Below are 57,671 nucleotides of genomic sequence, written 5' to 3'. Positions count from 1 at the left end.
TACAACTGGTGCACCTTTTTGTTCAACATTTGATTTCTTTATAGTTAACATTTGATCAATAAAAATAAGATCTGATTCAAGATTATTCCATTCTTTCAAATCAGTAACCGTTACACCTAGTTTATATCCGATACTAGATAATGTATCGCCCTTTTTTACTTTGTATTGTTCGTTAAGAATTAATTTTTGATTTGGATGAATAAGAGATGACTTTAAATTATTTAAATCAAATAATTTGTCAACAGTCGTTCTATGTTCTTTTGCTATATTCCACAAGTTATCGCCATTTTGAACCTGATACTCCGCTGCTGAAACATTTGAAAGACAAGAGCCGCCTAAAACGACACCCGTAGCAACTGTAGCTACTAATTTTTTCATTATGTAGTCCCCCTATAAATATTCGACAAATTCAATAATAGCACATTTTACCAAACAATAAGTTACAAAAATATTAATAGTTTATTACAAACGATATCGAAATAAGTAATAATTTAATGTTAACATCCTAAACCTTGCCATTTTATTGCGTCATTCTTTTACCTTAATTCTATTTTTCTACTTTCAATCTGATTTAAATCATTCTCCAGCTGATTCACACAAATTACTCCCCGTCTTTTTCCAAAGCATTCAATACACCTACCTTTTACATTTCTTGTTATGCCACCTCCTCCAAAAAGAGTGATATTTCCTCTTTCTATCAAAACCAAACGTCATTTTACAGGTTTTTTTACGGATGGTTCTCTATGATAAATTCCTTTTCCGGTTAAAATAAATTACCAGTTTTTTTTCCTGTTACTTCTAGCATTTCAAAATTTTAAGTAAGATAGGACAAGATGGATTATCACAATATAATACAAAGATAATTCTCTATTTTGTGATGTAAACGCATTCATTTATTATTTAGCAATTGTTATGATTTTAATCAAAGGAGGCGGCATTGTGTTAGGAGAAAGAGAAGAGATTATTTTTAACGCATTGATTAATGACACATGTATTACAAGCTCAGAGCTCGCAGATAAATATAATCTTTCTCGCCGACAGCTGGGCTACACCTTTCAAAAAATAAATATGTGGTTAAAAGATAGCCGTTTACCCGAAATTGAACGAACCAAGAAAGGTCAATTTATTATTGATCAATCTATTTTAACTGCAACCGTGAAGCAAGACGCTGTTGCAGACTCCAAATTCCAGGATGGAATCATGTCAGAGCAGGATCGGGTAAAATTTCTTACCATGGCTATATTAGGGCGAACAGAAACAATTTCATTAAACGGGTTAACGAACCTGTTAGACGTCAGCAAGAACACTATTCTAAATGATATGAAGCATGCGCAGAAGCTGTTGAATGCTTACCAATTGGAAATCCAGCATACAAGAAAAGACGGATATCAGATTACAGGAAACGAATTTCAAGCCCGTAAAATGATGATAGGACTCGCAAATGAATTAATCCTGCATGATGACAACAAGAGTAAACTGCAGGAAGTTCTGATGCTTGAGGATGAGCTGCTTGCACAGTTCGAGCGCCGTTTAGAGCGGGTTGAACAAAAGCTTACCATTCAGTTCACTGATGAAATTATGATGACACTTCCAGCTATTTTTGTCTTAATCCTGAGAAGAATTCAAAAAGGATATTCGATTAAGCCTTTATTTATCCGCTATGATGAACTCTCCAATACAAAGGAGTATCAAGCAACGGAAGAAATACTATATGACAAAAATCTGCCGACACCTGAACGCATCTTTATTACGCTCAATTTGTTAACCGGAAGCGTCCACCGAAATTCATGGATGGCCGAGGATTACATTCCTGACCTGGTACCAGCCATTGATAAAATGGTCCGGCTCTTTGAAAAGAATGCCTGCATCAATTTTCACGATCGAAAACAGTTGATTGATAAGCTTCTGCAGCATTTAACACCAGCATATTATCGGATCAAATATCAGCTGACAGATTCCATTCTTTTTGAAGATAACGATAATGAAGAATTCGAACAGATCCGCCATTTGGTCCATTTAGCAATTACACCGCTTGAAGAAGTGATAGAAAGCAAGATTCCCGAAAATGAAATCACTTATATTGTTATGTTGATTAGCGGCTGGATGCATAAACAGGGAGAAAGCATGGCTCAGAAAATAAAAGCACTGGTCGTATGCCCGCGGGGAATTTCCGTTTCCCGTTTAATGTTCCAGCAGCTTCGTGAGTTGTTTCCTGAATTCGTATTTCTGGATTGGCTGTCTGTCAGAGAGTTTTTACATTACGAGCTGGATTACGATATTGTTTTCTCGCCTGTTTCATTAGAAACAGATAAAAAATTATTTATCTGTAAACCGATTCTGCGTACGGAAGACAAACAGCGTATTCGTAAACAGGTCATGCTAGAGGTGTATGATTACATCCCGAATGAAATCAATGTAGATGATTTGATGGCTAAAATTCAGCTGTATGCAAATATTTCCGATAAAAAGAGTCTGCGGAAGGAACTCTATGCTTTTATCCACAGGGATAAAAATGCTTCCGTTACAAAACAAGACGCTGCAGCAGAAGAAAAGGATTTACATGATTTTCTGACAGTGGATCATATTACGCTGAGAGAATCTGTCGCTTCTTTTGATGAGGCCATTCGGTTATGCGGAGCTCCATTGCTTACAAATGGATACATTACGCCGCATTATATTGATGCAGCCATCCAGCATTCGAAAGAAGATTCGTATATTGCGATTGGCGAACACGTGGCTATTCCACATGCTACACCGGAGGAAGGTGTCAAAAAAGTTGGCATGAGCCTGTTAAAAATTCGTAACGGCGTGCCGTACGGGGAAGAAAATCATCAGATTCACTTGATGATTATGATTGCTGCAGCAGACAAAAAACAGCATATTCATGCACTGATGCAGCTGATGAAGATTGCTTCCTCGCCCAGTCTGTTACCTAAACTGACGCAAGCGAGTTCCAAAGAATATATTCACAAGTTGATTCAAGATTATATCATTGATCAATAGTTAAGGCAGGAGTGTTATTTCATGAGTGAATTACGTTTTGATAAAGAAGTTATTTTAATGCATTTAGAGGCAGCTGATTATACAGAAGTTCTTCAGCAAATGGGAGAAAATTTAGCAAAACATCAGTATGTCAAAGACAGCTTTATTCCAGCAATTGTAGAAAGAGAGAAAGAATTTGCAACGGGATTACCGACAGCTGGAGTATCTGTGGCTATTCCGCATACAGATGCTGTTCATGTTAATCATAAAACCATCAGTATAGCTACCTTAAAAAAACCAGTAGATTTTGTCATTATGGGAGAAGAATCGGAGACCACTCCTGTTCAAATCGTATTTATGCTGGCAATGGATGAGCCTCATTCACAATTGAAGCTTCTGCAGGATCTAATGAAGATTTTTCAAGAGGAGAACTTTCTCAATCAATTACTTCAGACAGATAATGCATCAGAAATGCAGAAACAACTGGCTGACAAGCTGGACCTGCCAAACTTTAAAGGAGGTGAGAAGCTATGAAACAAGTACTTGTAGCTTGCGGAGCAGGAATTGCTACATCCACTGTAGTGAATAATGCGATTGAAGAATTAGCAAAAGAAAATGGCGTAAAAATAGATTTAAAACAAATCCGGATTGCAGAAGTAAGCACCTATGAAGATACAGCAGATCTATTGGTTACTACTGCAATGACAAAGAAGGAATATCCCTTCCCTGTTATCAACGCCCGTACGTTCCTGACAGGAATTGGTGTAGAAGATACAAAGAAACAGATTTTAGAAGAATTATTAAAATAATATCTTGCTGCTCTGTTCTTGTTAAGGGATAGAGCAGCATCCTAACCCATAGGAGGGAAAACTAATGCAAGGATTTGTTGATTTTATACAAGCATTTCTAGGCTTGGGAGCTACTGTCATTTTGCCCGTTGTCATCTTTTTACTTGGACTTTTATTCGGCCAAAAGCCTGGAAAAGCTTTTCGTTCTGGGCTGACGATTGGTGTTGCATTTGTAGGTATTTTCCTTGTCATCGACTTATTGACCTTAAACCTCGGCCCTGCAGCACAAGGAATGGTAGACAGACTCGGCGTCAGCTTAAATACCATTGATATTGGCTGGCCGGCTACTTCATCTATTGCATGGGTATCGACGATTGCTGCTTTTATTATTCCTTTAGGATTAGTTGTAAACGTCGTCATGCTATTAACAAAAACAACGAAAACGATGAACGTTGATATTTGGAACTTCTGGCATTATACCTTTATGGGCGCGATTGTTTATACCGTATCCGGCAGTATCGTGCAAGGACTGATTGCGGCAACTTTATTCCAAATTGTCTGTTTAAAAATAGCAGACTGGACGCAGCCGATGGTACGTGATTTTTATGAAATGCCAGGCGTCTCCGTGGCGACAGGAAGTACGATTTCGTATGCGCCTTTTATTTTTGTGGTTAAAGGAATTCAAAAAATTCCTGGTCTCAATAAACTTCATGCCGATCCAGACTCCATCCAAAAACGTTTTGGGGTATTTGGGGATTCCATGGTTATCGGTTTGATTCTTGGTGCTGCGATTGGCGCTTTAGCCGGCTACGGTGTCGGTGAAATTATCAATATCGGGATTTCGATGGCTGCCGTTATGGTACTGATGCCGCGAATGGTAAAAATCCTTATGGAAGGATTAATGCCTGTATCCGAATCAGCACGTGCATGGCTCAATAAACATTTCGGCGACCGTGAAATCAATATCGGTCTGGACGCTGCTGTTCTTCTGGGACATCCGTCAGTTATTGCTACGGCTTTGATTTTAACGCCAGTCACTGTTTTGATTGCTGTTATTTTACCAGGTAATGCCGTGCTTCCTTTTGGAGACTTGGCAACCATTCCATTTGTTATAGCTTTTGTTGTCGGAGCTTCTAAAGGAAATATTATTCACTCTGTTATCGTCGGCTCGTTCATGATAGCGGTTTCTCTCTATGTAGCAACGGATATCGCTCCATTGTTCACGGATATGGCAATGAGTGCAGACATTAATCTTCCGGAAGGTTCTGCACAGGTGTCCAGCATTGACCAGGGAGGTAATATCGTTAACTGGATAATCTGGAGATTCTTTGACTTATTTAATTAATGAAAAGATTGATTCGTATCAATAGTTACTTTTGATATGGAACTAGCAGAAAATAAGGGTATTACGAAATATTATCCAGGTATCTTCATTCTTTCATGAAACGAGATTCTATCATCTTTTTTCTGCTTTTCTATATAGTTGATTTGAAAATATATAATACGAGGAGAATAGATCATGAAAGCTCTTGTAAAAACAGAACTGGGATATGGGAATTTACACATGCAAGATGTAGAGGAGCCTGTTGTATCCAGTCATCATGTAAAAATCAAAGTAGCTTGTGCAGGTATCTGCGGCTCCGACATCCATACCTACGAAGGCCATTATAAAGTCGCTGTCCCAGTTACCTTAGGACATGAATTTTCTGGAGAAATCGCAGAGATTGGAGATGGCGTTACCAAGTTTAAAGTAGGAGACCGTGTTACCTCAGAAACTACCTTCTATATCTGCGGAGAATGTAAGTATTGCCAATCAGGAGACTACAATTTATGCAATCACCGTAAAGGGCTGGGAAGTCAAATAAATGGCGGCTTTGCTAAGTATCTTATCGCGCGTGAAGAAAGCCTTCACCACCTGCCAAAAGAAGTGGATGACCAGTCTGGTGCAATGGCAGAGCCTTTGGCATGTACATATCATGCCATCCAAAAAACAGAAATACGCGAGGGTGATTTAGTCATTGTTCTCGGGCCGGGTCCAATCGGTTTACTTGCAGCCCAAGTAGCCAAAAGCAATGGTGCAGATGTTTTAATTGCCGGTCTGACAAATGATCAGATTCGTCTGGATAAAGCAAAAGAAATTGGCATCGATTATGTCATTAATCTTCAAAAAGAAAACTTGAAAGACAAAGTAAATGAGCTGACAGATGGGTATGGTGCAGACGTACTTTTAGAGTGCTCCGGCTCGATTCACGCAGCCAATCAGGGTCTTGATTTATTAAGAAAAAAAGGACACTATGCGCAAATTGGTATTTTCCCGGAAGCTCAGGTTTCCCTTGATATGGAAAAAGTCATTCAAAAGGAAATACAGGTAGTTGGAAGCAGAAGTCAAAAGCCTGCCGACTGGGAACCCTCCATCCATTTAATGAAAGAAGGAAAAGTAGATGCCAAAAGTCTGGTAACACATGCATATTCTATCAATCAGTGGGATAAAGCTTACCAGGCAATAAAAAGCGGGGAAGCCATCAAAGTCATGCTCACCCCTCTGGATGATTAAAGTGTCTGAAATATAAATCGAAATGAGGTTTTAATATGGTTGATATGTTTTTAGATTTTATGCTCGGTCCAATGCGCGGCATCAGTCAATTTTATTTTGAATACCAGGTTATCTTCAATTCCATTGTCGTTGGTATTGCTGCCTATTTCTTAGTAAAAAGAAGTAAGAAATCAAATCAATCGCATTAGAGAGGAGTTCTGACTTGAAAGCTCTAAATTTATACGATATAGAGGATTTACGTTATGAAGAAGATACACCTATTCCTCAAATTATTCGTGAAGAGGACATTCTTATTCAGGTACAATCCGCCGGCATATGCGGTTCAGATTTATCCCGCTATAAAAAGCTTGGTCCTTATGTTCCAGGAACCACTTTTGGCCATGAATTTTCAGGAGTGGTAGCTGCTATGGGCAGTGCGGTAACACAATGGAAAGAAGGCGACCGCATAGCTGCTTGCCCGACCTTTGCCTGCGGGAATTGCATCTACTGCAGACAGGGATTTCCAACCCGCTGTACAGACCTGACCGTTATTGGCGCAAAACAGCCGGGAGCTTATGCCGAATACGTGGTCCTGCCTGCATCTCACGCGCTACCGCTCCCGGATGAAATTGATTTTGACACTGCCTCCCTGCTGGAACCATCTTCTGTCGTGCTGCACGGTTTTTACCGTACCTCTATCCAGCCAGGTGCAGCAGTAGCAATCATGGGCGTTGGCAGTATTGGGCTTCTTTCCGTGCAGTGGGCAAAAATTTTTGGATCGGCAACCATTTTCGCCATTGATATGGATGAAAACAAACTAAAAATCGCTAAACAGCTGGGCGCTGATATTCTGATTAACCCGCTGAAAGAAGATACAGAAACGGTTATAAAAAAACATACCGCTTCCTCTGGTGTTGACCTGGCCGTAGAATCAGCAGGTTCTCCCCTGACAAGCGAGCAGGTGCTAGCGCTCCCTAAAAAAGGTGGAGAGGTTTTATACTTAGGTATTCCCTATGGCGATATTACCCTCCACCGCTATTATTTTGAAAAAATCGTCCGAAATGAATTGCAGATCTTAGGTGCCTGGAATGCATTATCTGCACCTTTTCCAGGGAAGGAATGGACTACGGGACTCTATTATATGAAAACAGGACAGCTAGATGTAAAGCCGATGATTTCTCATCATCTTCCGCTGGAGAAAGGTCCTGAGATTTTCCAACAGCTTATGCATAAAGAAATAGACGCTGTGAAAGTTCTTTTTCATCCTTAGGCTGTGAAATTAAAAAAAAGAAGCCGGAAACAGAGCTCCGACTTCTTTTTTGCTGCTAATTAAGCTGTACACAGTTCTTTCTTTCATTTACCTGCATGATGGCATATTACCGATTCTCCTTAATAAATATACTCCCTAACGGCAATCTCAAAATACGATTATACAGCTTTTGATAAAAAGAAATATCATACGTATCCGTTCCATCTATATTATCCATCATTCGAAATGGGACAAAAAACGTATTCACCTTCATATCCGGATTCACAGCCAGTCCATTTCTTTCATAAAAACGGATTCGCCGAAGCCTCGTTGCCTGGTCCTTCTCATCCTTCGCAGCATCCGGATCCTCCACCTCCAGTAAAATACCATCAGGAAACAACGCATTTAACTGACGAATGAGTTCACTGCCAAGGCCTTTTGATTGATATTTTGGAAGAATAGCCAGATATGCAATAAAAACACCTTTAAACCCAGGCGCCTTCTGATAAATAGCATAGCCATATTTTTCTTGCCCATCCGTAAGATAGACAGCTTCCCAAATGCTCTTTTTGAAATTACGCCGTATCACAAAACGGGGAAATAACTCCCCCCGGCCAAATTCCTGTTCTAAATAATTATAAATAACTTTTATATTGATATTTGTTACATTCATTTTTTCTAAATAGTATTTCTTCGATTGCATGATAATCCTCCAGTTTTTATTGCAAGCATTACTTAGATCTTTTGCGCTTTTCTTGTCATTCGCTGTAAAATACGATCCTTCTAGTATCAGCTGTCTCCTGTTGAACATAATAAAATGAGACCGCACAACGATCTCATTTTATTTCGTCCCAAAAGGTACCACTAGCTACGTATGAGACACAACCATCTCCGCATTTCCTTTTAAAGAAAATGCTTTTACCGTATGAGGAATAACAAAATGATCTCCTTTTTCAATAGCAAAGGATGTATCATCTATCGTAATCGAAGCTTCCCCTTTGATCACACTCACCTGCAGAAAATCTTTATCTCTTTCCATCATGGCGTCTCCTTGTAAATCCCAATGATAGACCGTAAAATAAGCTTCCTCAACAAGTTTTTGGACTGTCAAATCCTCTATTGCTTCCTGAAGTGTTCCCACACTCGGATCTTCATGAGGTACATTGGTTACTTCAGCAGCCTGTTCGAGATGTAATTCCCTTGGCTCCCCGCTGGTATCCGTGCGGTCATAGTCATAGACACGATACGTAATATCCGAGCTTTGCTGTGTTTCTAAAATGACAATTCCTGCACCAATGGCATGAATGGTTCCGCTTGGCACATAGACAAAATCTCCTGCAGTTACAGGTACGCTTTTCAACAGCGTATCCCATTCACCGTTTTCCATTGCTTGCTTCAGCTCTTCCCGGCTGTCGGCATGATGGCCCAAGATTAATTCTGCTCCTTCTTCCGCATCCAGTACGTACCAGCATTCTGTTTTTCCATAAGGAACGCCCTCTTGTTTCTGGGCATAGATATCATCCGGATGAACTTGAACAGAAAGATTTTCATTCGCATCCAGGATTTTAACTAAAATCGGGTACGTCTCTCCTGCAGCCTCTGCTCTATTAAATAATTCCTTATGGTTTTCCCACGCATCTTGAAGTGTCCTGCCCTCGAGCGGTCCATTTTTGATTTGGCATGGTCCGTTCGGATGAGCGGAAATAACCCACGCTTCGCCCGTACGTTCATAAGGCGTCGAATAACCGAATTCTGTTTGAAGCTTCCTTCCTCCCCAAATTCTTTCCTGCAAAACCGGTTCTAAAAAAAGTGGTTCATTATACATACAGATCCTCCTCAGAAAAATCTTGCTTCCCCTAAAATTTCTTATTGTTACCTGTTGTTCTATTCTTTTAAATGAAGCCTGCTTCCTTTAGTATAGCTTCTTTTATTGAACTTCCTCAAGCAGTTTCCCTATTCCTTCGCTTTGCACTTCTCTTGTTGCATATTGTAGCGATATCACTTTCCGGGGAAATGAACTGCTGCCAGGTTATTTCAATTTTTCGATGAAACCTCTCTCTTCATCGCTGCATTCCAACAGTATTGCCGTTTTGTCATCAGCATACTTAAACCGCGGATACCTTTGCAGATAGATATCGCTTTCTTCTTGCTGTACAACATATTTCAACAACCGTTCAATGCCATACTCCATCGCATACATTGCCGTATCTCTCCAAACATCGCCATCCACTCCATAGAGCTGCATCCCATCTGTAAGCAGCAGAACCTTTTCCACCTGTTGAAGCGGAATTCTTCCATAACTTAAAAAATCCATCGCTTCCGCTGTACCATCCATAATGCTGTAACCCTGAACTGTATTTAACTTCCTTCGATTCGCGGCCAATGCAGGAATAATCTGTTCTTTCTCCTCTTGATAGACCTTTTGAAAAGCTTCTCCACTGACATCTGCGCCGATTCTCCCGGAAATAGCTTCATATAAATCAGAGATTACCTTTTCATCCAGTCGCATAACATGATCATAGGAAAGCGCCTGTATTCCGCCATCCTGATACTTTACAAAAATCATGCAATCCCCGGACTGTGCATACTCCATATACGTTTCATGTATTTGTATTGCTGCAATCCCGCAGGTGCTGCGTTTTTCTTTTGAAATGGCATTGATTTCCTGACCCAGCTCCTGTTTTGTCCTCTCCGCCAAATCTCTATTTCCTTGATGAATCAAGTCGATGAACGAAGCACCAGTATTCCTGTTATCTAAGCGATGCTGCATGGTTTCTGCTGCTATTTTCCCTGGCAAGCCTCCTACTCCAGTTGCCCCGTCAATCACTGCAAACAGCTTTCTTCCCAAATTTTCTACATAGGCATCTTCATTTGTCGGAGCACTTCCTTGCTTATGTACTTTTGATATGTGAATCATTCTATTCCTGCTTTCTTTGTTGATCAGATTTTAAATCAAATGAATAACCCTTTCCTTAGTTTAACATGCGAAAAACGTCTCCATGCATAAAAAACTATCACCTGTCCATCAGATGATAGTTTTCTGCTTTCTTATTCTGCTCTTGATTTTGTAATGATTTTCCCGTCCGTGCCTACTCTCCGAATAAACAGCGCCAGAATAAATGCTAAACCGATAATCAACAAGGAGATAAAGAACGAGAAGTTAATGCCGTGAAGCATTGCCTCATTCATTATTTCTGTCTGCATCTGCTCTGCTGCTGCACCAGTCGGCATTTGTGACGGATCTATATTTTTCATTGCTTCCTCAGCAAGCGATTCTGCCTCACTGTTCGTCCGGCTGTTCATCACCGTAATCAGCAAGGCCGATCCAATAGCTCCAGATACCTGCTGCAGCGTATTGTTCATCGCCGTGCCGTGCGGGTTTTGATGCATCGGCAATTGGTTTAGCCCATTTGTCATAACAGGCATCATTACCATCGACATTCCAAAGGAACGAAGCGCAAAAATGACCATAAGCGATGTGATCGTAATCTCTAAATCCAACTGTGTAAAGAAGTACGTTGTCACACCTGTAATCACGAGCCCGACAAGTGTCAATGTACGGGCGCCGAACTTATCGAATAACCGTCCGGTAATCGGCGACATGATTCCCATCACCAGTGCACCTGGAAGCATTAACAACCCTGCTTCAAACGGGGTAAATCCGCGGACAGTCTGCACATATAACGGAATTAAAATCATTCCTGAAAATAATGCCATTGCCAATACAACAGAAATGGCTGAAGATAAGGCAAACATCGGGTAACGAAAAATACGGAACTCAAGCATTGGATCTTCCATACGTAATTGACGAAGAATCAGTGCGACAATACTAATTACACCAACAATCAATGTCATATAGACAGCCGGATGACTCCATCCCATCTCTGAATCTCCAGCTGAACTAAATCCATACAATAAACCGCCAAATCCTAAGCTGGACAAAATAATTGATAGAACATCCAGCTTGATACCACGCTGGGGCGTAATATTTTTCAGCTTGAATACGCCGATTAATAAGGAAATCACAGCAATTGGGAAGACCACATAAAATAGCGTTCTCCAATCAAAGTGCTCCACAATCCATCCAGATAATGTTGGCCCAATCGCCGGCGCCACAATCATTACCAGACCGAAAGTTCCCATTGCCGTACCGCGCTTTTCAATTGGAAAAGCAGTCAGCATGACATTCATAAGCAATGGCATCATTACTGCTGATCCTGCTGCCTGAATCAACCTTGCCAGTAAAAGAATGGAAAAGGTCGGTGAAATAGCCGCTATTAATGTACCTAATGTAAACAATGTCATTGCGGTTAAAAATAACTTTCTATTTGTAAAACGCTGAATCAAAAACGCACTTGCCGGAATAAGAATTCCGTTCACAAGCATATATCCATTCGTCAGCCATTGAACCGTCGTCGGACTTACTTCAAATTCTGTCATTATTGAAGGCAGTGCTACGTTTAATAATGTTTCATTTAAAATAGCTACAAACGCCCCGATAAATAAAATAGCAATCATCCCGTAAGGCGGTTGTTTATGCATTTCTTTTATGTCTGTCATTATATACCCTCACTTTCTCTCCATAGGAAAAATCATGTTTCCTTCTGTCTGTTATGTTAAAATTTTTGTTGCACTGAAATACGTTTCTATGCTGCGTAGTGCTTTTCTGACATACAAATAACGGCATTAAGAAGAGGGTTAAAAAACATTTATTTGTTGTTTCAAAGCAGCCTCTCACTTAAGACTTAACTATTTTATACCTGTAGTCCAATAAATGCAACATAAATCTTTCAATGATTTTAAAATGTTGATATATCAAGGGATGTAGACTATCATAAATCTTGTACACTTATTCTATTTTCGCAAAATTTTATATAAAGGGACGGTTACATGAACAAGAAAAAGAAACAAATTATTGAAGCTGCACAAACGCTTTTTATTAAGAAAGGGTTTTCTGCGACTCCAATCCAGGATATTTTAGAAGCAGCCAATGTATCAAAAGGAACATTCTATAATTATTTTTCTTCCAAAACGGAATGCTTAATGGCCATTTTGTCATTTATCAAGGAGGAAGTTATCCACGACCGCCATCAGCTTGCTCTTGGAAAATCCTCCTCAGACAAAGAGGTTTTTGTTAAACAGATTGCTGCCCGTTTTCATATTGATAAAAAACATAACCTGATGGCCTTGTTCGCTTCTTTGGCCAGTTCAGATACAGCACATCAAGAATTAAAAGAATTCCTAAACCAGCAATACCTGGAGGAAGTCACGTGGATGGCTGAACGGATTTGTGACGTGTTCGGTGCTAAGAAACAAAAACACGCCTATGACGATGCGGTTACCTGCTTTGGCACCATCCATTTAACCTCTAAAATATTAATGGATATCAACAAAACAGAAATTCCGATAGAAGAAACGATTTATTTTGCTCTCGGGCAGATTGAACGAGCAAACTTACATCCGCCCTTTTTACAGGCTGACTATTTTCTCCCCTACCATCAGATAAAGGATGCTGGAGAGCAAGACAGCAAAGTGGAATTACAGCAAATATTAACAGCGTTAAACTGCAGAGTAGACAAGCTGAAAAATGATAAACTGACATATTATCATCACTTTTTACTAGAACAGCTCAAATTAGAGAATCCCAATTTATTTTTGATGGAAAGCGTCATGAATTCCTATCAGAACGCCTTATTGCATACCGAATTAGAGGATAAGGGAAAATATATTCAAATACTGTTTACGCAATTCATGGAGGAGAAAAGGGAAAATAGCTAACAATCGTTTTCCTTTCCAGAGTTAGAAAAGGTTTATTTTCCCAAAATAAAGAAAAAATCGCATACATTTTGATGTTGCAGCTAATTTACAAAACCTTTGTGAATGTTATAGACTATAAGTTAGAGTTTGAGATAATTTACCCATATTTAAGAAAGGTGGTGAAAACGTGAAAAAGATATACACTTTGCTTTCTATTTCCCTGCTATTCTTTTTGATTGCTTGTTCCCAGGAAGCAAGTGAGGATGAGGTTGTTGAAAATGTACTAAGTTCCCATCGTGATGTGAATCAATACGCAGCTGACTTTACAATTGATACATCTGACCTTACCAGAACGACAAGCTATAACATAGAAGTTCAAGTGACAGAGGACCCTGCAGCACTGCATCAGATTTCTACAGCGGAAGCGGATGGAGAAGTAACCTCCATCGAAACGTATCGTGCCGGCGAGGAAATTTATACACAGGAAGCAGATAATCCTTGGGTAGTGAGAGAAGCGGAAGAAAATGAACCTTTATTCAGCCCATCCTACAGAGAGGTTGTTTCTGTCCTGGAAGCTGTCATTGATTATGCTGAATTTGATTCGGAAGGCGGAACCTACACCTTTCATTATGATGGCTTTGAACGGGATATTTATGAAGCATTTGAAGGCCCATTCAATATTCTGTTAGGCGGTTCGGATATTGCTGATGAGGACATGACTTTAGATTACACCTTTGAAGTAAACAAGAAGGATTTCTATATTGAGAATTTAGAATACAACCTCTCCGTTGAAAATGAAACCGGCAATGTAGATATAAATATTCTTGTAAACTATGATGATGTAAATAATGTTGATGACATTGAAATACCTGATGAAGCGGTTGAAGAAGCATCTTAACCAGATGCAGTTGATACCGGTATCAGGTTTCGTTGAAATAAATGTGCAATAGAACCTCTTCGTAATGCGCTAAAGCTTTATAAGGGGTTCTTTTTATGCAGGCAAATTCTAGATTGGCCTCTTAGAAGCACACAAATTAGACAGGTCCAGTAATTTTTCTGATTGCATAGAAATAATTATAAAATTCATTTTTAAAAAATAATAGTTATTAATTTTTGAAAAATAAAAACATTTTATGTTTATTTATTATTTTGAATATGGTAAACTATTTTTATGAGATACATAATATGTTAAAAATATAAACATAAGGAGGGTTGTCATGGCACCTATTTATGAAATAACCGGGAAAACCATGGCAATATTGCCAGGAACAACATCCAAATCCGCATCAAAAGTCCTTGAATCAAATAATGAACATATGCTTACTTTCAAAGAAAAACCCTTTGAAATCATTGAGCAGAACTGCATAAAAAATCTGTCTTCTTATGCTGGAAGAAGAGCTTCTGTTCTTCATTACACAAGTTATACACAAAAAACCCCTGTCCCCGTCAGCGTTGCCCGGGGAATTATTGTATTTCCGACGCAGGGGCTTTCCAATAAAAAGTGTGTATGGATTTTTTACCAGCATGTTTCCAAAATCATAAAAAAAAGCGATGGAAGTGATATCATATTCAAAGATGGTACAACGTTATTTTTAAAAATCTCTAAAAAGCAATTAAATAATCAACTTTCGCGCTGCAAGCGGCTAAATGGAATCATTGAAAACATCGAAGAAAATGGGGTGCCGCCTTCAGAGGATCCATCTGAAGCATTAGGCAGGATTCTTAGTACGCTGATTCAAAAAGAACCTGTTGAGCCTCAGAAGTAAGCGTGACGTTTTTTAACAATCTCACAGCAAGACAATCACTCACAGGAATCATTCTTCTGAGTTTTTCACCTCATAAGTCTGGTTGCTCTTGTTCTGTGTATTGTTTGATATTTTCTAAATCAGAACGTTCACCATAGGAAATTGCTATATCCCGGCCTTCATAACAAGGATATCCTCTCTTGCCTCCTCTACAAAATACCCCCCTCTTTTTTTAAGCTTATTAGTAAACCAATAGAAAAACGCTCCCTCCTTCAGGTTAAAGGAAAGAAGCGTTTTTACATTCGTTATAAATAGAATAGCCTTGTCCAACAGATTATTTTTTCTAGCTGAATTAAGACCATTAAAAATGATAAATCACATCATCAATAAGCCTTAACCACACCACCATCTATCAATAATGTCTGTCCGGTAACATACGTATTTCGATAGGAGCCTAAGAAGACGGCCGCATCTGCAAATTCCTCCGGCGTGCCGTATCGGCCGATTGGGATCGACGCCTGGACTTTATTTTTCCAATCCTCTAATGCAACCTGATTCTTTTCCGCATTTTTCTCATCGAGGCTCCGTAACCGGTCCGTCTCAATTTTTCCTGGTCCTACGATATTAATTAATATATCATTTGCCGCATAATCCGCTGCCAGCGATTTGCAAAGAGCCTGGACACCGCTTCGAAAAATATTAGACAGCAGCAGCTCGCTGATCGGCTCTTTAATAGAAGTAGAGGCGATGTATAAGATTCTCCCCTGTCCATTCGTCTTCATCAAAGAAATCGCTTCTTTCATCGCCCGGACAGCACTCATCAAGGTTAACTCAAAGGCATCATACCAGTCCGTTTCCTCACTGGATTCAAAATCAATAACCGGCGGTCCTCCTGCATTGCTTACCAATACATCAAGCACGCCAAACTGTTCCTTCACAAAAGCAAATAAACGGGCGATATCTTCCTTTTTCGAAACATCTGTAACAAATGGAATTACTTCGCTGCCCGTCTGATTGGAAAGCTCAGCTGCTGTTTTTTTCAGAGTATCCTCATTTCTGCCGGTAATTATAACAGAAGCCCCTTCTTCCGCATACCTATTGGCAATTTCTCTGCCAATGCCTCTGCTGGATGCTAAAACAAGTACTTTTTTGTTTGTTAGTTTTAAATCCATTGAATATCGCTCCCTTTCATTGTTATTCATCATAATATCATATACGGTGCAAGTTATAGAAGGCTGACGCAGGTATTCATTAAATGGGCAAAAGCCCAGTTCTTATGTGAAATTAGCTTTGTCTGAAAAGCAAAAATATGTAAAGGGAATCCAATTAATTGACAGCTCCCTTAGGTTCCGTGGTGCTTGACCAAATCAATGAAAAGTATTCCACACTGACCGATTCCTTATGGAAAAATTTTTCCGATGAAGAATTACATGAGCTGCATGGATATTATAAAAAATGGTAGATAATCTAAAAGAATACAGAATAGATAAGGAGAAATGATGTATGTCTGAAACAGAACAAATTGCAGTTATCACTGGTGCTGGAAGCGGCATGGGACGCGCTTCCAGCCTTAAATTGGCTGAGCAGGGCATGAAATTAGTCTTAGTTGACTTCAATGAGCAAACCGGAGAAGAAACACTCCGCCTGGTGAAGGAACAAGGAGGAGAAGGCATTTTTGTCAAAGCGGATGTTTCCAAAAGTGAAGACGTGCAGAATTATGTACAAGAAGCCGTTAAAGCCTATGGCCGCATTGATGTCTTCTTCAACAATGCCGGTGTCATCCAAAAGCCTTATTTATTGGCGGATATCCCGGATGAAGAATACGATCGCGTCGTTTCTATCAACTTTAAAGGGGTATTCCTGGGAATGAAATATGTATTAAAAATCATGGAAGAACAAGGTTCCGGTGTAATTATCAATACATCGTCAAGCTCAGGACTGCGCGTGGAACACAGCTTAGCAGTCTATTCTGCAAGCAAGCATGCCGTGGTCGGCTTGACAAAATCAGCTGCAAAAGAATATGCCGATAAAGGAATCCGTATCAATGCAATCTGTCCTGGCGGTGTGGAAACAAACTTGGTATCCGGCTTCCAAAAAACATGGGAAGAAACCGGAAACACACCGAAAATTGACTTTCCAATTATAGGACGCATGTCCGAACCAGATGAGATTGCTGATGTGGTTGCCTTTCTGGCTTCCCCAGGTGCCAGCTATATGACTGGATCTGTCCTTGCCGTTGACGGCGGGTTGACTTTATAAAAGGATCATTCCAATTAAGCAAAGGAGCATCGTATTGATGGACAACGCCACCATGAAAAAAGCATTACACGCATATGTTGATGCTTTCAACGCAAACGACATCGAACGTTTAATAGCTTTATTTTCAGATGAAGCAAGTGTGGAGGATCCTGTTGGCACACCGCCAAAAACAGGACGTAAAGAAGTGGAAGCATTTTACAAAGAAAGCATATCCGGCGCCAGGTTGGAGCTATTGGCGCCGCCGCGCGGATCTTATCGTAACGCAGCAGCCATTACATTTGCGGTTCACACAGAAAAGGAAGGCCAGCCAATCCGAATCGACGTCACCGATGTCATGACATTTGATTCCAACGGGAAAATTGCAACAATGCATGCCTATTGGGGGCCGGACGATATTCAACAGCTTTAATGCTGCTGATCGCATGGAATAAAATAGATATTACTACACTCTCCTACCAGGCAAGACAGGAGTGTGTAACAAGCTTGCATGGACAGAGTATATAATTTATGGAAAAGGATGATTACAATGGGAAGATTAACAGGCAAAGTAGCAATTATCACCGGGGCAGCTAATGGGATGGGAGCTTCAGAAGCAAAGCTTTTTGCACAAGAAGGAGCAAAAGTAGTCGCAACAGATATTAATGATAACGTATTAGATGAGGTAATCAACGAAATTAAAGAAAATGGCGGAGATGCCATCGGCCTAAAACATAATGTGACATCAGAGGATGGATGGAAACAAGTTATCCAGGAAGCTGTAACACATTATGGAAAAATTGATGTGCTCGTAAACAACGCAGGTGTATCCAGTCCGAAAACCATCGCACAAATGGAGATGGACGAATGGAATAAAGTCATGGATATCAATTTAAACGGCTGTGTTATCGGGATGAAATATGTTATTCCGGAAATGCAAAAAGCCGGCGGCGGCTCCTTGATCAATATTTCCTCTAAAGGAGGAATCGTTGGGATGGCTGGTTCCAGTCCATATACAGCAGCTAAAGGGGCATTACGATCTCTATCGAAATCTGCAGCTGTAGAATATGGCAAAGATAAAATCCGCGTCAATTCCGTTCACCCTGGTATCATTGAAACACCTATGACAGCAGATTCCTTTGCAGATGCAACACCTTATTATCAAACATTCACACAGCTTCCTTATTTCGGAAATCCGGAAGATGTGGCATATGGGGTGCTGTTCCTTGCATCGGATGAATCACGCTTTATGACTGGAGCTGAACTGGTTATTGACGGCGGCTGGACTGCGCTTTAATACCGTTTAGTATTTACAGGAAAGAAGTTTTCAACTAGAAAAAGAACCTCTTTATATGGAAGCTCTGATTTTTCAAAAATCACATTCCATATAGAGAGGGTGTTTTTCTTTAGGCGGATGAAGAGTGCTTCAAAGAAGAGATATCCAAAGACTACCATAGACGCTGTTACCTGATTTATTGTACGAAAGTTGAAATGGTTGCTGCTTGTTCATCATTAATTTCATTATCTCTCAGGGATAGCTCTAGTCCCAATACATTTGCTAATTTTAATAGTGTGATTAATTTAGGGACATCTTTTCCGCTTTCCATCCGACTGATTGTTTTTTGCGGAACATTAGATAATCTGGATAGTTCACGTTGAGAAAAGCCTTTTCTATCTCGGGCAGCAATTAACTTCCCTACAATTTCCAGTGAGATAAACAACTCCAAATCTTCTTTTGCTAAGTTTTTTCGAACATCTTCAAAGTTGTGCATACTTTCACCTCTTTCATTATATTTATGTTATATAACACCTATTTCCACTTAGGAATTTTCATTTTATTTATTACTTATTTTAAAAAATTATAATTCATGATTATTTATCCAGTCATTTCTTCGATTCTCTGCTCGGATAATTTCATTCTCAGGAGTTTGATTTGATTTCTTTTTAAACTGATTTGTAAAGACAATGTTATCCTCTAAAAAATAAAAGAATAAAACTCGATTATTGTTTAATCTTAGCTGCCATATTTTGTCCCTTTCAATTTCTTAATATCTTTTCTTTTTATTTCACCTGAGTGTATTTTCTTTCCATTTTCTTTCAACATAATTTGAAGTTGGTAAAATTTACGCCAAGTAATCTGGTCATACTTCTGAATTTCTTTAAGCCATTCATAAACTGGCTGATGTCCGTTACTATCCTTATAATAATGAATTTCCATCATGATAACCTCTAATTTTAAGAGATACTTTTTGATACCTTTATGTTATCAAGATGTTTATATGATAACATAAAGGTATCAAAAAGAGCAAACCATTGCATTTTTTACTTTTCATATAAAGTGAAAGTTCCTTCAGCGGGGGCTTTTCGATGATCCTCCATGATAAACTTTTTCTTTTGTGAGGTTATTTTATAATATATTTAAATCGTAATCAAAACAGTGAATTTCTATTTTAAGGTATATATATCTGTTTAAATATCTTTTTTATCTAGTATATTCTACTTTTTTGAGTTATAAATCATATTAAATTCTAAAATCTAATTGATTTTAATATTAATTTGCTTTCCAGATATTACGATGTATTAAACCATTTTCCCGAAGATATTGAAGTATTGTTGATAGAGATGTACGTAAAATATCCATTACATAAGCTGTTATTCCAAGAAGCAATCAAAACAAAATTGTTTATGTATCGTATCTGATTATATAACTGGGGACATTATACTAAATAGGACGATCTCGGTAATTTTAATATAATGTCCCCACAGTATTTATCTTCTAATATCAATTATGAAAATAAGTTTCATCCAATCCAGCTAAGATTTACGGCCAGTTATAAGTCGATAAATCAGGATGATTAAAGCCACAACTAATAGGATATGCACAAGGTTTCCTGCAATGTCTCCGATGAATCCAAGCAACCATAAAACTAGAATAACGATGATAATAGTCCAAAGCATAATCTGACCTCCTCCTTTCTTCTTTCAAAGCTATTCCCTTTTCTTATTTTTGGTAAACAAAAATGTCATTTTTTAAATGGGAGGTCAAACAGCCCGTAACGGACTGATCGGTTCGACTAAAACAAAGTAACCAAGATAAGTAACATAAATATAATCATTAAATAATTAACCGAATATAAGAAATTCCATTGCGCCCATTTTCGAACATCCTTCATCCAAAATCCAGCAAGCGCTAATATAATCCAGCTAACGTTAAGAATAGCAGCAATAACGATAAAGAGAACTCCTAATTGTGCTATAAGAAACGGTAACGGCAGCAGGCAGGTGACATATACAAGCATTTGCCTTTTTGTCATTTCAAATCCATATACTACAGGGAGCATCGGAACTCCTGCCGCACGATACTCCTCACTTCTTTTTATTGCGATAGCAAAGGTGTGTGGAATTTGCCAAATAAATAGGAGTAAGAAAATCGTCAAAGGAACCGGATGGACCGCCGAATCCACAACTGCCCAGCCAATCAGCGGCGTAACAGCCCCAGAGATACTGCCAATAATCGTATTTAGCGTATATTTTCTTTTCGACCACATTGTATATAAAACAACATACGTAAACCAGCCGATAAATGCATATAAAGTGGTTTCCAAGTTAACAGCAAGAAGGAGGATAAATCCCAACGCAGTTGTACCAATACCAAGTGTTAATACTTGTTTGTCCGTAAAATGTCCTGTTACCGTCGGCCGCTTTTTCGTTCTCTCCATTTTGGAATCAATATCGGCATCAAACCAATTATTTATAATCAAAGCTCCGGCCATCACGAAAGTCGATCCAATGAGAGCAAGTATAAAGAGAAACCAATAATTATAGAATCTGGCATTTGTTATATAAATAGCCAACACAAAGCCTGTTATTACCGGAAGAACATTTGCGGCTAGTACATTAAATTTTATAAGTAACTTAATATCATTTAAGAAATCAGATTGTTTTTTTCGTTCCATCATTCATCACCCTTTTAAACGTATTCCACCTTTATATTCCGGGTTCCTTTTACTGCCTATATTGAATTTAATAGTAGCTTAAGCTAAACTTATTATGAAATCTAAAAGAAAAGTCAGGTGACGAACATGGCAAATTTCACTCATTTTAATGACGATGGACGAGCAAAAATGGTCGATATTTCTAACAAAAATGAAACAGCTCGAAAAGCCATTGCAAGATCCAGTATACAGATGAATCAAATCGTTTATGAAAATATTACACAGCAAAAAATTAAAAAAGGAGATGTATTGTCCGTTGCCCAGGTTGCAGGAATTATGGCGGCGAAACAAACTTCCTCTTTAATTCCAATGTGTCACCCAATTCCTATTAGCGGCGTTGATTTATCTTTTGAATGGGTTCATACGGATAAGGAAATGTATGAGCTTCTCATCGATGCTGAGGTAAAAACAGTGGGAAGTACCGGGGTAGAAATGGAGGCATTAACCGCCGCTTCCGTAACCGCATTGACCGTTTACGATATGTGCAAAGCAGTAGACAAAAGCATGGTTATCGGCCAAACCTACTTACTTGAAAAAAGCGGCGGTAAAAGCGGAGATTATAAAAGATAATTCAGAGGAGAACTCCGCTTTCCTTTTTCCCTATGCGTAAAGATGATTATTTACTCCAATCCATAGAGCCTGTATTGCCAGCTTACGGGCTCTGCCAGCGTTTTAATCATTTGGTTTCATTCGATTAATGATTAACAGCAGTAAAAAAGATAAACCAATGCTAATTAAAACATAATACCAAGCAAGTGTTGTTTCTCCTGTTTCTATTGCCAAATAAATCGCGGTTGGGATGGTTTGCGTTTTTCCAGGTATATTTCCAGCAAACATCAATGTGGCACCGAACTCTCCAAATCCCCTTGTAAATCCAAGCACCGCACCTGTAGTAAGGGAACGATACGACAGCGGAAGGATTACCTTTATAAGCGCAGTCCAATCTCCCGCACCATCCACTTTCGCAGCCCCTACGATATCCTTATCAACCGCTAAAAATCCTGTTTTGATGGATTGATAGATTAATGGAAAGGCGACAACGATTGCTGCAATGATTGCTGCTGTCGATGTAAACAATATACTCTTGCCAGCTATATCCTCTATGAATTGACCAATCCAGCTATTTGTACCGAATATCATAATAAGAAAAAAGCCTACAACTGTCGGCGGCAGCACCAATGGCAGAAAAAAGACTGTCTCTATAATTGCCTTCCCTTTTCTATCTTTACGAATGATCCAAAAAGCAGATAAAATGGCTAAAAGAAATGCAATTACAGTTGCGATGGTTGCTACATAAAATGATAATTGAACAGGATGCCATGACCATTGCATGCTACTCACCTACTCCACTGGTTGAAATCCATTATTTTCAAATACTTCATTAGCTGCTTCACTAGATATAAATTGGCAGAAAGCATCTTTTGCCTGCTCCACGCCTTCTTCCTTTTCCTCACTTTGAAGCGCAGCAATATAATACTCAATTGGAGAGTGCAGGCTTGAATCAAAGGTTTGGACGACTGTTACATCTTTTTCGTCATTTACATCACTGGCATACACAATTCCAACGTCTGCAGCGCCTTCTTTTACCAACGTAAGCACCTGCGTAACATCTTTCGTATATATAAGCCGGCTCTGCTCTTCCAACTGCTCCCATACGTCTAATTCTTGCAGCGCTTCTTCTGCATAGGAACCTGCTGGAACTGCATCTGGTGTGCCGATTGCCATTACCTGATTTCCTGCCATAAAATCATTCAGAGAGGCTATATCCCCTTCTTTTGGTTTGATTAGAACGAGTTGATTTGTAAGTATTGCTTTTCCATTATCCACACTGTCTTGATCAGCTAATTTTTCATAGTCAACACTTGACGCAGAAAGAAAAATATCAACCGGAGCTCCCTGTTCAATTTGTTTCCGTAATGAACCAGAACCGCCATAGTTATAAGAAATGTGAATGTCAGGATATTCCTCTTCAAACATTTCCGTCAGTTCTGTTAAACTTGCTGTCATACTTGCAGCAGCAGAGATCGTTAATTCGGTTTCACTTCCACCCCCTTGAGAGCATCCTCCAGCAAGCAAAATTAAAATAACAATAAAAATAGAATACTTTCTCATATGAAACATCCTTCTTATCTCTGTTCTAAGTCCTTATGGATTTCTCTGACCATATGTCCGACTTCCGGCAAAATGATTTTTTCCATTGCTAATGTTACCGCACCAGTTGACCCTGGAATGGAAAAAATAACGCAATGGTTACGAACCCCGCAAATCGCTCTCGATAAGATACTGGCCGTTCCAATATCATATTGGAAACTTAAATGTCTGAACAGTTCTCCAAAGCCTGGAAGCTGTTTTTCAAATAATGGCTCAATCGATTCGATGGTGACATCTCGGTGAGATATACCTGTCCCGCCATTTACAATAACCGCCTCGATTTCCCCGCTGAAAACCGTTGTTTCTACTGTCTTCCGAATATGATCTTCATCATCTGATATAATTTCATAAAAGTTCACTTGATGTTCATGATTTGTTAATAAATCAATGATTTTCTTTCCACTTTTATCGGTTTCTTTTGTTCTTGTATCGCTAACTGTGATAACAGCACACGAAATATGTTTAGCTGCATGTTTTCGATGCGTTGTCTGCATTTTAACCCACCTCTAATTATTTTCATTTTTTGGACCAGCAATCCACTTATAATAATCCTCCCGCAGATTAATATTATAAAAGCATTTTTCCTCTTTCATCGGGATGTATCTTACGTTTAAATTCTCCAGTAATCGATGAACGGATAATATTTCTTTTTGAAGCTGCTCCAAAATAACTTCTTTTACACTATGATGATAAATAGAAATAAGCGGTTGGATTTCCCCTGAAACTACTGGCACGACCGCATCGATATTCTCTTTTTCATAGGATAATAACGTATGGAAAATAGCCGTATTTATAAACGGCACATCGATTGGTGCCGTTATATACCAATCTGCTGACAGATATTCCATTCCCGTATACATCCCAGCTAGCGGACCTGCTCCTTTAAAATACTCGTTATCTGTTATGATTGCTAAATCATCTGCTTCCTCATCGAATAATGCTTTCAGTTCTGTATTGGTTATCATCACAATGGAGACCGTGATTTCCCTCAATGAATCGACAGAATACTGATAGAAGTATTTCTCATCCATCCGAAGAAAAGCCTTTGGACTGCCAAACCTTCTCGATTGCCCCCCTGCCAGCAGGAGACCAGCTATGTTTCCCATACAATGCACCTCCTTGTGGTAAATTTCACAAATTCGTAAAGGAAAGAAAACCAACTAAAAAGATACGAGTGTTAAAATAGAAATAAGATGTTACATCCATAAAGGAGTTGATTGCTATGCAAACAAGCGCGTTATTACAATCAAAAACGGGAAAAGACAGTATCTCAGAAGAGCTTAGAGCAGTTTTACATTCAATCGGCACGGTAAAAAGTATGGAAAAACACATGTATCTCTTTCATGAAGGCACAGAATCAGAACAAATATTTATTATTAAATCCGGACTGGTCCAAGTTTCCAAATTAACAGCGGACGGGAAAGAAATGATTCTTCGTATTTGCAAACAGCAGGACATTATTGGCGAGTTAACAATTTTTAGTGATGATTCCAGATATATGCTGAGTGCTAAAATTATTGATAGCGGCGAAGTATTAGTTATTCAAAAAGATCAATTAGAAAAAGCATTAATGTCAAACCCGCATTTAACATTTGAATATTTAAAATGGACGAGCAGCCATATGCGTAAATACCAATCCAAAATTAGAGATTTATTGTTGAACGGAAAAAAAGGTGCATTATATTCAACCATCATCCGTCTTTCGAATAGTTACGGCATAAACAAAAAAGATGGCATACTAATCGATTTGGTCCTCACCAATCAAGAATTAGCTAAGTTTTGTGCTGCGACCCGGGAAAGCGTTAACCGGATGCTCGTCGATTTAAGAAAACGTGATATTATATCTATGGATAAAACTGGCCGTATTTTTATCAAAGACATCGATTATTTACGAGACCAAATTGGCTGTGAAAACTGCCCAATTGAAATATGCAATATCAATTAGCTGGTGCACTATTTATGCTTTCTTTTTTAACTGTTCCTCTAACCACTTACAAATTCCGTTATAATCATGTTGCTGAAAAACTGGAAATGGATAAGCATTTTTTTCAAGGGCTACTCGAGCGATGATAGCTTTTACGTTTTCCACTTTATCTAATAGTTCAAGATCTTTTTCATCGCTTATGAGTACCACCTTTGGAAAGGAGTATGCTTTAAATCCCTCTATAATCAATAAATTTATTTGCATCCATTCATAAATTTGAATCATTTCATCCAATGTCCAATTTTCCTTAGACAGCTGAAATACACCGTCTCCTTCCACTCCTGAAATAAGCGATCCTGCTTGTTTATGTTTTTCACTGTCTGTATCGGATATTCCCTCTGGAACACCGCCATGACCATGATGCTTTAAAGAGGCAGTACGGAATCCTTTTTTAGCTGCATGTTCGATTAATTTGCATGCAAGCGATGTTTTCCCGCTGTTTTTATACCCCACAACCTGAATAATATCCATTTACCCACCACTGACTGGCGGGATGAAAACAACAGTATCTCCAGATTTCACGATATCATCCTCCATTGCATATTCCTCGTTTACTGCCGTCATGACGTGATCGATTTCGAATAATCCAAATGCCGTTTTAAGCTGCTCTTTTAATGCTTTAATCGTTATGGAATCACATTCATACGCTAAACTATCTTTTCCCATTTTTTCCTGTAAGTCTGCAAAAAGTAAAATACGAATCATTTCTTCACATCCTTTACATCTGGACTTCCTTCCGGATAAGCAACCTTTTCTAATTGGTCTCCTACCCAGGTCTCTCCGTCCTCCCAATGTTCTTTTTTCCAAATAGGCACCATTTGTTTAATTCTTTCTATCGCATATTCATTTGCTTCATAGGCTGCCTTTCGATGTGGAGAGGAAACACAGATAACCACAGCGATATCTGAAATATCCAACTCGCCAATTCGATGTGTAATAGCAGCTTTTGAGTTTGGCCATTTCTTTTCAATCTCTGCTCCAATTTTTTGCAGCATTTTTACAGCCATCGGTTGATATGCCTGATATTTTAAATACATGGTACGTTTCCCGTTTGTCCACTCGCGCACAGTACCAATGAAAGTATTGATTGCTCCCGCTTCTCTGCGCTCTACTTTCTTGATGATTTCATTTACTTCTATCGGCTCCTCAACAATCTCGTATAATGAATCAACCATCGTTTCTCTGATCCTTTCTGGAATCGATATCCTTATCCAAAAATGGTTCCATCGTTATTCCTTCCTGATCTTCTAATAAAATGACGGATACATCCATTCCGGCTTCATAGCCTCTGGTCCCTCCCGGAAGCAGAATGAGAATATTGGCTTCCGCTAAAGAGGAAACAACATTTGACTTATCCAGCCCAACTGGTGTGGCGACTAAACAACCGTGCTGATAGCTTACATATCCTCTTACAAAACGATCAAATGGATTGGATTTCAGAAAATCCGCTCCAAGCTTTGCTGTTTCTTTCTTTAAAAATGGGTGGCTGCTATGCAAATATGTCCGGATAGCGGGCCGGGTATACAGTTCAAAACCGACATAGCATGCGGATGGGTTGCCGGATAGGCCGTATAATAATTTCCCGCCCTTTTCAGCTACTGTTGTCACACTGCCGGGTCTCATTTTGATTTTATTAAATAAAACATTGCACCCAAGCTTGGCATAAATAGCTGGTAAATAATCATAATCACCAACAGACACTCCGCCAGTAGTGATCAGCATATCCACCTTGACGATAGCATCCTTCACTTGGTTATAGCACATGTCAAAATCATCACTAAACTGTCCAAAGTACAGTGCTTCTCCACCTGCACGAGTAATTTGCGATTGAATCATATAGGCATTGCTGTTCCGAATTTTTCCCGGCTCCAGAGCTTCATCTACCTCTAATAATTCACTGCCAGTTGCAATCACTCCAATCTTAGGCCTTTTTGCGGCTGGTACTTTTTTATAACCAAATGTTGCAAGCAATGCTACAATTCCAGGTGTGATATAGGTTCCTTTTTGGGTAAGTATGCTTTCTTTTTGAGTATCCTCCCCCATAAAGGAAATGTTGGTTCCTGCTTTGATATTTCTTTTTATCTGGATATATTTTTTTCCGTTTCTTTCTATCTCGTTTACCTCTTCAAGCATTACGACCGCATCACAGCCATTAGGAATCTGGGCCCCCGTCATAATCCGAACTGCTTCTCCTGCTGTTACCGGACGTTCAAAGACACTCCCTGCACCAATTTTTCCTGCTACCTCCAGTTCAACCGGATGATTACGGGATGTATGATCCGTATCTGCTGAACGTATCGCAAAACCATCATAGGGAGAACGGTCGAATGGCGGCACATGGTGGTCAGCAATTAAATCTTCTCCCAGAAAACGGCCATAGCTTTCTTCGATTGGAATGTATTCGACGCTTCCCGCCTTTGCAAAATGCATCGTACGTGTGATGGCTTCCTTTACGTTAATCGGTTTTCTTCTTTCTACCATAGTGATTCACCTTCATCCTGCTAGTTGATAATAAATGCTTTTGGCCTTTTCGATTGAATTCGTTCCATGAATCAGGGTTCTTCCATCTTGAAAGAAAACCAGACGATAGGACTCGTATTCCACGGATATTAAAAAATCATTGGCTTTTACAGCTCCCATTCTTTTTAACCGTTTCTTCAATATTTGAAAATCAGGCGCTTGGGTGGCTCTGATTTGAACGGTATTTCTGCCGCAGAGTACCTCTGATTTTGTACGGCATTGATAATTTAACGATGGATAGCTTGGATTCTCCCCGCATGAAGGACAAGTCTGTTTCTTCGCCCGCTCCACTTTCATGGTATGATACTGATTATTCCATAAATCAAAGCTGAGAAGGGACGTACGGAGAGCCGCTTGATCCTCTACTAGAATTTTCAACGCTTCTGTCGTTTGATGGGCGGCCACCATCTGTACAGCTGATGAAATAATTCCTGCAGAATCACAGGTTGCACCGTTGACAGGAATGGCATCGAGCAAACAACGGAGACAAGGAGATTCATTTGGAAAAATAGTGTAGCTCATTCCCGTACTGCCAACACAGGACCCAAATATCCATGGTATCGAAGCTTTCTGCAATAAATCATTTAGCATAAAACGGGTATCAAAATTATCTGTAGCATCCATAACTAAATCGATTCCTCGTAATAAGGGCTGTAAAGTGATTGCATCAGCATCCATCACATAGGCTCCTATCTCCACCTCTGAATTGATTTCATGTAATCTTGCTTTAGCTGCAACAGCTTTTGGGATTTGATTTTCCACATCCGCTTCCGTATAGAGCTGCTGCCTTTGAAGATTACTCCATTCCACATAATCCCGATCAACAAGTACCATCTGCCCGATGCCTGCCCGGGCCAGGTTTTCAGCATTTGCTGAACCAAGTGCCCCGCACCCAATAATCAGTACACGCTTCTCCGTGATTTTTCTTTGCCCCTCTTCCCCAATAGGCATAAATAACATTTGCCGGGAATATCGCTCCATCTCTATCACTGTCCTTTAACCGCCAATGTAAGACATTTCAATTTTACTTCTGTTTTTTGCAGATTCTTCAGTTCGTTCATCAGAATAGCGATCTGCCCGATGATTCCATATGTGTACAACTTCATCTTTGATTTCTTCATCACACATACCGGAACGCAGCATTTCTCTGAAATCAATACCTTTCTCCGCAAACAAACAGGTATACATTTTCCCATCTGCAGCAATCCTTGCCCTTGTACAAGTGGAACAGAAGGATTCTGACACGGAAGTGATAAATCCAACCTCTGCACTCGTGCCCCGGTAACGGTAGCGCTGGGCAACTTCACCGAGGTATGCCGGTTCCACAGGCTCCAGATCAAAATGTTGCCTTAGTTCCTCGAAGATTTGTTTCTTTGTGATGACCTTGCTAAAATCCCAGCCGTTTGACTGGCCGACATCCATAAATTCGATATATCTCAACGCAATTCCCTGCTCTTTAAAATAGGCGGCCATCGGAATAATTTCTTTATCATTCATTCCTTTTTTTACGACCATATTCACTTTCACTTCCAGACCTGCTTCTTTCGCTTTCCCGATTCCTTTTAGGACACGCTCCGGTTTGACCCCACTATCATTTATTGATTGAAATAATTCTTCATCTAATGCATCTAAACTGACATTGACACGCTGAAGACCGGCTTCTTTTAACCTCTCTGCCATATGTCCCAATAACGAACCATTTGTCGTTAAACCGATATCTTCTAACCCATCAATTTCTGTTAATTTTTTTATTAAATTGGGTAAATCTCTTCGTAAAAGAGGCTCTCCCCCAGTTAATCTTATTTTTCGAACACCCAAACCGACATAGATTTTGGCTATGCGTTCGATTTCCTCAAAGCTTAATAGCTGCTCTCTTGGCATAAAGACAAAATCCTTGCCAAAAATCTCTTTCGGCATACAATACGTACATCTAAAATTACAACGATCGATTACGGAAATCCGAAGATCCTTCAGCGGGCGGCCCAATTTATCTGTTATAACGGACACGTTGGCTCCCTCCTTTTATCTATCATAGGGCAAGTTTACATGATTCGACCGGGATAGGTTGTGAAAAACATCACTCACGTGTATATTTGTACATATTTATTTTTTCAATAGATGAAGCTATTGGTTCTTATTCGTCAGCTGTACAAATTTTTCTTCATATATTTTTCTTTTCTCTGGCTGGTCATTTCTGCTGTAGAAGTCAATGATACCGGCTAATGCTTCTTCCAGCAGTTCTTTATTAGGCGTTTTTTCGATTTGTTTAAACCCTTTTTCATAGCATTGTTCCGCTTTCTTTCGATTAGGTTCTTTCCTATTCTCATAACAGTATCCCAGCCGAATGAGAGTCAGGCCCTTTTCCTCTTTGCAATTGGAAATGTTATCGTAGGTGGCCAAGGCTTCTTCGTACAGTTCAAAAGCTTTTTCAATTTGATTTTGGTCGATATAGTTAAACCCAAGCGCTTGCAGTGTATTTCCATACGCCATCGAATTTTTACGGTCTTCCTTCTCCAAATTTTCTAAAAACGCTGTAAAAACCGCTTCCGCTTTGTCATAGCTTTTCTCATCCGAATAAATTTTTCCTAATGCATATAGAAATTGCATACGAATTTTTGGAAAGGGATGAGATAACGTTAATCCTTCTTCTAAATATTCTTTTGCCTGGCTAATTTTAAACGTCCGAATAGAGATGGTTCCAATTTTTGAATAAATATAGACAATCATAAAATGATTTTTCTCATAAATCTTTATTAACTGCCCCAGCGCTTGTTTATAATAATTGATTGCTCTAGGGAAATTCCCCATATTTTCATCAATTTCAGCTAGCATCAACACAGCTTTAGCTATGTCTAAAGGAACTTCCTCTGGTAACGATGCAAGCGTTTTGATTGCTTTCGTTATCACTTTTCTTGCTTCTTTTAAATTGATATAGAAGTTTATTTCACCGATTTTTAATAGTTCTCTCGCTTCGGAAAGCTGATCTTTTTCCTTCTTATGAGCATTCCAGATTTGCTGATGCAGCTTTAGGGCGTCCGCATAACTTTCAATCTGCACCAATACATCAGATAATGTATATTTAGCAGAAATTAGAACGGGGTGTGTTTCAGGCAGCGCCTCACTGTAATAATGCAATGCTTTCTCATACTGTTTCATACCGCTTTCTATATTTTCTTCATGTATGGATACTTTGGCTAAACTGCTGTAAATCACGCCATATGTGTACGCATCTTGATAATGATTTGTATCCAGAAGAGCCAATAATTTTGCAAGCTCTATTCTTCCATTGGACTCCTGGCCATATTCTATTTCTAAATGAGCATAATCCAGGTACGTATCAATAACCTCTTCTAAATAATCTTTCTCGATATTTTTGGAAAGGCGAATAGCACTGCGGCTGTACTCTCCAGATTTGTCGTAATTTTTCACTTTACGATAATACTTTCCTAAAGCACTTCGAACATAGAATTCCTCTGTTACGGAGAATTCTTTACCTCCCAGCCGACTTTCTAATACTTTGACCGATTCTTTCACTTCATCTAGCTTTCCATTAATAATGTCTTCCTTTAATTCTTGATAAACAGATAAAGGAAATTCCACATTTGTCATCATAAACACTCACCACCTTATTTTTTTTATTGAACAGGCTTTTTTGTAAACTGTGTTTTATTTAATAAACGCAGATTGTATATATTGCACTTTTTAATAAGATTAGTATCCTTTAAAAGTTAGCAGATTAATGAAATGGATTAAAAATTAGTATAGATGATAATAACACTAACTAGCGGAGGAAAAACACGAAGACTCCTACGGGAAAGCGTAGTGTTTTTCCATAGCGGTCATACTAACCTGACTACATAAATAACCACATTCCCAATGATAAAATATCTTCCAACTAATAAATGATAGTCAAAAAGAGAGCATGTTTAAAAGCTCTCTTTGGTTGTATTCCTTGGGACACGTTTTTTGTAAATAACATAGCTTCTGCGTAAATAGCGTAGTGGGAAACTAAAGGCGTGCACCAATCTGGTAAATGGCCAGATAACATATAATGCGAATGTACAGTAGATGTGTATCTTAAACCAAATTGGGACGGATTGCATCAGCTCTGGCTGCAGGTTAAAAATAAATAATCCTCTTAACCATGGCGCAATGGTTGTTCGATAATCAAAACCCTGAGCATCTACATTGAATGAAGTTGCTATCAAGCCGGACAGAAGTGCTAAAAGAACAAAAATCAAAGCTGCCCAATCACCGGGTGAAGTGGTCGCTTTAATGCGCTTTACACTGATTCTTCGATAGGTTAATAGAAGAATTCCTGCAAATGCTGCGATACCAGCAGGCACCCCGAAACCGATGGCAATCATATGATATTGATGCGCTGTAATCCCTAAGGCATTATAGAAGCCTACCGGGATAATCAAGCCAAGGACATGCCCGCCAAACACGAATAGGAGCCCCCAGTGAAATAAAAGTGAACCAATTCGGAGCCGTTTTTTCTCCAAAAATTCACTTGATTTGGTTGTCCAGCCGAATTGATCCTTTTGATAGCGATAAATATGTCCTAAAATAAAAATCGTTAGTACAATATAAGGAAATACGCCCCATAATAATAGGTCCATCTGTTTCCCTCCTAAATGGCGTCTTCTGTTACGACATGTAGCCCATGACTCTCCATCTGTATGAAAAGAGCCTCAAATAATATATGATAAAAACTATTTTCCTTCTGTAATTTCTTTTGGATTTCAGCAATTGCTTTTCCATGCATATCTAGTATCTCATTGCTTGTTTCTACCGGGACATGGGCACAGAATTCTAATAGGAGCGGCAAGTAATCTGGTAATTCCTTATCTGTTACCTCAAACCCATGTGCCTCATAATATTTTTTTAGTTTTAATAATTCCAGTCCTCTTTCCCGCTGTTCCCCTAATTTCAAATACGTTACATAAAGATTGGTTAACCTGCCGAAGTCAAAATGGTTAATATAATGCGCCACCCAGTCATCCAGCGACAAACGGTCAACCTCATGAATAAACTGCTGCAGATTTTCTTTGACACCATCTGTTGATAGCTCTTCTATTTCCTCTCTTATTTCCGGCAAAATTTCTTTCATTTGTTGATTTGGATAGGTTAAAAGAAAAGAAATCAGCTGATAGATTGATGGATTCATCGTCTTCACTCCTTATTTGAAACCAGGATTGGCAAAGTCTTGTTTACCAATCCTATATTCTTATTGCAATACGCCACAGTTTCCTGGTCCGCCTGCGAAGTCCAAACTGCATGCGCCCTGTTCTTCGTAAAGGTCGGCAACTTCTTCTCTATGGCTTCTAGGGATAACAAATCGATCATCATATTTCGCAATCGCTAATAAACGATACATTTCCTTGATTGCTTTTTCTGTTAATCCAAGCTCTGTAATCAAATCGCTGTCAAAGTCCTTTCCAGTTTGCTCCGCCCGCATATAGCTGCGCATTACTGCCATTTTCTTAAGCACCTTACGAATATGACCGGTATCTCCGGCAGTCAATAAATTAGCAAGGTATTCGATGGGAATACGCATGTCATCGATCGCCGGGAAAATGTCTGCTGTATCTGCGGTACTTCCTTTTCCTTCAATCATATTCATGACCGGGCTAAGTGGCGGTACATACCAAACCATTGGCATGGTTCTATATTCTGGATGCAGTGGTAAAGCAATTTTCCAATCAATAATCATTTTGTACAGCGGTGATTTCTGTGCTGCTTCAATCCAATCCATTGGAATACCATCTTTTTTCGCTTGTTCAATCACTTCAGGATCATTAGGGTCCAGAAAAATATCCAGTTGGGCATGGTATAGATCCTTTTCGTCTTCCACAGATGCTGCCTCTAAGACACGGTCCACATCATACAGCATGATTCCGATATAACGGATCCGGCCAACACAAGTCTCTGAACAAATCGTCGGCTGCCCATTTTCGATTCTTGGATAACACATCGTACATTTTTCCGCTTTATTGGTTTGCCAGTTAAAATACACTTTTTTATACGGACAGGAAGTCGTACAGTGTCTCCAAGCGCGGCATGCATTTTGATCGACAAGCACGATGCCATCTTCATCCCGTTTGTACATCGCACCTGATGGACAAGAAGATACACATGGTGCATTAATGCAATGTTCACAAATACGTGGAAGATACATCATAAATACTTCTTCAAATTCCGTTTTAATAGACTCTTCCATCTGCACAACATTTGGGTCGCGCAGCCCGGTAATATGACCTCCAGCCAGGTCATCCTCCCAGTTTGGTCCCCATTCCAAATCCATAAATTCTCCAGTGATTGCTGATTTCGCCCGAGCAACCGGTTGATGATTTTTTTCCGGACTGTTGGTCAACGTTTCATAATCATAGTTCCAAGGTTCGTAATAATCATCCAGTTCTGGTTGGTGAGGGTTATAAAACAGGTTCATCAAACGGTTTGTTTTGGAGCCTGATTTCAAACGTAATTCACCCTTATGCAGCTCCCAGCCGCCTTTATATTTCTCCTGGTCTTCCCATTGTTTTGGATAACCAATACCTGGTTTGGTCTCTACATTATTGAAGTACATATATTCAGCACCTGGGCGATTCGTCCATGTATTTTTACATGTCACACTGCACGTATGGCATCCAATACATTTATCCAAATTCATGACCATCCCGACTTGCGCTTTAATCCTCAAGCCAATCCACCTCCTTCATTTTTCGTATAACTACATTTAAGTCACGCTGGTTTCCTGTTGGACCATAATAATTGAATCCGTAGCTTAATTGACCATATCCGCCAATCATATGCGTTGGTTTTACATGGATTCGCGTTGGACTATTGTGCGTACCGCCGCGATTCTTCGTTAAGTTTGTCCCCGGCGTATGGATATGACGATCCTGCGCATGGTGCATAAATGCCATGGTTCTCGGAATCCGGTGAGAAACAACTGCTCTTCCAACGACCACACCATTACGGTTGAAGCATTCGATCCAATCATTATCCTCCACATCAACCTCTGCCGCATCCTCGTTGTTCAGCCAGATTGTCGGTCCTCCACGGAACAGCGTCAGCATCGGCTGAGCATCAAAGTACATACTATGAATAGACCATTTGTTATGCGGCGTTAAATAATTTAACGTAATTTCCTTTCCTTCCACTTCCGGCCGTTTTGAGCTGAAAGGTTTTTGATTCAAAATTGGCTTAAATATCGCAAAGGACTCTCCAAATTCTTTCATTGTTTCGTGATCAACAAAGTAAGATTGACGACCGGTAATGGTTCTAAATGGAATCATTCGTTCAATATTCGTCGTAAAAGGAGAATATCTTCTTCCACCCTTTTCCGAGCCGCTGAATGCAGGAGAAGTAATAACCGTCTTCGGCTGTGCATTAATTTGTTCAAACGTAAATAATTCTTCTTCCCGCTCTTCCGCCAAATCCTTTAATTCGAGATTAGTTTTCTCTTCTAATGCTTCCCATGCTTTTACAGCGACCTTTCCATTGGTGGTAGAAGAAAGCATTAAAATGGCTTCACAAGCATCCTTCGCGTCGGTAATATCTGGATGACCATCAGCAATGGATCCATTATCAATTGTTCCAAAGGTATTTTTCGCCAGATTATATTCCTCTTTCATGGACCAGTTAATTCCTTTTTCTCCATAAGGCTTATTAACAATATTCGGTCCGAGCGATGTCATTTTATGATAAAGGTTTTTATAATCCCGTTCGACCACATGGATTTGCGGCATCGTCTTTCCGGGAATCGGCTCGCATTCCCCTTTGGACCAATCCTTTATTTCTCCATAAGGCTGAGCCATTTCAGCTTTTGTATCATGATTTAACGGGGTAGCAACCACTTCCTTCATCGTATCCATATCGATTTCTTCCGCTAAATAGGAAACACCTTTTGCCAATGATTTAAAAATATCCCAGTCTGATTTTGCTTCCCATGGAGAAGAAATAGCCGCATTGAACGGATGCACAAATGGGTGCATATCCGTACTGGATAAATCATATTTTTCATACCAGGTAGATGCCGGTAAAATAACATCGGAATACAAAGCGGTTCCTGCCATACGGAAATCCAGATTGATAAGAAGATCTACTTTACCTTCAGGAGCTTCTTTCCGCCATTTTATTTCCTCAGGGCGAAGACTGTCTTCATCCGTATTGAGTACACCATGCGAAGCACCTAGTAAATGCTTCAAGAAATATTCATGGCCTTTTCCAGAGCTGGAAATCAAGTTCGCTCTCCAGACAAATAAGTTTCTCGGAAAGTTCACGGGATTATCCGGGTCTTCAATCGCAAATTCCAAGTTTTTATCCTTTAATTGCTTAGCGACATAATTTCCAATTTGTTCCGCTGTTTCATTTCCTGCTGCGTATGCTTCGTTGTATAAATCAATCCCATTTTTATTAAAGGTTGGGTATGACGGCAGCCAGCCTAGACGCGCTGCCAATACATTGTAATCTGCCGGATGATCATATCTTGCCTTATCAACCGTTGGACTTGCCAGCTCGTTAATCGATGTTTCTTCATAACGCCATTGGTCCGTTGCAAAATAGAAGAAAGAAGTACCATTTTGCAACCTTGCTGGTCCGCCCCAGTCTTTTGCTGATTGGACCGTTGTCCAGCCTTCTACAGGACGTAATTTTTCCTGGCCGACATAGTGTGCCCAGCCGCCGCCATTGACTCCTTGTGCTCCAACCATCAGAACAAGGTTGACAACAGCTCTGTAAATCGTATCGGAATGGTACCAATGGTTGATTCCTGCTCCCATGATAATCATGGAACGTCCATTTGTATCAATGGCATTTTGAGCAAATTCACGAGCAATTTTAATCACTAAATTGCGGTCCACTCCGGTAATCTGTTCTTGCCATGCAGGCGAAAACGGCGCAATCTCATCATAGGATGCTGCAGCTTCCCCGCCCAGTCCGCGGTCGATTCCGTAGTTGGCAAGCATTAAATCATACACCGTTGCGATATATTCTGTCTCGCCTTCTATCTCGATTTGCTTTACAGGTACGGTACGAGGAAGTACTTTTTTTGTCTCTGCATCAAAGTACGGCATATCTACAGAAACGACTTCATCCTCCCTGCCAAGAAAACTTAAAACCGGTTCAATTTTTTCATTTGTTCTTTCATCAAATAGTTTTAAATTCCAGTTTCCTTTTTCGTCCCAACGAGAACCCATCGTGCCATGCGGGATGGAAAAATCCCCGGTAAGGTCGTTGTACATCGCTGGTTTCCATTCATTGTTCTCTGATTCTATTCCAAGGTCTTTTGCATGTAAAAAGCGATCTGCTGTAAACCTTCCATTTTCCTTTTTCAAACGTACGGAAAATGGAAAATCCGTATATTGCTTCGCGTAGTCTTCAAAATAAGGCGTTTTATTTTTATCATAAAATTCATTTAAAATAACATGCCCCATCGCCATTGCAACTGCGCCATCCGTACCTTGTTTTACCGACAGCCAGTCATCCGAGAATTTGGTGGATTCTGCATAATCCGGACTTACCGAGATGACCTTGGTGCCTTTATACCTTGCTTCCACTAAAAAGTGTGCATCAGGTGTACGAGTTAATGGAACATTCGAACCCCAGGTAATAATATAGCTTGAATTAAACCAGTCAGAGCTTTCCGGCACATCTGTCTGGTCTCCCCAAATCTGCGGGGATGCCGGCGGTAAGTCTGCATACCAATCATAGAAACTCAGCATTTGACCGCCGAGAAGGTGCATGAAGCGGCTGCCTGATGCATAACTGATCATGGACATGGCAGGAATCGGAGAAAATCCAACATTTCGATCCGGTCCATATTTGATGGCCGTATACAGGCAGGAGGCTGCAACCAGTTTGTTTACCTCTCCCCAATCTGCACGAGCGAGGCCGCCTTTTCCTCTTGCTTGTTTATAGGATGCTGCCTTTTCCTTATCTTCTACAATGCTTTTCCAAGCTTCTAATGGATTTTCATGGGTTTGCAATGCTTCTCTCCATAGCGTGAGTAATTTTTTTCTTACATAAGGATATTTCACACGTAAAGGACTATAAATGTACCACGAAAAACTGGCTCCTCTAGGGCAGCCGCGAGGTTCAAATTCTGGCATATCCGGGCCGGTTGTCGGATAATCCAGCGCTTGCCCTTCCCATGTCACGATGCCGTCTTTTACATAGATATTCCAGCTGCATGATCCCGTGCAGTTAACCCCATGAGTAGAACGAATAACGGTGTCATGCTGCCATCTTCTTCTATAAACATTTTCCCAATCACGGTTTCCTTCTTGCAGTTGACTATGGTTATTGGCATATTTCTCTTTCGGCTTTAAGTAATTCAACCTTTGCCAAAGCGGAGATGGTTTCTTCGCCATCTAAATCCCTCCTAATGGAATTGCTAATCAATCTATGACCTATTAAATCATTTCTTATTTCTGTTCGTTGTGAAAAACATCACACGTAGGACAGAAATTAAAATGGATTCAAACGGATAGCATATTGCTTGTTGTTGAGCGTTTGAAAAAGACTGCTATTAATGCCAAAAAGAAGTTCCAGCAAAAAAATCTTCTTTCTGTCTTCAAAAAAATGACACAAATCATGTGATTTATTTCACTACGTATTCGTGAAAGAAAGATTAAAATTTTCAACGTAATCAAATGAATGGAAATAGAAGCATCGAAAAAAAACAAATGAAAGAATTACCTCATCATGGAAGGAGAATAAAAATGAAAAAACCCGGATTACAATTAATCTTACAGACTTCAAATCTATTTATCGGATTTATGGTGTGGGTACTGATTTCATCGCTCATGCCATACATTACAATGGATATTTCATTAACATCCGGTCAAGCATCTATTATTACGGCCATCCCTGTTATTTTAGGGTCTTTACTGCGTATTCCAATTGGTTTTTATGCCGATCGCTTTGGGGCACGAATTATTTTTCTCATTAGCTTTTTGATTTTACTATTCCCTGTTTTCTTCTTGAGCATTGCCGACTCTTTCACAGATTTAGTCATTGGCGGCTTACTATTGGGGATAGGCGGAGCGGTTTTCTCCATCGGAGTGACATCCCTTCCAAAATATTACCCAAAGGAAAAACACGGTTTTATCAATGGCGTATATGGGATTGGTAACGTTGGTACAGCAATTACATCCTTTGGCGCACCTGTACTCGCTGGGGCAATTGGATGGCAAGGTACCATCCGAAGCTTCCTGATTATCTTGCTTGTATTTGCCGCACTTGTTTTTATCCTTGGTGATCGTTCAGAAGAAAAAGTGAAGAAATCGATGGCGGAACAAATCAAAGGTGTGTATAAAAATACAACATTAGGCTTCCTGAGCCTATTTTATTTCATCACATTTGGTGCTTTTGTTGCTTTTACCATGTTCCTGCCAAGCTTTTTAGTAGATAACTTCAGTTTAGAACCGGTAGATGCCGGCATTCGAACTGCTATCTTTATTGTAATTGCTACTGCATTAAGACCAATTGGAGGTTTATTGGCTGATAAATTCAATGCATTTATCATCTTAATGTTTGTATTCATTGGGGTAGCTTTCTCAGGCATCTTATTATCCTTTTCACCAGGTATCGAGTGGTATACCGTTGGTGCATTGGCCGTTGCGGTAACCGTAGGGATTGGAAATGGGACGGTCTTTAAATTAGTTCCCTTATATTTTTCAAAACAAGCTGGTATCGTCAATGGAATCGTTTCTGCGATGGGCGGATTAGGCGGATTTTTTCCACCATTACTATTAACAGGTGTAGCTAACCTCACTGGACATCATGCGATTGCATTTATGTTAATGTCTGAGTTTGCTATCGTCAGCTTTATCATCGTTATATTTATGTATTATCAAGACCGGGTAAGTATCGAAGGAAAAATCATTGAAGGCGTTGCAGAGGGCATGATGATAACGAATAAAAATAAAGTCATTCAGCATGTCAATCCTGCTTTCACAAGAATTACTGGCTACCACCAAGAAGAAGTCGTTGGCAAAACTCCTAAGGTGATTAGTTCTGGGAAGCATGATAAAGCATTTTATAAAGACATGTGGGAATCCATTAATAACAAAGGCTTCTGGCAAGGAGAAATCCAAAATCAGCGAAAAAATGGAGAAGTGTATAAAGAGCTGCTTACCATCAGTCCAGTTAAAAATAATGTTGGTGAAATAATACAGTATGTCGGCGTGTTTAATGATATTTCTAATATGAAGCAATCTTCTATAAGCTGAAAAAAATCCCTTGGTTTCCTGTCCATTCATGAAAACCAAGGGATTTTTTTCCTCTATTCTCATTCCATTTTCTCCAATACCCTCTTTCCAACAAGAACCGAATGCACACAATCTCCATTCTTTGCAAAATAAATCCGCTCTCCGGTTTCCGCGATAAAATCATTTTCAGATATCGGGTAAAAGCATGTTATTTGTTCATTCCGATTCAAATAAAGCAAATCATCCTGTATCGATATGGAAGCTTTATTCCCTTCTCCTGATTGATACCTGCCGGAAAACAGGTTTAAGTTCAATGTTTTTCCAGATAACACATCATCTTTCTTGAAAGGATTCTCCGCTGATATCCCTAAAAGAATATGTAGTGCAGAAACCAATATCTTTTCAGCCGGGACATCGGCCATATTGATTAAAATGGAAGCAGATATTCCTTTTTCCTTAATGATTTGAAAATTGGAGGAAACTCCCTTTATACTGCCGCCATGTCCAAACCGGGTGTATTCCCCAATCGAATTTATTTCTATCCCGAAGCCGTAATCACCGCCATTGGGTAACGAAAAAGCGGAGGAAGTCATTTTTTCAAGTTTATCTTCTGAAATAAGACTTTGTCCCTGTATCCTGCCATTTAACCGAAGCAGCTCTGCATACTTCATTACATCGTCAGCCGAAGCCTTCCAGGACCCGTTCGTGTAAATAGCTCCTACATCCCACCAGACTGGCGAATGAAAAATACCTGAATGCTTTTCTTGATAGGCATATAATTCCGTTACATTTTCTTTGTTAATAATGGATTCAGTCAGAAAAAAGGAGTTCTTTAGCCGCAGCAGGGAAAATAATTTTCTCTCCACATAATCGATAAACGTCATTCCGCTCGCCAATTCAATAATTTTTTGCAGCATCCCATATCCTTCATTAGAGTAATTGAACACCGTTCCTGGAGGACCTGACAATGCAAAGTCCATCCTGCTTATTTGTTCAATCAATTCATCCGCCGTTTGAATAGCAGAACTCTCCTCCTCCTGCCATTTTCCAAATAAAAAATCGCCATCCGGATCCTTCCTAATGCTTTTCATACGGGCGTGATGAATAGAGGGCAATCCCGGTAAACCGCTGGTGTGGGACATAAGATGCCTAATCTCCAGCTGTTTCAAGTAATCCTCTCTTGGCAATTTCAAATTGGGAAGCCATTCGGTTACTTTATCACTGCTATGCAACCTGCCTTCTTCCTCCAATTTCATAACCATCAGACATGTCAGGGATTTGGTGATGGACGCCAGGCCGAATATTGTATCCTTTGTAACCGGAAGCCCTTCTTTCATGTTTCTGTATCCATAATAGTTTTCATAAATGCTGTCACCGTGTTGATAAATAGTTAGTGCCATGCCGGGGATTTTTAGCTCTTCACACGTTTGATTGATTTCATTATTCAATTTTTCTTGTGTAGATTTGGGTAACATGGTTCGAACCTCCCTCTATATAAAAACACCCCAAACGTCAGTTGCTTGCTCTCACATTTGAAGTGTTGTATCTAAACAGAATCCATTTATATTTAATACAGGTATTTCTAAATACTAAAAATCATTCGAACAGGACACTGACAGAAGCATTGTTATGAACTCTCAGCACGGCGTCAGCTAACAACGGCGCAATGGTCAAGGATGTGATTTTATTGATTTGTTTTTCCTCTGGCAGATAAATCGAATTGGTAATCACCAGCTCCTTGATGATAGAGGATTCAATCCGCTCCACTGCCGTCCCCGATAAAACAGGATGTGTACAGCAAGCATATATTTCTTCCGCTCCTCTACCAACCAGCGCATCAGCAGCCGATATAAGCGTTCCGGCAGTATCAATCAAATCATCGATAAGGATGACATTTTTCCCTGCAACATCACCAATGACATTCATTACCTGCGACACATTTGGTTTGGGACGCCGTTTATCTATGAGCGCAATAGGCGCGTCTAATATCGTTGCCATCTTTCTGGCACGACCTACGCCCCCATTATCCGGCGCAACAACAATAACCTCTTCCGTCGGTAATTTCTTTTTAAAATACTCCGCTAATACAGGCACTCCCATAAGCTGGTCTACCGGCAGATCGAAAAAACCTTGTATTTGCCGCGCGTGCAGATCTAATGTGATTATTCTGGAGGCCCCAGCTGTTTCGATTAAATCAGCAATCAATTTGGCAGTAATCGGCTCTCTGGCCCGCGCCTTCCGATCCTGTCGTGCATAACCGTAATACGGAATGATCACATTGATGGATTCAGCTGAAGCTCTTTTCATCGCATCAATCATAATCAATAGTTCCATGATATGCTCATTTGCCGGTTCAGAAGTAGATTGAATCAGATATACTTCACATCCTCTGACACTTTCTTCAATATTGATTTGGATTTCACCATCACTAAAGTGTTTTACAGAGCTTTTCCCAAGAGGAACATTTAAAATATCAGCGATCTCTTTTGCTAAGGTATAATGGGAATTCAATGAAAATAACCTTAATTTGGGACTACATTTCATTTTTTCAGCCTCCTGAATAATCCATCTCCGTTCACTGGGATAATTGCTTCTCTTCAACCAGCTTACGTGTACGATTATAATAAGTTATATTTATATTAAATCCTTTTGCTCGCTCTATCAAGGATTTCTGACATGCTTCTTCTTAATTATCTTTAAATTTTGATTTATTTATAGGTTTGGATAGTTAACCGCATTGATAACGCTGACTTTGAGTTTCGAATAATTTAATTTACTAAATCTCGTTTTATGTAGGATGTAGAATGAATAAACCATTTTATTATAATAGGATAGAAGTCAACACAGGAATATAAAATAAAAAAGCCCCTTAATGAAAGGAGCCTCATACTTTTATCTTCTATCAATTATTTTCTGTAACTTGGTTCATTTTTTGATTAAATCAGTTAGTTATTCTAAATCAAATTAATGAATCTTCCCCTTTTTCTTGTGCAACTAATTTTTTATCATACATTTTGAAGAACGGATACCAGATTACAGACGCAACTACTAAGCCGATTAGTGCAACAACAAGAGCCATAAAGTCCCCTGTACTAATGAATGCACCTACCCCTGGAGGTGTAGGCCACGGCATCAAGGCAACAATCGGATTAACAATTCCTATGCTAAGTGCCCAATAACCGATAGACGCAGCAACCATTGGTGCTAAAAAGAATGGAATAGCCATAAATGGGTTATATATAACCGGTAATCCAAATAAAATTGGTTCATTAATATTGAATAATCCCGGAACAAGAGATGTTTTGCCCAATACGCTTAATTGTTTCGATTTAGCTAGAAATGCCATAAATACACATAAACCTAAAGTCGCTCCAGCACCTCCTAAAAGAATAAATGCTGTTTGGAATTCACCTGCATATGGAATGTTTGCTCCACCAATATTCGCTTGCATATTATTCAGCCAAATCGGTGTCAAGAGTCCTCCTATAATCGTTGAACCATGTATACCTACAATCCATAATGTATGAAGGATGAAAGTAATTACCATCATACCTATCCAGCTGCCGGTTAAATTTGTCACAAAACCAAATGGAATTTGTATTAATTTAAATATATCTGTCCCCATTAGAACCAAAATACCGTTAAGGATAAGAACAACAAAAGCTGTGACAAATGCTGGTATTAAAGCTGTGAATGATCTGCTTACACCTTCCGGAACTTGTTCGGGCATTTTTATGATCCAATTCTTTTTTACACATAGTCTGTATAATTGCACAGCTATAATTGCCATAATTATCGCTGAAAAGACCCCTGTAGCATCTAAACGAGCAAGACCTTCATCTATTATTTCCCATCCACCTATGATCGTGGTATCCTCGTTAATAATATTTACAAGAGCCATTTCACCATTTTCCCAGACTAACTGAGGAATTGTCATAAATAAAGCGAAAATAGATAATAAACCACCATTTAAAGGACTTAAATTCAACTCTTCTTCTTCCGCAAATATTTTTGTATACTCATACCCGATAGTAAAACCAAAATATAATGCTAACAAACCAATTGTTGTCTTATTCGCCAACATATACAAAGCTTCAAATCTAAAGAATGTATTGTCAAAAAAACTTTGCAAAAATGGGAATGTTTCAGGAAGTATATTAAAAACTAGAAACATCGAACCTACAATGACGAACGGAATAGCAGCCATACCTGCTGCCATTATAGCACGAACAAAACGCCAGGAAGCCACTTTACCCATCGGGCCCATTAGATATTTTTCCAAAAAAGCAAATACTTTTCCTTCTGACTCTGCCATGGAAATCCCTCTTTCTATTATAAATTAATAGCTTCTTCATATTCTTTGATACGCTTAAAATGTTGATCCTTGTTATACTTAATGTTATATAAACGATAGAGCACAAATGCACTTAACAATATCCCCATACCTAAAACGACTAATACAAGTATTTTAGACTCCTCCTGTACCACTAAAAAGGGGTACAATTGATTGAATGTCACAGAGAATAATGTTGGCACAATCAATAGCAGATTTGTGCTTAATAAAATAGCAAAACTATATTTTGTATATTTAGCTTGATTAGTATGAGAACTGTATATTTTCATCTGTTCTACCATACTGATAACAATTGTTATAATTAAAATTAATGGGATAAAATAAAGTGAAGAATCACTTATCAACAATGAAATTAGCCAGTATATATTTGTGAAAAGAAAAAATGCAGTTATATATCTGACAAGTAAATATCTATTAAAATACATGGATTTAATACTTGTTTCTTTCCGATTTTTTTCTACTAGTTCCATTCCATTGGTTTTCATATACAAATCCCTCATTTATCTATTTTTGCAATTCTTTCATATAACGACAGCATTTCTAAAGCAACCTCTCGCAGCGTCATTGTGGTCATTAAATGGTCTTGGGCATGAACCATAATAATATCTACATTGACATCCTCCCCTGAAGAATACTGCTGTAATAAAGATGATTGCGTTTGATGTGCTGATAACAAATCATCATTGGCTTCTTCCAGTCTGCTTGCTGCACTTTCAAATTCATTATTTCTCATTAATTCAAAGGCATTATGAATCAATGTTCTGGAAGAGCCACTATGCAAAATAATATTAAAAGCAACGTTTTGAATTTGATCTTGTTCCATCCAATTCTTCCTTTCTTCTACCTCTGGTTGAAGCAGGTATAAATTAATTTTTCATCAGACAGGACTGGAAAATAAATGTTATTCTCACTCATGAATCTCATTTGCTATTAATGCAAGTGAGGATATACCTTGATTGGAACACTTTATAGAAAACAACCTGCCCCGTCTAATGAATTAATCCTGCTATTCCTGATGAGCTATTCTTTTAAAACAAACCCTTAAAACATAAATATCAATTTTTTATACATATACAGCCTATTATTCTGGAAGCTCTTCTAAAATTAAATTCGCTAACTTCTCGATTCCCATAGGAATTGGTACATATGCCTGCGGAGGGATATTTACAACAGGTTTCCCAGCACGGTCACCAGCACCCTTAAGCTGTTTATAGTACATCTTCGTTTGTGGACTTACTAAAAATAAATCGTATCTTCCTTCATCAATCATTTTTTGTCCTTCATTGGTAGAAGTAGCATCTACTTGAATTTCTTCCCCTTTTTCCTTTAAAAATTCTGTTGATTTTCTTGCTAATAAAGAAGATGACATGCCACCTGCACAAATAATTAATACGTTCTTCATACTTCATTCCTCCATGAATTTTACTTTTTCACTTAAACTAATCTATTACTGCAAATTCTCACCATTTGAGGCGATGACTTCTTTAAACCAGTAAAAAGAATCTTTCCGGTGACGTTCTAGCGTCCCGTTATCGTCATTATCTTTATCAACATAAATAAAGCCATATCTTTTTTTCATTTCTCCTGTACTTGCAGATACTAAATCAATGCATCCCCATGGTGTGTAACCCATCAGGTCAACACCATCTTCATCTACTGCTTTTATCATCTGCTCTATGTGAGTACGGAGATAGTTAATGCGATAATCATCTCGGATTCTGCCATCATCGTCGAACTCATCCACAGCTCCCAGCCCATTTTCTACAATGAATAAAGGCAAATGATACATATCAGTGAACCAATTCAACGCATAACGCAGTCCTTCTGGATCAATAGCCCAACCCCAATCAGATGTTTCAATATATTCATTTCTTACAAGATCCTTAGATTCGTTGTAATCATATGTTTCATCTGACTCATTATGGCTAATCGCAAATGACATATAATAACTTAAACCAATATAATCAACTGTACCTTTCCTTAAGACCTCTAAATCTTCTTCAGTTATATCTAAATTAAATTTCTTTCGTTCAAAATACCTCGTCATATGTCCTGGGTATTCCCCGTGAACATGAATATCTGTAAAGTAATAGCGTTTTTGCATTGCTTTTTGCGCCTTTAAAATATCCTTAGGATGAGAAGTTGACGGATAAATTGGGCACATCGCAATCATACATCCAATCTGGAAATCCGGATTAATTTCCTGACCAATCGTTACTGCTCTTGCACTCGCTACAAGCTCGTAATGAGCAGCTTGATACATGATTTTTTCACGATTTTCTCCTTCTTCATATTTGATACCAGAATTAGTGAATGGGGCAAAATCATCATGGAAATTTGCCTGATTATTGATTTCATTAAACGTCATCCAATAGGTCACTTTATCCTTATATCGTTCAAAGCATACTCGAGCAAATTTCTCGAAAAAATCAATGAGTTTACGGTTTCTAAACCCGCCATATTCCGTAACTAAGTGATAAGGCATTTCAAAGTGAGACAGTGTAATAACTGGTTCAATTCCATACTTCAAACACTCATCAAATAAATTATCGTAAAACTTTAATCCTTCTTCGTTTGGCTCTGTCTCATCCCCATCCGGAAAAATTCGTGACCAGGCTATAGAAGTTCGAAAGCACTTAAAACCCATTTCGGCAAATAATTGAATATCTTCTTTATATCGATGATAAAAATCGATTGCTTCATGATTGGGATAATTTTCACCCTCAATTACTCCATCAGTAATTTCACGAGGAACACCATGAGCACCTTTCGTCATAACGTCAGCAACGCTTATTCCTTTTCCTCCTTCTTTCCAAGCACCTTCCAATTGATGTGCGGCAACCGCTCCACCCCATAGGAATCCATCAGGTAGTTTAGACATCTGTAATCCGCTCCTTCCTATTATCTTGATTAAATCGCTTTCATTGCTGTGCTTAAAAAGTTACATACAACAACCTTGCAACTAACCTTTATTCAAGTTTTAATACTTTATTTACTATCAACTTTCTATGTCTTCATCTTAAAATAAAAACGTTTTCATCTGTAGAGGACGTTTTTCGGTTGGCAACGGAAATAAGTTAAAATCTATCAAACAAAAGGAGAGGATCTGCATAATCGTTCTGCAGATTCTCTCCTTTTATACCTTCGTCAGTACTTTTTTCATTTCAGCATATGTTTCGCACTGCAATAATTTTTGCACTATCAACCGATTATCCAATAACTTCACTAATACATCATACATTGGCTTTAAGTCATCCATCTTATTGTGTGTACTGATATTGAGCAGACAGATAAATTGAACAGGCTTTCCTCCCCACTGAATAGAATCTTTTAAGGTAACAACAGACCAAAAGGTTTCATCCGTTTGCGGGTTCATCGGATGCGGAATGGCTACCAAGTTACCAAAGCTGGTAGGAGAATATTCCTCACGTTCTAAAACAGAATGGATAAAATTTGTATTTACCATTTCAGCTTCCAACAGCTTATTTCCTAAAAACGTAATAACTTCTTCTTTGGAGGAAAAATCCATTTTTAAGTACGTAAAGGCTTCCCTCATATATCTTTCTATCATCTCAAAATCATTGTGTACTAATTTTTCTATTTTCCTTACATCCTGTTGCCCTAGCAATGTGCTTACTTGAATAACTGGAACAGATAATTTTTCAGGAATAGGAATAGTACTGATAATAAAATCTATATTATGCAGCGTTTGATTTTTCAAATTATAATACTCTGTTGTACCTAAGATATTTAAATCATCATGAAATCTATCTTTCAATTTTAATAAAAGTAATTGCGCTGTTCCTAAACCAGAAGCACAGACAATTAAACAGCGTTTTTTATTCTTTTCGCTCTTTTCCTGTCTCTCTAATGCTGCCTCAAGATGGAGTGCGATATATCCTATTTCATTTTCATCAATAGTTATATTCATATTTTGTTTAATCACATCTGTGCCGATAGTTAAAGCCGCTTCGTAAGAAAAAGGATATTTATTTTTAATTTCCTCCAGTAATGGATTTCTTAAATTCATTTGATACTTATACCGATTTATTGCTGGTTTTAAATGTAAACTTAATCCCAATAATAATTCTTCATCTTGAGAAAGATTGAATGAATAAGCATTATCTATTCGTTCTAGAATAATTTTGGTTAGCTGTTGGATATCCTCATCCAGTATCGTTTTTATTTCTTCTATTTCCGAATCGGAATGTGTCTTCTTCGTTCCTTGTAAATGAATAGCTAAATAAGCTGTTTCATTCACGGAAAAAGATACATTTAGTTTTTGTTCTATCTCTAACACAATCTCTTTTGCAATTGTATATTCTTTTTTATTAGTGATTTTACCCAATTCTTCTTGATACATCTCAACGACTTCTTTTTCGCGAATCCGCTTACAAGCTATGGCGATATGTGTGATTAAATTATGTAAACTGACATCAGTGATAACCGTTCTGTATTTCCTCAATTTAGATAGGATACTATCTCGGATCCACTCCATTTCGTCTTTTGGTAATATCTCTATCCAATCGGAGGCCTGATCAACCAAATTTGTCTTTTGATTGAAAATATACTCAGAAATACAAAAACGTATTTTCATTTCATCCCCATATACTTTAATTCCATAACCCGGTTTTTGGTCTAAAGACAAATGATAATTTTCCAATACTTGACGAATACTATTTAAATCACTTTGCAATGTCGAGCGGCTAATAAACATCTCTTCAGCAAGGTCATCCATTTTAATATAGGCGGATTGCAATAACAGTTTTTCCATTAAAAACTGGATGCGGTCTTCAGGTTCCGTCGGGATAACCTGGTTATCTTTTTCAGTTGTTTGTTTTAGAAAATGCTTAAATTTATCTTCATCGGTAATATTTATCCGATACCCTTTTCCACGATGTGATTCAATTGATGCCGTATCATTATTTAATGATTTACTTAATTCCTTCATGTCAGTCTGAATCGTCTTCGAACTAACTTGAAGAACAGCAGCAAGCTCAGCGCTAGTTTGTAATTCATCCGTTGTCAGTAACTGCTGGATAATTTGTTGCAGGCGGCTATTCATTTTATTCATTCTCCTTAAGTGATAACAATTTTTATTAATCAGTATAGAATAGATAATTTTATATGACAATTTCCATACCAGCTTTTCGAGGGGGGCATTATGTATTTACTTATGCTTTTTTTCATTGCTTCCACAAAAACACTTGTAGACATTCCTGCATTACATACTAATAAAATTTTTCTTCTTCGTAGTGTACCAATAAATAATTTTATGATAAATAATTATGTTTATCATGTTGATGTAAAGCTCTTTATCTAACACATTAGTTTGTCAAAATTTCCATTAATAACCAATTTTGATTTTAAAATCCTCTAAACAAAAAAAACCTATATATTGAATAAACCAGATAACTTTTCGGTCACATTCAATATATAGGAAAATAATACATAGACCCTGCCATTTCCATTCATTACACCTGTAGCAGCCAGTATCGACAGAAAAACATTCTCCCTTACCCCGTCACAGGATAACGAACTTCTCTTGTTCTTTTTGACTGATACCATTGATAGCACAAAATAATAATAATTACGATATCAACAGCGTCCCCACCATAATACATCAACATGCCCCCAGCTTCAGCCTCCGCTCTGGGTACCCCTTCTGGAGGATAAGCATAAATGACTTTGGAAAGAATCTTATGTCCTGCTAAAGCAAGTATCAATACCAAAGAACGATAGATATAACTGTATCGATATGGGATTGGGTCGATATATAACAGTGTAGCCGCAAAAAAGTATCCAGCTAGAAAAACATGCAGGTGGACAAGCACATGAACCCACATGATTGTTTCCATCATGCTGTACAAACCCGTCGTATAAAGCAGCCAAAGCCCGCCTATATTTAATACTGCAGGAACAACGGGATTGGAAAGGAAATGGAAAATCGGACTTCTTAGCACAGCAGTTACTTTTTTAGCATAACGTGTCGGCAGTGTTCGCAGAAGCAGTGTCATTGGTGCAGCCAGTACCATGAATAACGGACCGAGCATGCCTAAAAGCAAGTGGCCAAACATATGCATGGTAAAATTCTGATGCGCGATAGAAGCTAACGGATTTACAACGGTGATAAAACACAACACACTTCCTGCAGTCCATAAAACTGTGCGGTATATAGGCCATGCCTTGTTCTGTCTTTTTGAAAAAATAACTGCAGTAATGTAAAGCAATAGGCCAATGATAAAAGGGGCGCTTAATAGAATTTGTGTGATAGAATCCATCGAGTGAGTAGTATGCGCCATATTTTCATGCTGATGCTCCATCATCTCAGCTCACCCTTGTGCAGCTTTAGCTGTTTTTGCGTTTGGTAAACGACGATTCCCCCGGCGATTACCATTATTCCAGCAAGAATATTCCATATTAAATCATAGGGAAGCAGATCAACGCCATAACGAATCTGGTGCAGTTGCATCAGTTTATGCTGAATAATTCCATCGTATAAGTTAAATAACCCTGCTCCCAGTGTCATACCGCCTAACCACCGCTTTTTCCACCAAGCTCCCCGCCGCCTTAAATCAACCAGCATAAAAAGCGCTCCAACAGTCGCAAACCAGCTAAATGCGTGAAAGAGTCCATCGGAAATAAGACCAATTTCTGTAGTCGAACGATCATAAAAATGATGCCAGTGAAGCAATTGGTGAAAAATAGCTTCGTCAATAAAAGCAACCATCCCAAGCCCAAATAAAAAACCAGATAAAACGTTTCTGCCTGAATAGCTGAACTGTTCTTGCGTCAGTTCTTTTTTCATTATAGAAACCTCCTCTATTGGATAAAAAGCTGAAACAATGTGATTCCACAAGATTTATGACAACATTTTCAAATAAATTTTCACTCTTCCTATAAAATTCCTTATTAAAAAAGAAATATAACGTACAGACTTTCCTGAAGTCCTTCTTTCTTTTAAATAGTCATTCCCATTTCTTTTTTTTGGTAAACAGATTTTTATAATTGGATGGGGATTGGACTCTTTATTGGAGATGCCGTAGATAATGCTTGTTTTTATTGCTATGGCTGCAACAACCTTATTATGGCACATCAGTTCATATACACATAAATAATTAGGTAAGCTGAAATAATTCTCAATTCAAAGGTATCTTTTTCACATATTTGAATATAATACATAAAAATACGAACATTTTTTTGTTTGTTATTTTGCACATTTTTTTGTACAATGGAGGTAAGAAATGATAAGAAATAATGGAAAGGGGAGGTCAATTGTGGGAAAAATTTTAGATAGACCTTTCACTCGTAAAAATACAATTCCAGCTAGCCAATTAAGAGAAATTTCTCAAAAAAGGTTGCAGGAGATGATTAATGACAATCAATTGTTAGCTCTTATTATAAAAGATGAAATGGCTATAACTATGATGGGAATGGAAGAATTTGAAGCGTTAAGAGATTATGTAGAACAATTAGAGCAATTACTAGATGAAGCAGGCATAGTAAATCAGCTCAGTGAAACATATTTCGAAACACCCAAAAATGAGTTTATGGAAATGCCTGCAGGAATGTCAGCAAAAGAATATAGAGAATGGAGAAAAGGAACGAGTGATTAAATGAGCAAAAAAAATTATGAATCTAAATTCCACCCTCATTTTTTTGATATTTTGGATGATGCAACAAAGCATATGTCTGACGCAGAGTTCTCCAATTTTTTTGCATTATTTGAGCATGAACTTAGCATTTTAAATAAAGATCCTTATAGTAATTCAAGAAATTGCAAGTACGGAATTCTTCATGATAAAGGATTCCGTACGATGACATTTCATTCACAATTACCAAGAAACGGCACTGGCGACATGCGAATTATTTTTGAAATAGACGAAGAGTCAAAGCTTATTTTTTATTGGGCTGTCGGAAGACGAATCAACACCAGACCAAGGTCTAAAGAGGATATTTATTCCAAAGCAGAAGCGATGTTAAAAGATAGGAAATAATAATACATAGCATAGCTTGTGATGATGCAAGCTATGCATACGCACGACTTCACCAGATGAGAAGTGAGAACAAGCAGTTTGATATATCTTCATCATCTAACCAGGTCATAATTACCAATTTCTCATCCTGCTCCACACTCCCTCCAAAACCTCTCTCGGAATTCCCCTAATCTCTACATCCTCCCCAAGAAAAAGCAGCCAATTCACTATCTCACTAATTTCCTCCTCTTTTCTCACATCAACAAACGTGTTTAAACGCGCCCGAGTCTGGTAAGGATTAGTATAAGAAATAGAAACAGTCAGCGGATGATACTTTTTAAATTGAGCAATCGCCTTTGGTCCCAGTTCAAGCACGAGATTACTCTCTTCTTTCTGGGTGCGCTGCTTTTCCAAAATCTTTTTCCTGCTCATCCTATGCTTAACAGGATAGGTGCGAATATCCGTAAGCTGATCCACAGGAATAATCTGTGTCTTTTGCTCTTCCAAATGGAAGCCTTCCATCAACCAGTAGCTTTTCTCCCGGTAAAGATGCAGAAGATAAATCGGATAGGATTTACACTCCTCCCCTTCCTGTACAGTAATCCACAAATAGCTATCCATAAGGATGTGATGGATAAGCTGCTCCAACATCGGGTGAGGCAAATCAGACAAATCAAGCAGATCAGGATTATTTGGATTGGTCCCTTCAAATAGGAGAATTTGATTTAAAAGCACCAGATCATCCTGTTGATTTTCAGAGATAAGGCCAAGTAGTTTTTCAGCCAGGGACTGGCGGCTTTTCAAATAGGGAAGCTGCTGATTTCTGGTAGCCATAAACGCAAGAAAAAGCGCTTTTATCTCATTATCCGTAAAACGAACGGTTGGCAAGACAGAGTTATTCATAACAAAATAACCTCCGTCCCTTCCAACTTCAGCAACAAGCGGCATTCCCATCGCTTCAATTTCTTTGATATCTCGAATAGCAGTCGAACGAGAAATAGTAAATTCATGCATGATTTCTGATATAGTAAAACGTGAACGATTGTTGATATAGCGCATGATGGTATTGATCCGCTCCACTTTTTTCATGATATCCCCCTAAACAGTATCATTTTTTGACATGATTTAAGGTTAGTATAAACTTATCAAATGAAAATACAACGCATTTGATACAATTTTAAAAAAAGGATGGTTTTGAATATGGCTAATTATACGTTAGAAGAAAAAGACAGCTTTGTTGTGTTAGGCTTTGGTACAGATCTAAAGAGTGATTATACAGATTATATGGGCATCAATCAGGAAAAAGCGGATTTCTGGAATACAGTAAATGAGGATGGAACGCTTGATAAGTTAAAAACCGTTGCTGAAAATGAGTCTGTTTTTATTGTGAATGAAGCAGTGAATAACAAGATGATGCATTATGTCGGTGTGCTGACAAAAGAGACTTTACCTGATGCGACAAGGGTGATTCAATTTCCTCAAGGGGAATATGTTGTTGTCAAAGGAGAAGCGGAAACAGCTGAAGTCCTGCATGAGACACTTACTGGTATGGCTTTTGGCGAGGCTCTGCCGGCAGCACAGGATGTTGCGTATGTCGGCGGACCAAATACCTCTGTTGAGATGGGACAGCGCGACGGTAAGGTATTTGGTGAAATGTGGATTCCTGTAGTCCGGAAGTAATAATGTTCTGACAACTTAGATACCAAACAACCTGCCTGTGTATACAGACGGGTTGTTTGACTGATTATTACTTACCTATACAAAAGCATTCTTCTTATATTTCCTCTCTACAATCTTTTTTCTTTAATCTTATCAATGTTAGTTTATAATGAGATACATTAAAACATCCCATTACTTCAAATTTTCAACAAACTCTTTATAATTTCTGGCTTTTATCAATCTCTTAACCAACGTACTATTATCAATTATCTCTCCAAGCATTTCATACATTCCCTGCAGGTCTTCCTGAGAATATTTTTTGACACATAAAAGGCAAATAAATTGTACTGGTTTATCTTTCCATTTAATCGGTTTTTCTAACGTACATATAGTTAAAAAAGTTTTCTCCGTTTTCGGAGTTATTGGATGTGGTATAGCTACTAAATTGCCGTATGAGGTAGGGGCAACCTCTTCTCTTTCATAAACTGCTTCTATAAATGTATCGTCTACGAGGCCCTTCTTAATCAATTCATTGTTAAGAAAGCTTAAAACTTCATCCATTGTTTGATACTCTTTTCGAAGAAACATTAAATTTTCATTAAAATAGGTATTTATAGATTGGCTTTTCTCCTCTACAAATTGTCCAATTTTAATTAAATCATTTTCCCCTAGAATAGCATTTACCTGAATTACCGGCACCGAAATTTCACCAGAAATCGGAATAGAACTAACAATAAAATCAATATTATTTAAATTATAATTACGTAATTTATAATACTCCGTCGTGCCAACAACATCCAGTTCTTTACCAAATTGATTTTTCAATTTATAATAAATTAATTGAGCTGTACCAAAGCCCGAAGCACAAACAATTAAACAACGCTTTGGTCCTGACATCAGCTTTCTTCTTTCTATCGCCGCCCCTATATGAAGTGCAATATAGCCGACTTCATTCTCATCTATTTCTGCTCCCATTTCTTCGCTAATTGTCAGCCCAGCTGAAATAGCTGCTTCAAATGCCAGCGGATAATTCTTTTTTATCTCTTCCAACATCGGATTGCGGATATTCATACCGTACTTATATCGATTTACTGCTGGTTTTAAATGAAGGCTTAACCCAAAAATCAATTCTTTATCGTCTTTTATTCCCAAATTAAATTCTTGATCTATTTTATCCAGCGCTCTAGAAACATAACAGAGAATATTCTCATCAATCACTTCTTCTACCGCGTTATTTGCTTGAGAAAGCATTTTTGTCCCGAGCAAATGAAGTGTAATATAAGCTACCTCAGCTTGAGGAAATGTAATCTCTAACTTTTCCTCTATTTCCTTAACAATCTCCTGAGCTACTTTATATTCCTTCTGTTTCAAAATATCCTGTACGTCCATATTATATAGTTTTACATAATGTCCACTTTTAGTTCGTTTATAGGCAATAACAATATGCACTAGCAAATTATTCAATGCAATGTCTGAAAGAGTGATTTGATGAAAATTAATTTGATTCATAATTATTTGCAAAAATACATTTAACAACTTTTGATCAAAGCTTGTTAAATGTAAATCTCCCAATTGTTCACCCATTTCTTCCTTTCGGTCAAATATATATTCAGACATACAAAAACGAATCTTCATTTCATCCCCTTTCACCTTCAAACCATAATTCGGACGTACATCTAAGTCAATTTCATATGCAGACAGTATTACTCTCACATGCTTTAAATCATTTTGAATGGTAGACCTGCTAATATACATTTCTTCTGCTAGATCGTCTAACTTAATATAATCTTGATTAAGTAAGAGACGAATGATAATATATTTTATTCGTTCCTCAGGTGTCCGCGGAACATACTCGCCGACGGTTTGATCATGACTTGATATTTCTTTTAAAAAGTTACGAAAGTATTGTTCATCGATAACCTTCAGCTGATAACCCTTCCCTTTTAACGATTCAATCGTTCCACCATGCTCTTTTAACAAGCTAGAGAGGGCTTTCATATCTTCCCTTGTTGTTCTGACTGTGACATGATTTACGGCAGCAAGATACCTCCCTGCTACAGGAGCTTCTGCTGCCATTAATTCTCGTAATATCATTTTCATCCTATTTTCTAACATCTTTTTACTTCACCTTACTTTCGGGTGTGTAAATATATTTATTTCTTCTATATAAATTATTTTAACAATAAAGGTCCTGACTCAAACATAGAACCAGAACCTTTACCTATATTTTTTTTTAGAACATAGCAAACTTTAAAGTTTTCACAATCTCAATTATAAATGCCAAACAATTATCTGAGAAAAAGCGTTCCTGATTCCGTATTTAAATCCACAGAAAACATTTCAAAGTGGACACTTACAAACAATCTAAAGAAAGCGGACCGCTGCGTCGTTTTTTAATAGAGTTCTCTTACTAGAAACCATTATTTTCGGAAACCTCTTTAATCCAATGTGCACTTTTCTTCGGTGTACGTTTTTTAGTTTCTAAATCAACGGAGAAGAAACCATAACGGTTTTTATAACCATTCATCCACGACCAGTTATCCATAAAGGTCCATAAATGATATCCCTTAGCATTACATCCCTCTTGAATTGATTTATGCAGCCATTTTAAGTGTCCCTGAATAAATTCAATACGATAATCATCCTGAATTTCTCCATTTTCCAAGAATCGTGCTTCATCTTGAACTCCCATTCCATTTTCAGAGACAAAGGATTCAATGTTTCCATAGTTCTCCTTTAAGTTAATCATAATATCATAAATTCCTTTTTCGTAGATTTCCCATCCACGGTATGGGTTCATTTTTCTACCCGGCATTTCATAGTTATCGAAGAACCAGTCTGGCATAAAAGGACTATATGGATTTGGTAAATGCTCTTTCGCTTTCACACGGCGTGGTTGATAATAGTTAACACCTAGAATATCAACAGTGTTAGCTTTGACAAGTTCCTTATCACCATTTTCAGTGATGGGTAATTGACCATACTCCTTTAATATTTCAATTAATTCCTCAGGATATTCTCCCAACACAGCCGGATCTAAAAAACTACGGTTAAAAAATAAGTCTGCAATACGTGATGCTTTTATGTCAGCAGGATGTTGACTTCGCGGGTAAGATGGAGTCAGATTTAAAATGATACCTATTTTTCCATCTCTCATTCCTGAAGCACGGAAAGCCTCAACTGCTTGAGCATGAGCAATCATCGTATGATAAGCAACCTGTACTGCACGCCTTCCATCTACTATATTAGGATAATGGAAATCATAAAGATAACCGCCTTCTACTGGTACAATAGGTTCATTGAATGTAAACCATTTAGAAACACGATCACCGAACAACCGGAATGCTTCACGGGCATACATTGTATATGCATCAACAACTGATCTGCTTTCCCACCCTCCTTCTTCTTGTAACTCATATGGCATATCAAAGTGGTATAAATTCACAAAAGGTTCAATACCATTAGCAATTAATTCATCAATGACATTATTATAAAATTTCACAGCTTCGTGGTTTACTTCCCCAC

Annotated in this window: 59 protein-coding genes (2 of these 59 cut by a window edge); 19 read left to right on the top strand and 40 right to left on the bottom strand. The window is 38.5% G+C overall.

Going from position 1 to position 57,671, the window contains the following annotated elements; all coding sequences use genetic code 11:
* On the bottom strand, positions 1-378 hold part of the coding region annotated (locus ACFO3P_RS17150; RefSeq protein WP_379542558.1) for a LysM peptidoglycan-binding domain-containing protein (this coding region is incomplete at its 3' end). 320 nt of the annotated region lie to the left of the window's left edge; 378 of 698 annotated nt are visible.
* 561 nt (positions 379-939) lie between these two features.
* Here ACFO3P_RS17150 and ACFO3P_RS17145 point away from each other — a divergent pair.
* From ACFO3P_RS17145 to ACFO3P_RS17115, 7 genes are all read left to right on the top strand, one after another.
* Entirely contained in the window at positions 940-3,003 is a 2,064-nt protein-coding gene (locus ACFO3P_RS17145) for a BglG family transcription antiterminator (RefSeq protein ID WP_289585362.1), read from the top strand.
* A gap of 21 nt (positions 3,004-3,024) precedes the next feature.
* Positions 3,025-3,516, top strand: coding sequence for a PTS sugar transporter subunit IIA (locus ACFO3P_RS17140; protein WP_256705051.1), 492 nt, complete (start codon positions 3,025-3,027; stop codon positions 3,514-3,516).
* A complete protein-coding gene (locus ACFO3P_RS17135) occupies positions 3,513-3,791 on the top strand; it encodes a PTS sugar transporter subunit IIB (protein WP_042529862.1) in 279 nt (92 codons plus the stop codon). Before ACFO3P_RS17140 ends, ACFO3P_RS17135 begins: the two co-directional genes overlap by 4 nt.
* Positions 3,792-3,855: 64 nt before the next feature.
* Positions 3,856-5,115 carry a PTS galactitol transporter subunit IIC gene (locus ACFO3P_RS17130; protein WP_289585363.1) on the top strand — a complete coding sequence of 420 codons (1,260 nt, stop codon included), beginning with the start codon at positions 3,856-3,858 and terminating at the stop codon, positions 5,113-5,115.
* Positions 5,116-5,289: 174 nt separating this feature from the next.
* Positions 5,290-6,324 carry a zinc-binding dehydrogenase gene (locus tag ACFO3P_RS17125; protein WP_289585364.1) on the top strand — a complete coding sequence of 345 codons (1,035 nt, stop codon included), beginning with the start codon at positions 5,290-5,292 and terminating at the stop codon, positions 6,322-6,324.
* A gap of 35 nt (positions 6,325-6,359) precedes the next feature.
* Positions 6,360-6,512, top strand: coding sequence for a hypothetical protein (locus ACFO3P_RS17120; RefSeq protein WP_175296999.1), 153 nt, complete (start codon positions 6,360-6,362; stop codon positions 6,510-6,512).
* Positions 6,513-6,526: 14 nt separating this feature from the next.
* Positions 6,527-7,573 (top strand): galactitol-1-phosphate 5-dehydrogenase, encoded by a 1,047-nt coding sequence (locus ACFO3P_RS17115; protein ID WP_289585365.1) that lies wholly within the window; start codon positions 6,527-6,529, stop codon positions 7,571-7,573.
* Between the two features lie 106 nt (positions 7,574-7,679).
* Here the strand turns inward: ACFO3P_RS17115 and ACFO3P_RS17110 are convergent, their stop codons facing one another.
* From ACFO3P_RS17110 to ACFO3P_RS17095, 4 genes are all read right to left on the bottom strand, one after another.
* Positions 7,680-8,255 carry a GNAT family N-acetyltransferase gene (locus ACFO3P_RS17110; protein WP_289585366.1) on the bottom strand — a complete coding sequence of 192 codons (576 nt, stop codon included), beginning with the start codon at positions 8,253-8,255 and terminating at the stop codon, positions 7,680-7,682.
* Between the two features lie 165 nt (positions 8,256-8,420).
* Positions 8,421-9,377: a mannose-6-phosphate isomerase, class I gene (gene manA / locus ACFO3P_RS17105; protein ID WP_289585367.1), complete on the bottom strand. Its 957-nt coding sequence runs from the start codon at positions 9,375-9,377 to the stop codon at positions 8,421-8,423.
* Positions 9,378-9,581: 204 nt separating this feature from the next.
* Positions 9,582-10,469 (bottom strand): protein phosphatase 2C domain-containing protein, encoded by an 888-nt coding sequence (locus ACFO3P_RS17100; protein ID WP_289585368.1) that lies wholly within the window; start codon positions 10,467-10,469, stop codon positions 9,582-9,584.
* Between the two features lie 131 nt (positions 10,470-10,600).
* Positions 10,601-12,112 (bottom strand): DHA2 family efflux MFS transporter permease subunit, encoded by a 1,512-nt coding sequence (locus ACFO3P_RS17095; RefSeq protein ID WP_289585369.1) that lies wholly within the window; start codon positions 12,110-12,112, stop codon positions 10,601-10,603.
* Between the two features lie 330 nt (positions 12,113-12,442).
* On the opposite strand from ACFO3P_RS17095, the gene ACFO3P_RS17090 reads away from it, so the two are divergent.
* From ACFO3P_RS17090 to ACFO3P_RS17080, 3 genes are all read left to right on the top strand, one after another.
* Entirely contained in the window at positions 12,443-13,330 is an 888-nt protein-coding gene (locus ACFO3P_RS17090) for a TetR/AcrR family transcriptional regulator (protein ID WP_193065466.1), read from the top strand.
* A 166-nt stretch (positions 13,331-13,496) separates the two neighbouring features.
* Entirely contained in the window at positions 13,497-14,207 is a 711-nt protein-coding gene (locus tag ACFO3P_RS17085; RefSeq protein ID WP_289585370.1) for a DUF6612 family protein, read from the top strand.
* Between the two features lie 319 nt (positions 14,208-14,526).
* Positions 14,527-15,075 (top strand): competence protein ComK, encoded by a 549-nt coding sequence (locus ACFO3P_RS17080; RefSeq protein ID WP_212928907.1) that lies wholly within the window; start codon positions 14,527-14,529, stop codon positions 15,073-15,075.
* Positions 15,076-15,437: 362 nt separating this feature from the next.
* Here ACFO3P_RS17080 and ACFO3P_RS17075 read toward each other — a convergent pair whose 3' ends face one another.
* The gene (locus ACFO3P_RS17075; RefSeq protein ID WP_289585371.1) at positions 15,438-16,226 is read right to left on the bottom strand and encodes an SDR family oxidoreductase; all 789 of its coding nucleotides are present in this window, start codon (positions 16,224-16,226) and stop codon (positions 15,438-15,440) included.
* A gap of 331 nt (positions 16,227-16,557) precedes the next feature.
* On the opposite strand from ACFO3P_RS17075, the gene ACFO3P_RS17070 reads away from it, so the two are divergent.
* The 3 genes from ACFO3P_RS17070 to ACFO3P_RS17060 all read left to right on the top strand — a co-directional run bounded on the left by ACFO3P_RS17070 (position 16,558) and on the right by ACFO3P_RS17060 (position 18,586).
* A complete protein-coding gene (locus ACFO3P_RS17070) occupies positions 16,558-17,313 on the top strand; it encodes an SDR family NAD(P)-dependent oxidoreductase (RefSeq protein ID WP_289585372.1) in 756 nt (251 codons plus the stop codon).
* 37 nt (positions 17,314-17,350) lie between these two features.
* Entirely contained in the window at positions 17,351-17,722 is a 372-nt protein-coding gene (locus tag ACFO3P_RS17065) for a nuclear transport factor 2 family protein (protein WP_175296998.1), read from the top strand.
* A 117-nt stretch (positions 17,723-17,839) separates the two neighbouring features.
* Complete coding sequence (locus tag ACFO3P_RS17060) at positions 17,840-18,586, top strand: SDR family NAD(P)-dependent oxidoreductase (protein ID WP_289585373.1); 747 nt, start codon at positions 17,840-17,842, stop codon at positions 18,584-18,586.
* A gap of 175 nt (positions 18,587-18,761) precedes the next feature.
* Here ACFO3P_RS17060 and ACFO3P_RS17055 read toward each other — a convergent pair whose 3' ends face one another.
* The 5 genes from ACFO3P_RS17055 to cyoE all read right to left on the bottom strand — a co-directional run bounded on the left by ACFO3P_RS17055 (position 18,762) and on the right by cyoE (position 21,245).
* Positions 18,762-19,061, bottom strand: coding sequence for a helix-turn-helix domain-containing protein (locus tag ACFO3P_RS17055; RefSeq protein ID WP_193065460.1), 300 nt, complete (start codon positions 19,059-19,061; stop codon positions 18,762-18,764).
* Positions 19,062-19,148: 87 nt separating this feature from the next.
* Positions 19,149-19,316 (bottom strand): type II toxin-antitoxin system RelE/ParE family toxin, encoded by a 168-nt coding sequence (locus tag ACFO3P_RS17050; protein ID WP_379542561.1) that lies wholly within the window; start codon positions 19,314-19,316, stop codon positions 19,149-19,151.
* Positions 19,304-19,510 carry a hypothetical protein gene (locus tag ACFO3P_RS17045; protein ID WP_193065459.1) on the bottom strand — a complete coding sequence of 69 codons (207 nt, stop codon included), beginning with the start codon at positions 19,508-19,510 and terminating at the stop codon, positions 19,304-19,306. Before ACFO3P_RS17045 ends, ACFO3P_RS17050 begins: the two co-directional genes overlap by 13 nt.
* A gap of 593 nt (positions 19,511-20,103) precedes the next feature.
* Positions 20,104-20,247, bottom strand: a complete 144-nt coding sequence (locus tag ACFO3P_RS17040; protein ID WP_193064652.1) for a lmo0937 family membrane protein — start codon at positions 20,245-20,247, stop codon at positions 20,104-20,106.
* A 116-nt stretch (positions 20,248-20,363) separates the two neighbouring features.
* Positions 20,364-21,245, bottom strand: coding sequence for a heme o synthase (gene cyoE, locus ACFO3P_RS17035; RefSeq protein ID WP_289585074.1), 882 nt, complete (start codon positions 21,243-21,245; stop codon positions 20,364-20,366).
* Positions 21,246-21,371: 126 nt separating this feature from the next.
* Here cyoE and moaC point away from each other — a divergent pair, with 126 nt between their 5' ends.
* On the top strand, positions 21,372-21,854 hold the full coding sequence (gene moaC / locus ACFO3P_RS17030) for a cyclic pyranopterin monophosphate synthase MoaC (RefSeq protein WP_193064651.1): 483 nt from the start codon (positions 21,372-21,374) through the stop codon (positions 21,852-21,854).
* A gap of 102 nt (positions 21,855-21,956) precedes the next feature.
* Here the strand turns inward: moaC and modB are convergent, their stop codons facing one another.
* From modB to ACFO3P_RS17010, 4 genes are read right to left on the bottom strand one after another with little or no spacing between them, the layout of a single operon-like run.
* Positions 21,957-22,616 (bottom strand): molybdate ABC transporter permease subunit, encoded by a 660-nt coding sequence (modB, locus tag ACFO3P_RS17025; protein WP_084612838.1) that lies wholly within the window; start codon positions 22,614-22,616, stop codon positions 21,957-21,959.
* Positions 22,617-22,625: 9 nt separating this feature from the next.
* The gene (gene modA, locus ACFO3P_RS17020; RefSeq protein ID WP_042529820.1) at positions 22,626-23,396 is read right to left on the bottom strand and encodes a molybdate ABC transporter substrate-binding protein; all 771 of its coding nucleotides are present in this window, start codon (positions 23,394-23,396) and stop codon (positions 22,626-22,628) included.
* 14 nt (positions 23,397-23,410) lie between these two features.
* Positions 23,411-23,929 (bottom strand): MogA/MoaB family molybdenum cofactor biosynthesis protein, encoded by a 519-nt coding sequence (locus ACFO3P_RS17015; protein WP_289585073.1) that lies wholly within the window; start codon positions 23,927-23,929, stop codon positions 23,411-23,413.
* Positions 23,930-23,941: 12 nt separating this feature from the next.
* Entirely contained in the window at positions 23,942-24,541 is a 600-nt protein-coding gene (locus ACFO3P_RS17010) for a molybdenum cofactor guanylyltransferase (protein ID WP_042529817.1), read from the bottom strand.
* Between the two features lie 116 nt (positions 24,542-24,657).
* On the opposite strand from ACFO3P_RS17010, the gene ACFO3P_RS17005 reads away from it, so the two are divergent.
* Positions 24,658-25,380: a Crp/Fnr family transcriptional regulator gene (locus tag ACFO3P_RS17005; RefSeq protein WP_042529815.1), complete on the top strand. Its 723-nt coding sequence runs from the start codon at positions 24,658-24,660 to the stop codon at positions 25,378-25,380.
* A 12-nt stretch (positions 25,381-25,392) separates the two neighbouring features.
* Here ACFO3P_RS17005 and mobB read toward each other — a convergent pair whose 3' ends face one another.
* The 11 genes from mobB to ACFO3P_RS16950 all read right to left on the bottom strand — a co-directional run bounded on the left by mobB (position 25,393) and on the right by ACFO3P_RS16950 (position 38,315).
* Entirely contained in the window at positions 25,393-25,890 is a 498-nt protein-coding gene (gene mobB, locus ACFO3P_RS17000) for a molybdopterin-guanine dinucleotide biosynthesis protein B (protein ID WP_042529813.1), read from the bottom strand.
* The gene (gene moaD, locus ACFO3P_RS16995) at positions 25,891-26,124 is read right to left on the bottom strand and encodes a molybdopterin converting factor subunit 1 (protein ID WP_042529811.1); all 234 of its coding nucleotides are present in this window, start codon (positions 26,122-26,124) and stop codon (positions 25,891-25,893) included.
* On the bottom strand, positions 26,121-26,594 hold the full coding sequence (locus ACFO3P_RS16990) for a molybdenum cofactor biosynthesis protein MoaE (protein ID WP_042529809.1): 474 nt from the start codon (positions 26,592-26,594) through the stop codon (positions 26,121-26,123). Before ACFO3P_RS16990 ends, moaD begins: the two co-directional genes overlap by 4 nt.
* Positions 26,587-27,900 (bottom strand): molybdopterin molybdotransferase MoeA, encoded by a 1,314-nt coding sequence (locus ACFO3P_RS16985; RefSeq protein ID WP_042529807.1) that lies wholly within the window; start codon positions 27,898-27,900, stop codon positions 26,587-26,589. The genes ACFO3P_RS16990 and ACFO3P_RS16985 overlap by 8 nt, the downstream gene beginning before the upstream one ends.
* Before the next feature lie 12 nt (positions 27,901-27,912).
* A complete protein-coding gene (locus ACFO3P_RS16980; protein WP_042535738.1) occupies positions 27,913-28,920 on the bottom strand; it encodes a MoeB/ThiF family adenylyltransferase in 1,008 nt (335 codons plus the stop codon).
* A 15-nt stretch (positions 28,921-28,935) separates the two neighbouring features.
* Positions 28,936-29,946 carry a GTP 3',8-cyclase MoaA gene (gene moaA, locus ACFO3P_RS16975; protein ID WP_042529805.1) on the bottom strand — a complete coding sequence of 337 codons (1,011 nt, stop codon included), beginning with the start codon at positions 29,944-29,946 and terminating at the stop codon, positions 28,936-28,938.
* Between the two features lie 117 nt (positions 29,947-30,063).
* Positions 30,064-31,551 carry a tetratricopeptide repeat protein gene (locus ACFO3P_RS16970; RefSeq protein WP_289585072.1) on the bottom strand — a complete coding sequence of 496 codons (1,488 nt, stop codon included), beginning with the start codon at positions 31,549-31,551 and terminating at the stop codon, positions 30,064-30,066.
* Between the two features lie 314 nt (positions 31,552-31,865).
* Positions 31,866-32,561: a respiratory nitrate reductase subunit gamma gene (gene narI / locus ACFO3P_RS16965; RefSeq protein WP_289585071.1), complete on the bottom strand. Its 696-nt coding sequence runs from the start codon at positions 32,559-32,561 to the stop codon at positions 31,866-31,868.
* An 11-nt stretch (positions 32,562-32,572) separates the two neighbouring features.
* On the bottom strand, positions 32,573-33,109 hold the full coding sequence (gene narJ / locus ACFO3P_RS16960) for a nitrate reductase molybdenum cofactor assembly chaperone (protein WP_289585070.1): 537 nt from the start codon (positions 33,107-33,109) through the stop codon (positions 32,573-32,575).
* Positions 33,110-33,169: 60 nt separating this feature from the next.
* On the bottom strand, positions 33,170-34,642 hold the full coding sequence (gene narH, locus ACFO3P_RS16955) for a nitrate reductase subunit beta (protein ID WP_289585069.1): 1,473 nt from the start codon (positions 34,640-34,642) through the stop codon (positions 33,170-33,172).
* Positions 34,632-38,315: a nitrate reductase subunit alpha gene (locus tag ACFO3P_RS16950; RefSeq protein ID WP_289585068.1), complete on the bottom strand. Its 3,684-nt coding sequence runs from the start codon at positions 38,313-38,315 to the stop codon at positions 34,632-34,634. Before ACFO3P_RS16950 ends, narH begins: the two co-directional genes overlap by 11 nt.
* Before the next feature lie 351 nt (positions 38,316-38,666).
* Between ACFO3P_RS16950 and ACFO3P_RS16945 the strand changes: the two genes are divergently transcribed.
* Positions 38,667-40,178, top strand: a complete 1,512-nt coding sequence (locus tag ACFO3P_RS16945) for a nitrate/nitrite transporter (protein ID WP_379542555.1) — start codon at positions 38,667-38,669, stop codon at positions 40,176-40,178.
* 59 nt (positions 40,179-40,237) lie between these two features.
* Here the strand turns inward: ACFO3P_RS16945 and ACFO3P_RS16940 are convergent, their stop codons facing one another.
* The 11 genes from ACFO3P_RS16940 to ACFO3P_RS16890 all read right to left on the bottom strand — a co-directional run bounded on the left by ACFO3P_RS16940 (position 40,238) and on the right by ACFO3P_RS16890 (position 51,319).
* Positions 40,238-41,632 (bottom strand): serine hydrolase domain-containing protein, encoded by a 1,395-nt coding sequence (locus ACFO3P_RS16940; protein ID WP_289585066.1) that lies wholly within the window; start codon positions 41,630-41,632, stop codon positions 40,238-40,240.
* 121 nt (positions 41,633-41,753) lie between these two features.
* The gene (locus ACFO3P_RS16935) at positions 41,754-42,701 is read right to left on the bottom strand and encodes a ribose-phosphate diphosphokinase (protein WP_289585065.1); all 948 of its coding nucleotides are present in this window, start codon (positions 42,699-42,701) and stop codon (positions 41,754-41,756) included.
* Positions 42,702-43,116: 415 nt separating this feature from the next.
* Positions 43,117-44,472, bottom strand: coding sequence for a PTS cellobiose transporter subunit IIC (celB, locus tag ACFO3P_RS16930; protein ID WP_042529788.1), 1,356 nt, complete (start codon positions 44,470-44,472; stop codon positions 43,117-43,119).
* Between the two features lie 17 nt (positions 44,473-44,489).
* Positions 44,490-44,996, bottom strand: a complete 507-nt coding sequence (locus ACFO3P_RS16925) for a hypothetical protein (protein WP_042529786.1) — start codon at positions 44,994-44,996, stop codon at positions 44,490-44,492.
* Positions 44,997-45,007: 11 nt separating this feature from the next.
* Positions 45,008-45,334 carry a PTS cellobiose transporter subunit IIA gene (locus ACFO3P_RS16920; RefSeq protein WP_042529784.1) on the bottom strand — a complete coding sequence of 109 codons (327 nt, stop codon included), beginning with the start codon at positions 45,332-45,334 and terminating at the stop codon, positions 45,008-45,010.
* Positions 45,335-45,592: 258 nt separating this feature from the next.
* On the bottom strand, positions 45,593-45,913 hold the full coding sequence (locus ACFO3P_RS16915; RefSeq protein ID WP_042529783.1) for a PTS cellobiose transporter subunit IIB: 321 nt from the start codon (positions 45,911-45,913) through the stop codon (positions 45,593-45,595).
* 45 nt (positions 45,914-45,958) lie between these two features.
* Positions 45,959-47,392 (bottom strand): 6-phospho-beta-glucosidase, encoded by a 1,434-nt coding sequence (locus ACFO3P_RS16910; RefSeq protein ID WP_042529781.1) that lies wholly within the window; start codon positions 47,390-47,392, stop codon positions 45,959-45,961.
* A 255-nt stretch (positions 47,393-47,647) separates the two neighbouring features.
* Positions 47,648-49,576, bottom strand: a complete 1,929-nt coding sequence (locus ACFO3P_RS16905; protein WP_042529779.1) for a BglG family transcription antiterminator — start codon at positions 49,574-49,576, stop codon at positions 47,648-47,650.
* A gap of 38 nt (positions 49,577-49,614) precedes the next feature.
* Entirely contained in the window at positions 49,615-49,752 is a 138-nt protein-coding gene (locus ACFO3P_RS16900) for a PTS sugar transporter subunit IIB (RefSeq protein ID WP_354005224.1), read from the bottom strand.
* Positions 49,753-50,027: 275 nt separating this feature from the next.
* The gene (locus ACFO3P_RS16895) at positions 50,028-50,837 is read right to left on the bottom strand and encodes a cytochrome c oxidase assembly protein (protein WP_244882330.1); all 810 of its coding nucleotides are present in this window, start codon (positions 50,835-50,837) and stop codon (positions 50,028-50,030) included.
* Positions 50,834-51,319 (bottom strand): DUF2243 domain-containing protein, encoded by a 486-nt coding sequence (locus tag ACFO3P_RS16890; protein ID WP_042529777.1) that lies wholly within the window; start codon positions 51,317-51,319, stop codon positions 50,834-50,836. The genes ACFO3P_RS16895 and ACFO3P_RS16890 overlap by 4 nt, the downstream gene beginning before the upstream one ends.
* A 469-nt stretch (positions 51,320-51,788) precedes the next feature.
* Here ACFO3P_RS16890 and ACFO3P_RS16885 point away from each other — a divergent pair, with 469 nt between their 5' ends.
* Together ACFO3P_RS16885 and ACFO3P_RS16880 are read left to right on the top strand one after the other, a co-directional pair.
* A complete protein-coding gene (locus tag ACFO3P_RS16885; RefSeq protein ID WP_139089003.1) occupies positions 51,789-52,127 on the top strand; it encodes a hypothetical protein in 339 nt (112 codons plus the stop codon).
* Positions 52,128-52,508, top strand: a complete 381-nt coding sequence (locus ACFO3P_RS16880) for a type II toxin-antitoxin system RelE family toxin (protein ID WP_042529773.1) — start codon at positions 52,128-52,130, stop codon at positions 52,506-52,508.
* Between the two features lie 111 nt (positions 52,509-52,619).
* Here the strand turns inward: ACFO3P_RS16880 and ACFO3P_RS16875 are convergent, their stop codons facing one another.
* The gene (locus ACFO3P_RS16875; RefSeq protein ID WP_042529771.1) at positions 52,620-53,576 is read right to left on the bottom strand and encodes a helix-turn-helix transcriptional regulator; all 957 of its coding nucleotides are present in this window, start codon (positions 53,574-53,576) and stop codon (positions 52,620-52,622) included.
* 111 nt (positions 53,577-53,687) lie between these two features.
* On the opposite strand from ACFO3P_RS16875, the gene ACFO3P_RS16870 reads away from it, so the two are divergent.
* The gene (locus ACFO3P_RS16870; protein ID WP_042529769.1) at positions 53,688-54,167 is read left to right on the top strand and encodes a GyrI-like domain-containing protein; all 480 of its coding nucleotides are present in this window, start codon (positions 53,688-53,690) and stop codon (positions 54,165-54,167) included.
* A gap of 171 nt (positions 54,168-54,338) precedes the next feature.
* On the opposite strand, the gene ACFO3P_RS16865 is transcribed toward ACFO3P_RS16870, so the two are convergent.
* Together ACFO3P_RS16865 and ACFO3P_RS16860 are read right to left on the bottom strand one after the other, a co-directional pair.
* Positions 54,339-56,261, bottom strand: a complete 1,923-nt coding sequence (locus ACFO3P_RS16865; RefSeq protein ID WP_256705076.1) for a BglG family transcription antiterminator — start codon at positions 56,259-56,261, stop codon at positions 54,339-54,341.
* A gap of 295 nt (positions 56,262-56,556) precedes the next feature.
* Positions 56,557-57,671, bottom strand: partial view of a glycoside hydrolase family 1 protein gene (locus ACFO3P_RS16860; RefSeq protein ID WP_256705077.1) — the 3' portion only. It continues 274 nt past the right edge of the window; only the last 1,115 of its 1,389 coding nucleotides appear in the window; its start codon lies beyond the right edge, outside the window; the stop codon is at positions 56,557-56,559.

The sequence above is a fragment of the Oceanobacillus aidingensis genome (assembly GCF_042654105.1).
Classification (GTDB): Bacteria; Bacillota; Bacilli; order Bacillales; family Amphibacillaceae; genus Oceanobacillus; species Oceanobacillus oncorhynchi.
Note: the sequence above shows the minus strand (reverse complement) of the source record. Positions and strands in the feature narration are given on the sequence as shown.

What these genes read in the sequence shown, in the direction of transcription:
- mobB (WP_042529813.1), bottom strand. Translation starts at nt 25,890, where the DNA reads ATGGATATTATTCAGGTTGTGGGGTATAAAAACAGCGGGAAAACATCG.
- ACFO3P_RS17095 (WP_289585369.1), bottom strand. Translation starts at nt 12,112, where the DNA reads ATGACAGACATAAAAGAAATGCATAAACAACCGCCTTACGGGATGATT.
- moaC (WP_193064651.1), top strand. Translation starts at nt 21,372, where the DNA reads ATGGCAAATTTCACTCATTTTAATGACGATGGACGAGCAAAAATGGTC.
- manA (WP_289585367.1), bottom strand. Translation starts at nt 9,377, where the DNA reads ATGTATAATGAACCACTTTTTTTAGAACCGGTTTTGCAGGAAAGAATT.
- ACFO3P_RS17140 (WP_256705051.1), top strand. Translation starts at nt 3,025, where the DNA reads ATGAGTGAATTACGTTTTGATAAAGAAGTTATTTTAATGCATTTAGAG.
- ACFO3P_RS16950 (WP_289585068.1), bottom strand. Translation starts at nt 38,315, where the DNA reads ATGGCGAAGAAACCATCTCCGCTTTGGCAAAGGTTGAATTACTTAAAG.
- ACFO3P_RS16925 (WP_042529786.1), bottom strand. Translation starts at nt 44,996, where the DNA reads ATGAAAACCAATGGAATGGAACTAGTAGAAAAAAATCGGAAAGAAACA.
- ACFO3P_RS17130 (WP_289585363.1), top strand. Translation starts at nt 3,856, where the DNA reads ATGCAAGGATTTGTTGATTTTATACAAGCATTTCTAGGCTTGGGAGCT.
- modB (WP_084612838.1), bottom strand. Translation starts at nt 22,616, where the DNA reads ATGCAATGGTCATGGCATCCTGTTCAATTATCATTTTATGTAGCAACC.
- ACFO3P_RS16875 (WP_042529771.1), bottom strand. Translation starts at nt 53,576, where the DNA reads ATGAAAAAAGTGGAGCGGATCAATACCATCATGCGCTATATCAACAAT.
- ACFO3P_RS16935 (WP_289585065.1), bottom strand. Translation starts at nt 42,701, where the DNA reads ATGAAATGTAGTCCCAAATTAAGGTTATTTTCATTGAATTCCCATTAT.
- ACFO3P_RS16890 (WP_042529777.1), bottom strand. Translation starts at nt 51,319, where the DNA reads ATGAAAAAAGAACTGACGCAAGAACAGTTCAGCTATTCAGGCAGAAAC.
- ACFO3P_RS16910 (WP_042529781.1), bottom strand. Translation starts at nt 47,392, where the DNA reads ATGTCTAAACTACCTGATGGATTCCTATGGGGTGGAGCGGTTGCCGCA.
- ACFO3P_RS16945 (WP_379542555.1), top strand. Translation starts at nt 38,667, where the DNA reads ATGAAAAAACCCGGATTACAATTAATCTTACAGACTTCAAATCTATTT.
- ACFO3P_RS17080 (WP_212928907.1), top strand. Translation starts at nt 14,527, where the DNA reads ATGGCACCTATTTATGAAATAACCGGGAAAACCATGGCAATATTGCCA.
- ACFO3P_RS16970 (WP_289585072.1), bottom strand. Translation starts at nt 31,551, where the DNA reads ATGATGACAAATGTGGAATTTCCTTTATCTGTTTATCAAGAATTAAAG.
- ACFO3P_RS17110 (WP_289585366.1), bottom strand. Translation starts at nt 8,255, where the DNA reads ATGCAATCGAAGAAATACTATTTAGAAAAAATGAATGTAACAAATATC.
- narJ (WP_289585070.1), bottom strand. Translation starts at nt 33,109, where the DNA reads ATGAATCCATCAATCTATCAGCTGATTTCTTTTCTTTTAACCTATCCA.
- ACFO3P_RS17010 (WP_042529817.1), bottom strand. Translation starts at nt 24,541, where the DNA reads ATGGGAAACATAGCTGGTCTCCTGCTGGCAGGGGGGCAATCGAGAAGG.
- ACFO3P_RS17040 (WP_193064652.1), bottom strand. Translation starts at nt 20,247, where the DNA reads ATGCTTTGGACTATTATCATCGTTATTCTAGTTTTATGGTTGCTTGGA.
- ACFO3P_RS17060 (WP_289585373.1), top strand. Translation starts at nt 17,840, where the DNA reads ATGGGAAGATTAACAGGCAAAGTAGCAATTATCACCGGGGCAGCTAAT.
- ACFO3P_RS17005 (WP_042529815.1), top strand. Translation starts at nt 24,658, where the DNA reads ATGCAAACAAGCGCGTTATTACAATCAAAAACGGGAAAAGACAGTATC.
- ACFO3P_RS16980 (WP_042535738.1), bottom strand. Translation starts at nt 28,920, where the DNA reads ATGGAGCGATATTCCCGGCAAATGTTATTTATGCCTATTGGGGAAGAG.
- ACFO3P_RS17055 (WP_193065460.1), bottom strand. Translation starts at nt 19,061, where the DNA reads ATGCACAACTTTGAAGATGTTCGAAAAAACTTAGCAAAAGAAGATTTG.
- ACFO3P_RS16870 (WP_042529769.1), top strand. Translation starts at nt 53,688, where the DNA reads ATGGCTAATTATACGTTAGAAGAAAAAGACAGCTTTGTTGTGTTAGGC.
- ACFO3P_RS17100 (WP_289585368.1), bottom strand. Translation starts at nt 10,469, where the DNA reads ATGATTCACATATCAAAAGTACATAAGCAAGGAAGTGCTCCGACAAAT.
- ACFO3P_RS17135 (WP_042529862.1), top strand. Translation starts at nt 3,513, where the DNA reads ATGAAACAAGTACTTGTAGCTTGCGGAGCAGGAATTGCTACATCCACT.
- ACFO3P_RS16940 (WP_289585066.1), bottom strand. Translation starts at nt 41,632, where the DNA reads ATGTTACCCAAATCTACACAAGAAAAATTGAATAATGAAATCAATCAA.
- ACFO3P_RS16880 (WP_042529773.1), top strand. Translation starts at nt 52,128, where the DNA reads ATGAGCAAAAAAAATTATGAATCTAAATTCCACCCTCATTTTTTTGAT.
- ACFO3P_RS16905 (WP_042529779.1), bottom strand. Translation starts at nt 49,576, where the DNA reads ATGAATAGCCGCCTGCAACAAATTATCCAGCAGTTACTGACAACGGAT.
- ACFO3P_RS17065 (WP_175296998.1), top strand. Translation starts at nt 17,351, where the DNA reads ATGGACAACGCCACCATGAAAAAAGCATTACACGCATATGTTGATGCT.
- ACFO3P_RS17075 (WP_289585371.1), bottom strand. Translation starts at nt 16,226, where the DNA reads ATGGATTTAAAACTAACAAACAAAAAAGTACTTGTTTTAGCATCCAGC.
- ACFO3P_RS16990 (WP_042529809.1), bottom strand. Translation starts at nt 26,594, where the DNA reads ATGGTTGATTCATTATACGAGATTGTTGAGGAGCCGATAGAAGTAAAT.
- ACFO3P_RS16895 (WP_244882330.1), bottom strand. Translation starts at nt 50,837, where the DNA reads ATGATGGAGCATCAGCATGAAAATATGGCGCATACTACTCACTCGATG.
- ACFO3P_RS17015 (WP_289585073.1), bottom strand. Translation starts at nt 23,929, where the DNA reads ATGCAGACAACGCATCGAAAACATGCAGCTAAACATATTTCGTGTGCT.
- ACFO3P_RS17120 (WP_175296999.1), top strand. Translation starts at nt 6,360, where the DNA reads ATGGTTGATATGTTTTTAGATTTTATGCTCGGTCCAATGCGCGGCATC.
- cyoE (WP_289585074.1), bottom strand. Translation starts at nt 21,245, where the DNA reads ATGGAACGAAAAAAACAATCTGATTTCTTAAATGATATTAAGTTACTT.
- narI (WP_289585071.1), bottom strand. Translation starts at nt 32,561, where the DNA reads ATGGACCTATTATTATGGGGCGTATTTCCTTATATTGTACTAACGATT.
- ACFO3P_RS17070 (WP_289585372.1), top strand. Translation starts at nt 16,558, where the DNA reads ATGTCTGAAACAGAACAAATTGCAGTTATCACTGGTGCTGGAAGCGGC.
- ACFO3P_RS16865 (WP_256705076.1), bottom strand. Translation starts at nt 56,261, where the DNA reads ATGTTAGAAAATAGGATGAAAATGATATTACGAGAATTAATGGCAGCA.
- ACFO3P_RS16920 (WP_042529784.1), bottom strand. Translation starts at nt 45,334, where the DNA reads ATGGAACAAGATCAAATTCAAAACGTTGCTTTTAATATTATTTTGCAT.
- moaD (WP_042529811.1), bottom strand. Translation starts at nt 26,124, where the DNA reads ATGATTCGTATTTTACTTTTTGCAGACTTACAGGAAAAAATGGGAAAA.
- ACFO3P_RS17090 (WP_193065466.1), top strand. Translation starts at nt 12,443, where the DNA reads ATGAACAAGAAAAAGAAACAAATTATTGAAGCTGCACAAACGCTTTTT.
- celB (WP_042529788.1), bottom strand. Translation starts at nt 44,472, where the DNA reads ATGGCAGAGTCAGAAGGAAAAGTATTTGCTTTTTTGGAAAAATATCTA.
- modA (WP_042529820.1), bottom strand. Translation starts at nt 23,396, where the DNA reads ATGAGAAAGTATTCTATTTTTATTGTTATTTTAATTTTGCTTGCTGGA.
- ACFO3P_RS16915 (WP_042529783.1), bottom strand. Translation starts at nt 45,913, where the DNA reads ATGAAGAACGTATTAATTATTTGTGCAGGTGGCATGTCATCTTCTTTA.
- ACFO3P_RS17045 (WP_193065459.1), bottom strand. Translation starts at nt 19,510, where the DNA reads ATGATGGAAATTCATTATTATAAGGATAGTAACGGACATCAGCCAGTT.
- ACFO3P_RS16985 (WP_042529807.1), bottom strand. Translation starts at nt 27,900, where the DNA reads ATGGTAGAAAGAAGAAAACCGATTAACGTAAAGGAAGCCATCACACGT.
- ACFO3P_RS17125 (WP_289585364.1), top strand. Translation starts at nt 5,290, where the DNA reads ATGAAAGCTCTTGTAAAAACAGAACTGGGATATGGGAATTTACACATG.